This is a genomic window from Ralstonia sp. 1B3 (assembly GCF_036631435.1).
Genome location: NZ_JAPNUG010000025.1, coordinates 1 through 57201 on the forward strand (window position 1 = coordinate 1; position 57201 = coordinate 57201).

Here is a 57201-nt window from a genome sequence, read left to right on the forward strand (position 1 = left end):
GGCTCATGCGGCGAGCGGGCGATGAGGCTTTCGAGGATCGTGTTCAGGTTGCGGATGGGGATGCCTTCGTCCAGCAGGCGGCGCAGGACGTCGGTCACGCGCTGCAGCGGCACGAGGCGCGTCAGTTCGCCGACCAGCTCGGCGCGGTCGCGGCGCACGAGCTGCAGCATGTTCTGCACTTCCTGAATGCCGACCATCTGGGCAGCGTGGCGGCGGATCACGGCTTCCACGTGCCGCGCCACAACCTGCTCGGGCTCGAGCGCCTGGCCCCATGCAGCCTTGGCGGTCTCATCGGCCTGCGGTGCCGGCATCGTCATCCACCACGCGTGGGTGAATGGACCGAACGCTGCGGTGCTTTCTGCGTCCACGCCGGCGGGCGGTGCGGCCTCCGTCCAGAGGCGATGCGCGACCTGCAGCGTGCCGTCTGAAGCAAACACGTCCTGCACGTAGATGCGGTAGTGATTGGGGAGCGTCTGCGCGCTGTAGGTCAGGTGCACGCGCGGAAATACCAGGCCGATGTCGTCTTCCACGGCCGCCTTGAGCGGGCCAGTGCGTTTTGCAGCGGCACCAGCTTGATGTCCTTGCGCAGGTTCTCGGCAAGGCGCACGGCCACCGGCGCGGCAATGCCCGCCGCCGCAGACACTTCTTCGGGGCGGCCCGGCTGCGCGCCGAGCGCCTTCGGCGCCGACCGACAGCAGATTCAGGATCGGCGGCGCCTGGCGCTCGCGCAGGAAGTGGATCGCGCTTGCGCCTGCCAGCAAGGCCAGCGACAGGAATGCCCACTTCGGCATGCCCGGCACCAGCACAAACGCAAACAGCACCAGGGCGCCCATTAGCAGGCCGCGCGGGTGTGCGGCGATCTGCGCACCGATCAACTGACCGAGGTGGCGGTCGTTCATCTCGCGCGACGACACGCGCGTGGTGACCACCCCCGCCGCAATCGACACCATCAGCGAGGGAATCTGCGAGGCCATGCCGTCGCCGACGGTGAGCACGGCATAGCGGTGCAGCGCATCGGCCACCGACATGTCGTGCATGAGCGCGCCCACCGCAATGCCGGCCAGGATGTTGATCACGGCGATGAGGATGCCCGCAATGGCATCACCCTTGACGAACTTCATCGCGCCGTCCATGGCGCCGTGCAATTGCGATTCCTGTTCGAGCAGCTCGCGGCGGTGCTTGGCCTGATCCGACGTGATGATGCCGGCGCGCAGGTCGGCGTCGATGCTCATCTGCTTGCCGGGCATGGCATCGAGCGTGAAGCGCGCGCCCACCTCCGCCACACGTTCCGAACCCTTGGCAATGACGACAAACTGCACGATGGCGATGACGGTAAACACCACGCCACCCACCACAACGTTGCCGCCCACCACCAGCTTGCCGAACGTGTCGATCACGTGGCCGGCGTTGGCCTGCAGCAGGATCAGCTTGCACGAGGCGATGTTCAGCGAGAGCCGGAACAGCGTCGGGAACAGCAGCAGCGACGGAAACGAAGAGAACGCCAGCGCCGAGGGCAGGTAGATCGAGATCGTCAGCAGGATCACGCTCGCCGCCAGGTTCAGCGAGATCAGCCCGTCGAGCACGACCGTGGGCAGCGGCAACACGAACAGCGCCACCACAGACCCGATGAAGAGCGCGATGAGCAGGTCATAGCGCAGCAGGCCGCTGGCAAACGCGGCATGGCTCGGATCGTTACGCAGTTTGGCGAGGGCTTCCTGCGCGTTGGGGATGCTGGGCATGGCCTTCCTTACCTTCCTGATTGGAACGTCGACCGTGGCGCGACGTGGCAGCAACACCCTGAAGAACGCTGCTCCGCACATGCAGTGCAGGCGTGCCTCAAGGCGAGCCCAGTGTAAGAGCGGCACTTCGCGCCGCCGCGTCCGAACTCACGTAATGGCAGATGAGCAGGTTTGCGGCGGTTACGAGAACGAGTAGCGGGCGTGGGGGGCATCGGCACTACAGTGGCTCCGTTTTCCAGCCACCCTCCCAACGAGCCGCGAGCCGCGAAAAGAACGTGAAGCGAGAGATGCCCGTGTCGGTCACTGACCTCGCGCAGGCCGAAGGACTCCTGCACCTGGACAGCGGCGTAGCGCGGGCCCAGTCGTGGGCGTACGTGCAGGCGCATGGCGACGTGTTGGTGCCACCCGTGCAGGTGGGGGCCGAGCGTTGGCGGTTGCGGTGGACGCCGCTGGGCGCGGATGCGGCAACGCAGCCGGATGCGCCGCTGCCGGGTTGGCATGCATTGCGTTTTGCGGTGGGCAAACATGAAGGCTGGCTGCTGGCGGACGTGGCATTGGCCACGCGCCTGGCCGATGACGGCGTGCAGCCCGACGTGCCGCATGCAATCTTCTGCGCGCTGGCGGCCGATGCGCTGGGCAACGTGTCGCGCGCGGTGGAGACGCAGTTGCGCCAGCCGGTGCGCTGGCAGCCCGACGTCAGCATGCGCCCGACTACTGCATGGCTCATGCAGCATGCCGTGGGCTTTGCCGTCGGCACTGACGACGGCGCCACACGCGGCAGCGGTGCCATCGCCATGGACGACCTTGCCGGTTGGCAGCGTTGGCAGCAGGCATTGGAAGAGGTGAACGGCGCAGAGGCGCACCGCGACGCGCCTGCGAACGCTGCGAACCGCGCCCCGCAATGGATGGAACGCCTGGCGATCGGTGTGCGTTTCTCGATCGGGCAGACGCAGCTGCGCGCCTCCGAACTGCGTGGCGTGGCCAAGGGCGACATCATCGCCATCGAGAAATGGACTTCGCGCGGTGCAGCGCTGGAGTGCGTCGGCACGGTGCCGGGCATTCCCACGCTGGGCATCGCCGCGCATGCCCTCGGCAAACAAATCATGGTGGACGCCGTCCGCCACACGGAGCGCGACATGCCCGATGAGAGGAACCCCGCCAAACCGGTGCAGGCCAAGGGCTTGCCCGGTGCGGCCACAGCAGGCGCCCCGGTGGCCTCGTTTGACGACATCGAAGTGTTGACCACGTTCGAGCTGGCCGAGCAGGCGTTGCCGTTGCACGTGCTGCGCAATCTGGCGCCCGGGCAGGTCATCGAGCTGGAGCAGCCGTTGAACCACACGACCGTGCAGATCCGCGCCAACGGCACCCTGGTGGGCAGCGGCCAGCTGGTAGCCGTCGGCAACCGGCTCGCCGTGCGCGTCGCCGCCTTCGTGCACGACACGCCCGACCATGCCTAGCCTGCCGAATCCCGTACCGATGATCGCGATGATCGTCGCGATCGGGCTGATCCCGTTCGCGGCGCTCATGGTGACGTGCTACACCAAGCTGGTGATCGTCTTCGGGCTCACGCGCAATGCGCTCGGCATCCAGCAGGTACCGCCTAATCTGGTGCTCAACGGCATTGCGCTGATCCTGACGCTGTTCATCATGGCCCCGGTGGGCGGCGACATGGTCAACAACCTCAAGGGCCGCAACTTCAATTCCGGCGCGCAGTTCAGCGTGGATGACGTGATGGCCATCGTGGACGCCGGCGTGCCGCCCATCAAGGCGTTCCTGCAGAAGCACACGCAGGAGCGCGAGCGCAATTTCTTCCTGAAATCCGCCACCAACATCTGGCCCAGCGGGCGCGCCCAGAACCTGCAGGCCGATGACCTGACGGTGCTGGTGCCGAGCTTTACGCTCACCGAACTCACCAAGGCGTTCCAGATCGGCTTTGTCGTCTACATCGTCTTTGTCATCGTCGATCTGCTGGTGGCCAACGTGCTGCTGGCGCTGGGCATGCAGATGATCTCGCCGACGACGATTTCGGTGCCGTTCAAGCTGCTGCTGTTTGTCATGCTGGACGGCTGGGCCGTGCTGATCCACGGGCTGGTGCTGTCGTACCACTGAACCGTCAACACGGAAGGGGCGGCCATGCGGATTCGTGTCTTTTGCGGCTTGCTGATGTCCGTGGTGGCGTTTGCCGCCGGCCCGGCACATGCGGGCCCCGCGCTTTCCGCCGCGGAGTTTGCACAGGTGGCACAGCAGTGCGCACCGCGCGTGGATGTGATGACGCTGGCGGCGCTCGTGCGAACCGAGTCCGGCTACAACCCCTACGCGATCGGCGTGGTGGGCGCGCGGCTCGCGCGGCAACCGGTGTCGATGGAAGAAGCGCAGGCGACCATTCAGATGCTTGAGCAGCGCGGCTACGACTTCAGCCTGGGCCTTGCGCAGATCAACCGGCGCAACCTTGCCCGCCTGGGCGAGACCACCGCCACGGTGCTCGACCCGTGCCGGAATCTGGCCGCCAGCCAGCGCATCCTGGGCGAGTGCTTCACGCGGGCCACGCGCAGCACGGCCATCGAACAGCAAGCCTTGCGGCATGCGCTGTCCTGCTACTACTCGGGAGGCTTCAGCGTAGGGTACCGAGAAGGCTACGTGAGCCGCGTGGTGGCCAACGCGCAAGCGGGCGTGCCGCCGATCGACGTTGCCCCCGCACGCGCGCAACCGATCCCGCTGGCGGAGCCGTCGCGGCGCGTGCAGGCCGCTGCAGCGCCCATGCCAGCGCACACACCGTCGCCGTTGTCCCCACGCCCGATGACATCGTCTGCGGGGTGCCCGGCCGGCCGGCAGGTCATGCTGGTCAGTTGCGGCCGTGGGACTTGCGTGCGCTGCCTTGGGCACTGAGCGGAACATCGGACCGCACGCGTCCGATCTCGTTCTCATTCGGCAATGGACAGCGGCATAGGCAACCACAAGACTACGCAGAGCCATTGCGGTTTTTCCGGGAACCCACCATGACGAGTGCCAGCGACAACGCCGGAGCTTCCTACTTCACGCCCCAGTCGGCCACCGCCGGGCTGCATGATGCCGTGCACATGCGCACGCTGGGCGGCGTTCTGTTGTTCGACGACCAGAAGATCATCACGCGCCAGCCGCCGCACACGCTGGCCGTCCATGCGCCGCAGCTCGCCGCGCAGCTGGCCGCCAGCATGCAGCCGTATCAGCGCCGCCAGAAGGTGCAGGAGGTGCTGACCAGCATCGGCTTCGACAGCTTCGAGTACAGCGTCGCGCGCATGATTTCCGGCACGGTGGAAGTGCTCTCCAGCCTCACCACGTACGGCAAGCCTGACTGGATCCATCGCTATTTCTCGCAGCGTTATCACGAGATCGATCCGTGCCTCAAGCGGTGCCTGGCCAGCGGCACACCGCTGGTGTGGGATGCCGATGACCTTGCTGCGTGGACGGATCGCACCCCGGGCCTCGCGCGCATGCAGGCGTATCTGCTGGACTGCGCGGCCTTTGGCGTGTCCAGCGGCGTGACGTATTGCTGGCCGGCCCCGGAGGGGCGGGCGCGTGTGGTGGTGCGCTTTCATTCCAGCAACCGCAACCGGCGCTGGATTTCTGACGCCGTGATCGGGCAGGCGCTGGCACTCGGCATGGCCGTCCATGAGTATCTGACCGCCTACGAGCTGGTGCCGTCCCGTCCGCTGCCCGGCGATCCGCATCTCTCGCCGGTGCAGCAGCGCATCCTGGATTGCCTCATCAAGGGGATGACCGATCGCGAGATCGCCCAGCTGCTCGAACTCACCACGCACAACGTCGACTACCACCTGCGCCGCCTGCGCGCCTTGTTTGGCGTGACCACGCGCGTGCAACTGGTGAAGGCCGCCTGCTACGGATAGCGGGCACGGACAAGGTGCCGGCTCAGGCCAGCATGGAGTGCAGGAAGTTCAGGTGATCGTCGGGAAGCACGTTGCTTCCGCATGGCGTGTTCGAAGGAAGCTCGATACGGGCGGGCGCCGGCGGCACGGGCGTGCCCGTGTCCGTCAGCACACCGAGGCCCGGCACGGACAAGAGCTTCGACTGCGAGGCCGGTGCGCCGGGGCTGTGTGCCGCTCAGGGCTGACACCACGGCACTCACGACCGGATGGCAATCGACCTTCGGGTACACGAGGGCGGTGTGGATCTGCGGCGCGTCCCACGCCAGTTGCACGCGCACCAGGTCGGGCGGCAGGGCGGTGTGTGCCTGGCCCACCTGCAGTGTCACCGCGATGCCGCTGGCAGCCAGGTCGCTGGCGCCGGCAGCGTCGGGCGTGATCAACAGCGGCCCCGGCGTGGCGCCATGCCGCCCGCACCAGTGAGTCAGTGCACCGAACAGGCCATCCTGCAACGCGGTGTCCAGCGCAATGGGCACGTTGTCCAGCTGCCAGGCGTCCACCACGTTCTGGCGGGCCAGCCAATGGTTGATCGAGACCACCAGCGTCACGCGCTCATAGGCGACCGACACCTGGTCCAGACCGTCATGCACGGGGACGTAGCCCGCGATCAGGCCGGCGTGCAACACGCCGCGCATGACGTTGGCGACGATACGCTCCGGGGCCATCACGAGCATGTCGGCACGCATGCCGGGGGCCGTTGTCGACAGGGCCCTCACCACGCGCTGCAGTGCCGCGGGCATGCCCGGCATGAGCGACGACTGCGTATAGGCGAATGTCAGCGCCGTGCGGGCTTCGACTTGCGGGTCGGCCTGGGCCTGGCTGGTGTCGGGCTGGACGATGCGCCGTGCCAGCGTATCGGCCTGCTGAAGCAGGGCCCGGGCCTCGGTGAGCAGCCTGCGCCCCGCCTCCGTCAGCTTGAGGCGCTTGCGCTCGCGCTCGAACAGCACCACACCCAGCGCTTCCTCCAGGCGGATGATCTGCCGGCTCAGCGGTGAGGCTGAAATATGCAGGCGTTCAGACGCTTGAGCGATGTTCTCGGTCGTGGCAACCGTGACGAAATAGCGAAGCTGTCGCAGATCCATGCGCGTACACATCGTGAAAACAGAGGCGGTGATCCGCCTCGCTAGGGTATGTCTTCAAGACTTGGGCAGTTGTCCGGCTTTTCGTAGGGCGCCGCTGCTCAAGGGCCTGCGAAAACGATAGCGCGTTGCCTGATGAGGCGTGCGCGCTTTCTTGCGACGATTGTCGGGTTCCTGCCATTGGGCATGGCAAAAGCGTGGGCATGGGTTTGCGGCGCAATAGCTAAAACCGTAGTCCTTATGCTGAAAAGGCATGGGCGCCGGGGCTTACGTCATATGAGGGGCGGCTTTGCCGGCGTGAAAGTGCGCGACGCGCGCTTCCCCGGCAGGCTCCCTGGCACGCTACGCCAGCCCTCCCGGGCCTACGGTGCGTGACGCATCGTTTGACAACAGCCGGACTAGCCGCACGATTTCTCGGAGGCACCGTGCGTGCGGGCCGCTGCCAGAATCGACGGATCGCTTTTCTTGCTGGTCAGGAGCCCGTCATGCAACGCGACGCTTCGAGCAAACCGCGCCGGAAGGCGTATATCGCCTTCATTGTGGTTGGCGGCGCTTTCCTGGTGGGCGTCGTCATCTGCTGGGCCATTGCGCTCCATATCCTGCGCACTCAAGTACGCGCATCGACGCCGCTGATGGCGGTGGTGGGCATGGGCTGGGCGGTGCTCACCATGACGCTGTCGATGGTGCTGACGATGCTCGGAGCGCGGGTGCGTGCGGCACGGCTGGGCGCGCGGCGCGGGCACGTCGTGATCAGCGGGTACGACCCCGCATTGGCGCGGGACCGACTGATCGTGGAAGGCGAGGGCGTCGAGGCTGTCGGCGAGACTGATGTCGAAATCACCACAGTGCTGCCGTCCATCGTCACAGCCATCAGCACGCTCATGCTCGCGGTGGTCACCATCGGCTTGTTCTGGGTCGGCCGCACGACGCCCATGGGCGTGTTCATCGGCGGCCTGCTTTGCTACTTCATGTCGAACTGGGTGTACCGCATGTGGCCGCGCCGAAAGGCCGATGGCGGCACCGCAGCGTCGTCAGGTCATCAGTAATCGATGCGCGCCTGGCCGCCGTCCAGTTCCGGGTGGGCGGCCAGGATGGCGCGCGCATCGCCCATCGGCTTGCGCTTCGTGAGCGTGCTGGTGAGCGTGATGCGATAGATCTGCCCCGGCGCCACGGTGCTCAGGTCCTGCGCGGGCTCGTAGCGGACCACGCGGCCGTGACGGCCCACATAGACCTTGTCCGGCGTGTAGTAGCGATAGCCATGCGCCGCTGCATCCCATGCGCACCACACGGATTCGTAAGGCGTGTGCCGGGTGGTGCGGTGGTAAGGGAGGATTTCGATGCAGGAGCCAAGAGGAACCCACCAAAAGGGGAGACGTTGTGCTGGCTTCCGGTTTTCGCGTCAATCCCTGCATCTCTTATCGTCGGACTTATCAGCGCGACCACCGCAACGAAGGATCGCTGATAAGCGCTTCCAGTCCACTGCTCGAATAAATATCCGCTTGCAGCATTGCCTCGCCAGTTGGGTTAGTCACGCCTCCCAACACCTGTTGGATTGTGGTCACAGCGTTGGATGGGTCCATCACGCTCTTGTGTGCCGCCTCAACGTCATTCAGGGCCGCCAGAGCGTTGTCACGCAGGCCCGCCAGATTCGGCGTATGCGTGATCGCCACATCGATCACGCCTTGGCGCTGCACTTGAGTAGCGTCCCGCATGAGCGGCTCCAACTGATTCAACTGATTGAATCCCCACGTCATGTGCTGCGTGGCCTGCGTTTGCAAGGCACCGCCGAGGTTCTGCATGTTGCCGGCGGCAGCGCCATCCTGCTGGAGCGTTTGCCGGGTGGTCTTCAGCACGTCAAGGTCATGCGTCAGGTTGATCAGCGCGGCGTTGTTCTCCGGACTGCCGGGCAGATGTTGCGCGACTGCCTGCATGTCGTGTCGGGTCTGGTCCAGCAGCGGCGCAACCGTGTTGTGCGCATAGCTGTCGGTGTCCATCACCGTGTAGGGGCTGCTGTTCTGTGCGCCGACGATGTTCCTGACGTCGTCCGCACGGTGGGTCTCGACTTGGAAGTCGGCCAGGAAATCTGCCGGCTTGCCGTCCGCCATGTAGTTCCGGACACTCGTCTTGATGGCTTCACTGCCGCTGTTGGCCTCTGCGTTGACCACGTCCTGGAACTGCTGCGTCTGCGAGCGGACCTCGCGCAGCATGTCGGTGTCGAGCTTGCCGGCACGCGCCTGGGCGACCAGCGTGCGGCACGCATCCTCAGCGGCGCTGACCTCTTGGCGCTCACGGTTGACGGCCTCCATGGCCGCGCTGGCGCCAGGCTCGGACGTCTTCGTGGCGAGCAGGTTTGCGGTCGTGAGCACTTGCGAGGGCCCGCCGTTCAGCGGATGCGAGGCGTTGAAGGTCCTCAGCGTGTTCAGCGCGGCCGTGGTTTCCGGCGCCGGCGCGTGCGCTTTCCAGTAGCCGATGCTGGCTCCGTCGATCATCGTCATGATGGGCTCGTGTAGAAAAATGACCGACCCAGTCTAGTCACGCTCCGGCGGCAGCAGGCCTACGAACATTCCGAGCCCGCGCAGCTGGATACGTCGCGCGGCTGACCGGCTTGCTTTTTGTTTTAGGGCCGAGCAGCGTTGGATGGTGTCCGAAGCGCACACGCGTTTCAGAACGCAAAATATGTACACAAAAAACGTATGTAATTGTTGACAGAAAAAGGGCAGCCCTCCAAGATTCCGGCAAATACGCGGCATCACGCCGCATGAATGCTGGCGAATGGAACCCGCCCCATCCGCCTAAAGCACGCTCCCGGCATTGACACGGGGGCGGCCCCAGGAGACAGACAATGCGCCAATCCCCCGGCCAACCCTCGCCCTCTTCGTCGACAATCACCGGCGCCGTTGCAGATCCCGTCAACGAATTTCTGCCCCTGCCGCGCCTGTTCGCGCTTGGCCTGCAGCACCTGCTGGTCATGTACGCCGGGGCGATCGCCGTGCCGCTGATTGTCGGCAATGCGCTTGGCCTGTCGAAGAGCGATCTCTCGTATCTCGTCAATTGCGACCTGTTTGCGGCGGGGATCGGCACGCTCATCCAATCGCTCGGTTTTCTGATCTTCGGCATCCGCCTGCCGGTCATGATGGGCGTCACGTTTGCGGCGGTCGCGCCCATGATCGCCATCGGTGTCGAGCCCGGCATGGGGCTGCCCGGCATCTTCGGGGCGTCAATCGTTTCAGGCGTGTTCGGCATTGCCGTTGCACCGCTGATGGGGCGGCTGCTCGGCCTGTTCCCGCGCGTGGTGACGGGCACGGTCATCATGCTGATCGGTTTTTCGCTGCTGAGCGTGGGGATCAACTGGGCCGCGGGCGGCCAGCAGACGATTCCGCAGGTGGTGGATGGGGTGACGCATGGTGCCGAACCCGGCGTTTGGCGATCCGTTCGGCTTGGCCATTGCCGCGCTCGTGCTGGTGACGATCCTGCTGCTGACCAAGTTCGGCAACGCCCTGCTGTGCAACATCGCCGTGCTGCTGGGCATCGTGACGGGCACGCTGGTGGCGGCGGCGTTCGGCAAGGTGTCGCTGGCCGACGCCAGCGCCGCGCCGCTGATGACGCTGGTGACGCCGTTCTACTTCGGCATGCCGAAGTTCGAGCTGTCGGCCATCATCTCGATGTGCATCGTGATCGTGATCACGCTGGTGGAGTCGACCGGCATGTTCCTCGCGCTGGCGCACGTGGTCGGCAAGCCGATCTCGCGCAATGAACTGACCAACGGCCTGCGTGCCGATGGTCTGGCGACGGTGGTGGCGGGGGTGTTCAACACGTTCCCGCATACGTCGTTCTCGCAGAACATCGGGCTGGTGTCGATCACGGGCGTGCGCTCGCGCTATGTGGCGGCGGCCGGCGGGGTGCTGCTGATCGTGCTGGGGCTGTTTCCGAAGCTGTCGTACGTGGTGGCATCGGTGCCGCAATACGTGCTCGGCGGGGCGGGCATCGTGATGTTCGGCATGGTGGCCGCAGCCGGCATCCGCATGCTGGGCATGGTCGATTTCCAGCAGCAGCGCCACAACCTGCTGATCATCGCGGTGTCGGTCGGCTTCGGCATGATGCCGACGCTGGCGCCGGCCTTCTTCCATCACTTCCCGGACTGGACGCGCCCCATCACCCACAGCGGCATCGTGATGGGCACGCTGGTGGCCGTGGTGTTGAACGCCTGGTTCAACGGCATCCGCGGCTCGCACGAAGTCATGCACGGTGCGGCCGCAGCCGCGCATTGACCTTCCAACGCGCGTGCTTCTGCGCGGTTCAGGTCTCTGCGGCAACCGAGACGCGGTATGCGGTGTGCTGCCGATAGACCTGGCCCGGGCGCAGCATGACTGCTTCCGCATCGGGCATGTTGACCTGGTTCGGGAACGCACTCGCTTCCAAACATAAGCCACTGCGTTGCGCGTGCGTGCCCGACAGCATGTGCCCCGAATAGAACTGAAGCCCGCGCTGATCGGTCAGCACCGTCAACTCGCGGCCGCTGCCTGGGTCATACAGCCGCGCGACCGGGCGCACATGCGGGCGATCGTCCGGCGCCGTATTGCGCAGCACGAAGCAGTGGTCGAACCCGCCGGCCTGCGCCAACTGCGCGTTGGGCCAGTCCAGCCGCACGCCAATGGGCGCCCCTTGCCGAAAATCGAATGGCGTGCCCGCGACACTCATTGCTCGCGTCGGAATCAGCTTGGCATCGACTTCCAGATAGGCATCGGCATCGATCGAGAGGATGTGGCCCCTGATGTCGGTGCCGGGTTTGCCGCTCAGGTTGAAATATCCGTGGCTGGTCAGGTTGATTGGCGTGGGCGCATCGGCGCGGGCTTCGTAGTCGATCGACAGCGTGCCGTCGTCGTCCAGCGCATAGCGGACCTGCACGGCGACATTGCCGGGGAATCCGGCATCGCCTTCCGGAGATGCGAGCCGCATGACCAGTGCGCCGTCCTGATCCTCGGCGTCCCATAGCGCCCGATGAAAACCGCTCGCGCCGCCGTGCAGCAGATTGCCGCCCTCATTGCGGTCGAGCGCGTAGTCGATGCCGTCGAGCGTAAAGCGCGCGCCTGCGATCCGGTTGGCCCAGCGTCCGATCAAGCCCCCCAGAAAGCCGCCCGATTCAAGGTAGGCAGCAGGCGTCGCATGGTTGAGCAGAATCTCGCCCAGGCGCCCGCTGCGGTCCGGCGCTTGCCAGGAGACGAGCGTCGCGCCCAGATCGCTGATCGAAACGCGCATGCCCAAGGCATTGCGCAGCGTGAACAGCCGAACCGGCTCGCCGTCCGGCAAGTGCCCCCACGTTGCTGACGAGATGGCGCCGTCGAGCGGCGCGTGTGCGGAGAGCGCGGGCGCGATGCTCATGATTGGCTCTCCGTGGTGGCGCGTTCCTGGTATTCGCGCGGCGTGCAATCCAGCTCGCGGCGGAATACGGCGTGCATGTATTGCGGGAGGTAAAGCCGCAGCGCACCGCCACCTCGGCGGTGGCGACATCACGGCTGGCCAGCATGTGCTTGGCCGCGTCGAGCTTATGGCGAAGGATTTCCTGGTGCACGGTGCAATTCAATTCACGACGAAAATGTTCTTCGAGCGATGACCGCGAGATACCGACGTAGTCCGCGACCTGCTCGGTCTTGATTCCCTGGCAGGCGTACTGCCGGATGAAGTGCCGCGCCCGCATGACATACGGGCTGGCAAGCGGCTGATGCCGGGACGACGCCAGCACGTTGATGCCAACGGGCGGCACGAGAATCTGCCGGCCTGCCAGGCGCGCGCCGCCCAGCATCTGGTGCAGCAGATGGGCGGCGGTGCGCCCCATCTCCACGGTGCCCTGAATGACCGACGACAGCGGGATCCGGCTCAGCGTGCGCGTGAGCGGATCGTTGTCGATGCCGATGATGGCGATCTCTTCCGGCACGGCGAACCCTGCCGTCATGCAGGCTTGCAGCAGATGCCGCGCCCGCGCATCCGTCACGGCGATGATGCCGATGGGCTTGGGCAAGCCGCGCAGCCATTCGATCAACTGGCTGATCGCCTGATGCCAGGTCGGTGCGCTGGTCGACAGGCCCCGGTAAATCTCCTGGTCAACGGGCGCGGCGGGATTGTCCTGCCGGCGCAAGCGCGTAAAAGCCAGTTCGCGCTGCTGTGCCCAGCGGTTTTCCGGCGCCTGGGGCAGGCTGTACAGCGCAAAGTGCTGCAGGCCGGCTTCGATGAGGTGCCGGTAGGCCAGCGCGACCAGCTTGCCGTTGTCCGTGGCGACATAAGGCTCCTTTGCCGGGTAGTGCGCCGGGTCTTCATACGAGGAGCCGACGGCCACCACGGGCAGGGGGCAGCCGCGTAATGCTTCGGCGACGGCGGGGTCGTCGAAATCCGCAATGATGCCGTCGCCGTCAAAGCGCTCGATGCCGGGCAGCCGGCAGCGGAAATCCTCTTCCAGAAACAGGTCCCACGTCACGCGGGTGGAGCGCATGTAGTCGCCAATGCCCGCGATGATCTCGCGGTCGTACACCTTGTTGGCGTTGAACAGCAGCGCAATGCGATGAATCCGCGCGTGCTGCGATGGATCGGGCAGTTGACGATGCATGGTGGCTCAGGGGGCGCTCGCGGTGGCAGGGGTTTGCCAGACGGCAGCAGCGCTGGGGCGTGCCGCTCGCCCGCACATTCTATGAGCTGCGTGCGGCGCTGTCAGACGATGCCCGCCGGGTGGCAAGAAATGTTAGGGCGGTTGGGCAATTTCGTAATTGCCGGTGCTGAGCGGGCGCATGCACCATGCGACAGCCGTGGAGCCGGGCGAGATCACTATTGCGGCGCACCACGCGTTCCGTCGGCCTAGGGGTATCCACCAACAAAAGAAGATGGAGTGAGACATGAAATCGAACCAACGCCGTAGTGTTCTGAGGGCCGCGTTTTGCGGTGCAATGCTCGCCAGCCTGTCGATGGCCGCGCCGCTGGCGCACGCGAGCAAGGCGCATCCGGAAATTGGCTTCTGTATCGACGACCTGCGCGTGGAGCGCTGGTCGCGCGACCGCGATTACTTTGTCGCCGCCGCAGAAAAACTGGGTGCCAAGGTGTCGGTGCAATCGGCCGATGCCAGCGAGCAACGCCAGATCTCCCAGATCGAGAACCTGATCTCGCGCGGCGTCGACGTGATCGTCATCGTGCCGTTCAACTCCAAGGCGCTGACCAACGTGGTGGCCGAAGCGAAGAAGGCCGGCATCAAGGTGGTGTCGTATGACCGCCTGATTCTCGATGCCGACGTTGATGCCTACATTTCGTTCGACAACGAGAAAGTGGGCGAGCTGCAAGCGCAGGGCGTCTTCAACGTGCGCCCGAAGGGCAATTACTTCCTGCTGGGCGGCGCGCCGACGGACAACAACGCGAAGATGCTGCGGCAGGGCCAGTTGAAGGTGCTGCAGCCGGCCATCGACCGCGGCGACATCAAGGTGGTGGGCTCGCAGTGGGTGCCGGAGTGGAGTGCCTCTGCGGCGCTCGGTATCGTTGAAAACGCGCTGACCGCGAACAACAACAAGATCGATGCCGTGGTCGCCTCCAACGACGGCACGGCCGGTGGCGCAATCCAGGCGCTGGCTGCGCAGAAGCTGGCCGGCAAGGTGCCGGTGTCGGGGCAGGATGCCGACCTTGCTGCCGTCAAGCGTGTGATTGCCGGCACGCAGACGATGACGGTCTACAAGCCGCTCAAGCTGATTGCCACCGAGGCTGCGCAGCTTTCGGTGGCGCTCGCGAAGGGTGACAAGCCGAAGTACAACGCGCAGTACGACAACGGCAAGAAGAAGGTCGACACGGTGCTGCTGCAGCCCACCCAGCTCACGAAGGACAACGTCAACCTGGTGGTGAAAGACGGCTTCTACACGCAGGCGCAGATCGGCGGCCAGTAAGGTCGCGTAGTCAGGGCCGCTTTGTGCCGGCGATGAGCCAACGCTGCATCGCCGGCCGCGTTCGTACCTCAAGGACGGGGCATGTCTGAACCTCTGTTGCGGATGCGCGGCATCGTCAAGACGTTCGACGGTGTGAAGGCGCTGGACGGTATCAACCTGGCCGTGAGGCCGGGCGAGTGTGGGGCTGTGCGGCGAGAACGGCGCCGGAAAGTCGACGCTCATGAAGGTGCTTTCGGGCGTCTACCCGAGCGGCACCTGGGATGGCGAAATCCTCTGGGAGGGCAAGCCGCTCCACGCAAGCGGCATTCGCGACACCGAGCGCGCCGGCATCGTCATCATCCATCAGGAACTGATGCTGGTGCCGGAATTGTCGGTGGCCGAGAACATCTACCTCGGCAACGAAATTACGCTGCCAGGCGGTCGCATGAACTACGCGGCCATGTACCAGGGCGCAGACAAGCTGCTGCGCGACCTGAACATCCAGGGCATCAACGTGGCGCTGCCCGTGATGCACTACGGCGGCGGCCACCAGCAGCTGATTGAAATTGCCAAGGCGCTGAACAAGCGCGCCAAGCTGCTGATCCTGGATGAGCCATCGTCATCGCTCACGGCGGCGGAGACGCGCATCCTGCTCGACATCGTGCGAGACCTGAAAGCGCGCGGCATTGCATGCGTCTACATCTCGCACAAGCTCGATGAGGTGGAGGCGGTGTGCGACACGGTCACTGTCATCCGTGATGGCCGCCATGTGGCCACCGCGCCGATGGATGCGCTCACCACCGACCGCATCATCGCGCAGATGGTCGGGCGCGAAATTACGCAGCTGTTCCCACGTGAACCGCATCCCATCGGCGAGGTGGTGTTCGAGGCGCGCAATGTGACGTGCTACGACGTCAACAACCCGGCGCGCAAGCGGGTCGACGGCGTGTCCTTCGCGGTGCGCCGCGGCGAAATCCTCGGCGTGGCGGGGCTGGTCGGCGCGGGGCGCACCGAGCTGATGCAGGCCGTGTTTGGCGCGTATGAAGGTGCCAGTGAAGTGGAGCTCGTCCTTGACGGAAAGCCGTTGAAAGTCCGCGCGCCGCTTGACGCCATCCGTGCGGGCATCGCCATGGTGCCGGAAGACCGCAAACGTCACGGCATCGTCTCGCTGATGAGCGTCGGGCACAACATCACGCTGGCCGTCCTTCAGCGGTTCGCCAACTTAGGACGCATTGACGGCGCGGCCGAGCTCGACACGATCCGCAAGGAGATGCGGCGCCTTGCCGTGCGTGCCGCGCATCCGATGCTCCCGATTGCCAGCCTGTCGGGCGGCAATCAGCAGAAGGCCGTCCTCACCCGAATGTTGCTCACGGAGCCGCGCGTCCTGATTCTGGATGAGCCGACCCGTGGCGTGGACGTCGGCGCCAAGTACGAGATCTACAAGCTGATCGGTGACTTGGCTAAGCGTGGCATGGCCATCATCGTGATTTCGTCGGAGCTGCCCGAAGTGCTTGGCATTTCGGATCGCGTGCTCGTGATTGGCGAGGGCGAATTGCGCGGCGACTTCGTGAACGATGGACTGACGCAGGAACACATTCTGACCGCCGCCATTCAGCCCGTCCGGAACACACCCAGGCACGCACCCACTTTCCATCAGGCAGGTCACGCATGACTTCTCAAACCAGCCCACAAGCCGCCGGCGGGGTCGGCGATTCGCGCAATACGTTCAAGGCAAGCCAGCGCCTGAGGCAACTGTTCGCACGCTACAAGATCCTCGCGTTGCTGATCGCCGTGGCCGCGATCTGGCTGTTCTTCTCGATGCTGACCAACGGCGCGTTTACCTCGCCGCGCAATCTGTCCAATCTGCTGCGGCAGATGTCGATCACGGGAATGCTGGCCTGCGGGATGGTGTTCGTCATCATCGCGGGCGAGATCGATCTTTCGGTCGGATCGCTGCTCGGCTTGCTCGGAGGCGTGGCGGCTATTTTGGATCAAGGATTGGGTTGGCCGATCACCGCGACGGTGCCGGTGGTGCTGCTGCTCGGCGTGGCCATGGGCCTGTTCAACGGATGGTGGTCGACCTACCGGGGCGTTCCGTCATTCATTGTCGGCCTGGGCGGCATGCTGGCCTATCGCGGCATCCTGCTGGGCCTGACGCACGGCTCGACCATTGCGCCGGTGTCCGACAACTTCGTGCTGATCGGCCAGGGCTACCTGCCGCGCCGCGTGGGCGACCTGATGGCGGTGCTGATCTTCTGCCTGTTGATCTTCGTGGTGGTCCGGCAGCGGCGGGAGCATCGCCGTTATGAACTCGACGTTGCGCCGCTTTGGCAAGACGTCGCCAAGCTGATTGTGGCGGGTCTGGTCATCGTCGCGTTTGTCGCCACGCTCAACAGCTATGGCGGCATTCCGGTGCCCGTTCTGCTCGTGCTGGCGTTGCTCGGTATTTTTTCTTGGATCGCCAGCCAGACGGTGTTCGGCCGCCGTATCTATTCCGTGGGTTCAAACCTCGAGGCCACGCGCCTGTCGGGCATCAACACCGATCGCGTGAAGCTTGCCATCTTCGGGCTCATGGGCCTGATGTGTGCGTTTGCCGGCATCGTCAATACGGCGCGTCTTGCGGCGGGTTCACCGTCCGCCGGGACCATGGGCGAGCTGGATGCCATTGCGGCCTGCTTCATCGGCGGCACTTCCATGCGCGGCGGCGCAGGCACCGTGTACGGCGCGCTGGTCGGCGCGCTGGTCATGGCCAGCCTCGACAACGGCATGTCGATGCTCGACGTCGACGCCTACTGGCAGATGATCGTCAAGGGCGGGATTCTCGTGCTGGCCGTCTGGGTCGATGTCATCTCGCGCTCCGGCCGCCGCTGAGGTTGCGCTATCGGTTTTACCTCTTTTGCTGTAACTGGAATCTCCTATGTCTTATGCAATCTATCCGAGCCTCGTTAACAAGAACGTTGTGATTACCGGCGGCGGCAGCGGCATTGGCGCGGCCATCGTTGAAGGCTTCGCGAAACAGGGGGCGCGCGTGACGTTTCTGGATATCGCGCGGGCTGACTCCGAAGCGCTGGCGACATCGCTGGGCGAATGCGTGCATCCGCCGGTCTTCCGCCACTGCGACTTGCGCGATATCGACGCGCTCAACGCCACGTTCGCGGACATCGAGGCCGACACCGGCCCCATCGACGTCCTGATCAACAACGCCGCGAACGATGACCGCCATCAGATCGGAACCGTGACGCCGGCGTATTGGGACAACCGCATCGAGGTGAACCTGCGCCATCAGTTTTTCTGCGCGCAAGCCGTGCTGCCCGGCATGAAGAAGCAAGGGCACGGCGTGATCCTGAACCTCGGGTCCATCTCGTGGCACCTGGCCCAGCCGGACCTCGCCATCTACATGACGGCCAAGGCCGGCATTGAGGGCCTGACGCGTGGTCTGGCGCGCGATCTGGGCGGGTTCGGCATTCGCGTCAATTGCATCGTGCCCGGCGCGGTGCGCACGCCGCGTCAGATGGCGCTCTGGCAATCGCCCGAGAGTGAAGCCAAGCTGCTGGGCGAGCAATGTCTGCATGAACGCGTCGAGCCGGAACACGTGGCGCGCATGGCGTTGTTTCTTGCATCGGACGACGCTGCCCGCTGCACGGCGCGCGAATACTTTGTCGATGCCGGGTGGTACGGCGGATGATGGCGCCTATCAATCCGGAATGCGTCTGGCGCATCGGTGCCACGCTGGGGGAAGGCGCGGTGTGGCACGCCGCGTCGCGCTGCGTGGTCTTTGTCGATATCAAGGGCCGGCGGCTCTATCGCTATGACCCGGATACCGATGTGCGCCGCAGTTGGGTCGCGCCCGGCCAGATCGGCTTTGCGCTGCCCTGCGTTGACGGCAGCTGGGTCTGCGGCGTGCAGGGCGGTCTCTACCGGTTCGATTTCGCAAGCGCTACCTTCAGCCGCATGCTGCCCGTCGAAACCGATCGGCCGGGAAACCGCCTGAACGACGGCTATATCGATCGCACCGGGGCGCTGTGGTTCGGCTCGATGGACGATGCGGAGCGCGAGGCGAGCGGGCAGCTCTACCGCGTCGGTCGGGATGGCCGACTGAGCGTGCGCGATTCGGGCTACGTCATCACGAACGGCCCGACCGCGAGCCCGGACGGCCGCACGCTGTATCACACAGATACCTTGCAGCGCGTGGTTTACGCCTTCGACCTCGGTGACGACGGCAGCCTGGAACGCAAGCGCGTCTTCACCACAATCGAAGGCGCCGGCTACCCCGACGGCATGGCTGTCGATGAAGAAGGGTGCGTGTGGATCGCGTTGTTTGGCGGAGGCCGGATCGAGCGGTTCTCACCCGACGGCCGATGCGTCGGGCGCGTCGCCTTTCCGTGTTCCAACATCACCAAGCTCGCGTTCGGCGGCGATGATTTGCAGACCGTCTATGCAACCACCGCACGGAAGGGCCTGACGGACGAGGCGTTGCAGAAGGAGCCGCTTGCCGGCGGCTTGTTTATGTTTCGCGCGCCGGTCAAGGGGCTTCCATCCACGGAATGTGCCGTGGACGTTTCCGCAGCGAAGCCCGATCAATCCTGACGGACGAGCCCGCGTGCAGCCAGGTTGCGATACAGGGCGCGCACACCGAACGTCCACGGTGCGATCTCCGTCGACAGGCGGACCGTGTTGACCAGCGCGCCGAGGGGTGGGGCGCTGATCGTCACGCGGTCGCCGAGGTGATGCGTGCCGGCGCCCGGCGCGTCACGGTCCTTGATCGGCGAGAACATCGTGCCGAGGAACAGCATGAAGCCGTCCGGATACTGATGGTGCGGCCCACAGGTCTGGGCGACGAGGTCGAGCGGGTCGCGGCTGATCTCGCTCATGTGGCTCACGCCGTCGAGCACGAAGCCGTCGTCGGCGCCCTCAACGCGCAGCGACACCTGCGTCGTGCGAATCGTGTCGATCGTGAAGTGCTCGTCAAACAGGCGCACGAACGGGCCGATGGCGCAGGAGCCGTTGTTGTCCTTGCATTTGCCCAGCAGCAGCGCCGAGCGCCCTTCGATGTCGCGCAGGTTCACGTCGTTGCCCAGCGCCGCCCCCACGACATGTCCGGCGCTGCTGACCGCCAGCACGATCTCCGGCTCCGGGTTGTTCCAGCGCGAGGCCGGATGCAGGCCCACATCGGCACCGAACCCGACTGCCGACATCGGCTGCGACTTGGAGAACACTTCCGCATCGGGGCCGATGCCGACTTCCATGTATTGCGACCACGCGCCCCGGCGCTGCAGTTCTTCCTTGAGCCGCATGGCGGCATCGGAGCCGGGCTTGATTTTTGAAAGATCCGAGCCCACCACGCCGACGATGGATTCGCGCACGTCGCGGGCCTTGGCCGGATCGCCGCCGGCCTGTTCTTCGATCACACGTTCGATCAGGCTGACGGCGAACGTCACGCCGCAGGCCTTGATCGCCTGCAGATCATTCGGGGCGAGCAGGGTGGGAGCGTTGCTTGCACGGTCGGCGGCCATGGAACGTTCGACGAGCGCTTCGACGCGGCCCAGGTTTTCCCCGGGTGCCTGCCGGGCGACGGCCATTGCGTCGGGATGCTCGAACAGATCCGACACGGTCGGCACGGCTTCCGTGATGTCGAAAACGACACCGTTGCGTACCACCACGACGGATGGCCCCCGCCGTTGGCCGTTCTGCGCCATACCCGACCGACGAGCGTTGCATGCTCAAGATCGTGCGGCAAGTAGTTGGCGATGTCGGTCATGTGCGCTCCGTCAATTGGACACCCCTGTTGCCAGGGAATCCGCGTGATCGTAGAGAGGGCGACGCAGGGTGTCCAACAACGTGACGCAATTTCCAACCTGTTGGACAATCTAGCCACTCATGAACAGGGCAGGTTTTCAGTGAAGACAGACTATGAGGTGCCAGCGCTCAAGCGCATTCACGACGTGCTGGAGATACTCTGCGCGGCGACGTCTCCTGTGCGGCCAGCGGCGTTGGCGCAGGCGACGGGTATGTCCAGAAGCACGTTGTACCTGCTGCTGGAGTCGCTCGAAAAGCGCCGCTGGATCGAGAAGCGGGCCGAGGGCTACCTGATCGGCTTGACGTTGTTTGAGCTGGGCAACGCCTATTTCCGCCACGACAGCTTGCTGGCCGCGTTCCGGCGCGAATCCGCCGCCTTCGTGGCCACGCACAACGAAGTCGTGCAGCTTGCCGTGCTTGACGGCACGGAGGTCGTCTATATCGCCCGGGAGGATGCGCCGCGGCCGGTTCGCCTGGTATCGGACGTTGGCCTGCGCCTGCCGGCCCATTGCTGCGCGCTCGGCAAAGCGCTGCTGGCGAGCCTCGATGACGAAGCGGTGTGTGCGCTGCTGCCGGCGCGTCTTGCCGCCATGACGGAGCGCACCACCACGCGCCGCGCCGATTTGCTCGATGAGCTTGAGCGCATTCGCGTGCGGGGCCTGGCGACGGAGCGCGAGGAGGTGGTGGCGGGGCTGGCCTGCTTTGCGGCGTTTGTAGGTGTGACGCCGCTCGGCAAGCGCGTTGCGGTGAGTTCCAGCGTGCCGGTCAGCCGATTGGACGCCCGCCGGGAGAAGCGCCTCGTCGTCGGTGTTGCTGGCATGGCGGACCGCATCGGCCGCGCGCTCGCACAGGCATAGCGGCGGGCTGCCTGGTGGCCGCTTTGGTGGCCGCTTCCGCTATGATCGCCACTCCTCTTTTTCTGTCCTCTTTTCCTTTGGCGCGTAGGCGTTTCTCATGACCACCGGCATCACACCCCCTCGCATGGCCGATGTTGCGCGCGTTGCCGGCGTGTCGAAGATGACCGTGTCGCGGGTGCTGGCAGGCGGCAGCGTGTCGCCCGAAACCCGCGCGCGCGTGCAACAGGCCATCGACGCACTCGGCTACGTTGCTACAGCCGCCGCCGGGATGCTGTCCAGCGGCCGGTCGGAATTCGTCGCTGCGCTGGTGCCCTCGCTGGCCAGTTCCAACTTTGCCGACACCGTGCGCGGGCTGAGCGATGCGCTCGCGCCGCATGGCCTGCAACTGCTGCTGGGTGATACCGACTACCACCTCGATCAGGAAGAGGCGCTGGTGAAGTCGCTGCTGCGCCATCAGCCGCGTGGCATTGCCTTGACCGGACGCCACCACAGTGCAGGCACGCGCGCGTTGCTGAAGCGCGCCGGCATCCCGATCGTCGAGATGTGGGATCTGCCGGAGCGCCCGATCGACAGGGCGGTCGGGTTCTCGAACGCCAAGGCATCGCTCGCGATGGTGCATCACCTGCACAAACGGGGCTACCGGCGCATCGGCTTCCTGTGCGGCGCAAGCGAGCTGGACCGGCGCGGCACCGATCGCATGCGTGGATACGTCAGCGGAATCAAGGCGCTTGGCCTGGGTGAGCCGCGTGTGATCCGCCTGGGCGAATCACCCATCACCATGAGCCACGGCGGCCCCGCGATGGCCGCTTTGCTGGAAGCGTGGCCCGATACCGATGCCGTAATGTGCGTGAGCGACATGTCCGCATTCGGCGCCATCATGGAATGCCACCGGCGCGGCATGTCCGTGCCCAGCGACATTGCCGTTGCGGGCTTCGGCAACTTTGAAGTCGCGTGGTGCTGCCATCCGACCATCACGACGATTTCCGTCGATGCTTACGGCATCGGCCTGCGCACGGGCGAGGTCTTGCTCGATGCGCTGGGCGTTGGCGAGGCCACGGGCGCACCCAAGCTCTCGCGCATCGACTTCAGCGTGGTCGAACGCGAGAGCGCATAGCGGGCTGCTTCATGCGCGCCGTCAATGCGAGTGCCGCGGATTGCCGCGCGTCTCGATCACGTTCAGATACAGCGTTGCCGGCTCCAGGCATCCGCCCGTCGAAAGCTGCCCGACAAACTGCCGATAGATTTCCTGCCAAGGCGTTTGCGACTGCGGCACGCTGAACGTTGCGGTTTCACGCCGGCGCTCAAGCTCTTCCGCGTCGACCAATACGTCGACCTTGCGCGCGTTGAGGTCCACACGAATCCGATCGCCCGTGCGCAGTAGCGCCAGGCCGCCACCCGCCGCCGCCTCGGGCGACATGTTCAAAATGGAGGGGCTCGCCGATGTGCCGCTCTGCCGGCCATCGCCCATGCACGGCAGCGATTCGATCCCCTGCTTGACCAGTGCCGCCGGCGGCGCCATGTTGACAACCTCCGCGCTGCCCGGATAACCGACCGTTCCGCAGCCGCGGATGACGAGGATGCAGCGCTCGTCAATCGCCAGCGCCGGATCGTTGATGCGGGCGTGATAGTCCTCTGGGCCATCGAAGACGATTGCGCGCGTCTCGAAGACGTTTTCCGCGCCGGGCTCGCTCAGGTAGGTCTGCCGGAATGCCTCGCCTACCACTGACATTTTCATGATGGCGCTGTCAAAGAAATTGCCCGACAGGACGATGAAGCCCGCGCGATGCTTGAGCGGCGCGTCCACAGGGAAGATGACATCGCGGTCGGCGTCGGGCGCGGCATCGGCAATCGCGCCGATCGTGCGGCCAGACACGGTGCGGCAATCGCGCCGCAGCAACCCGCCCGCGTCCAACTGGCGCAACACGGCGGGCACGCCGCCGGAGCGGTGAAAGCTCTCCCCCAGATATTCGCCGGCCGGCATGCAGTTCACCAGCAGCGGCACCGATTCTCCGTGGCGTTGCCAGTCTTCAAGGCTCAGTTCCACGCCCATGTGGCGCGCGATTGCGATGAGGTGCGGCGGGCAGTTGGTCGACGCACCAAGCGCCGAAGCCACCATGATGGCGTTCTCGAATGCCGCGCGCGTCATGATCGTCGAGGGGCGGATGTCTTCACGCACGAGGTCGACGATGCGCTTGCCGGTGGCATAGGCCATCTGCCCGCGCTCGCGATACGCCGCCGGAATGCTGGCGCACCCGGGCAGCGACATGCCCAGCGCTTCGGCCAGGCTGTTCATCGACAGCGCCGTGCCCATCGTGTTGCAGTGGCCGATCGACGGCGACGACGCGGTGGTCAGCTCCATGAAGCCTTCGTAGTCGATGTCGCCGGCAGCCAGCCGGTTGCGCGCATGCCAGATGACGGTGCCGGAGCCGACCCGTTTGCCTTCGTGCCAGCCGTCCAGCATCGGGCCGCCAGACAGGACGATGGCCGGCAGGTCCACCGTGGCGGCGGCCATCAGGCAGGCGGGCGTGGTCTTGTCGCAGCCGGTGGTCAGCACAACGCCGTCGAGCGGGAAGCCGTGGAGGATCTCGACCAGACCGAGATAGGCCAGATTGCGATCGAGCGCGGCGGTCGGCCGGCGGCTCTGCTCGGCCAGCGGGTGAACCGGAAACTCCATCGGAATGCCGCCCGCGTCGCGTATGCCGGCCTTCACCGCTGCGCCAGCTCAATGTGGTGCCGGTTGCATGGCGCCAGATCGCTTCCCGTCTGCGCGATCCCGATGATCGGCCGGCCCGACTGCAACTCTTCGCGCGTCAGGCCGTAGTTCATGAAGCGTTCGACGTAGAGGGCGGTCATGTCTGCGTGGCTCGGGTCGTCGAACCAGAGCTGGCTGCGCAGTCGGCGTGGAGGTTGGGCGGGCATGGTGTCTCGGTTGTTATGTGGAACAGGGTTCCCTCTGCGGGGAATCGGTGCGGCGCTTTCCGGAAGCCTGGGATGGAATTTTGGTACCGGTAACAACGCATGGTAGAGCCGGAAGAAGGCGCAGGCAATAGCGAGTGTTATCAGCCCTGCTTTCGGAAAGGGTGTTTGGAGTTGCTGACACTTGCCTGAGCGCAAGCGTTTGCCGCTCCCCGGTTGGTGGGGGAGGGCTTGCGGTTTCACGATTCTGCAAACAACCCGCCCTATGTTGTGCCGATCTTCGGGGGAAGACGGGGGCTGCCATGCAGGGGTTGTCTGCACGATTCGAAAAGACTGACGCAGGGCGACGTGAAATCGCCACGCGCGGGGGCGCGCTCAGCCGTTCAAGCCGCGCGTTGCTCATCATGGTGGACGGGCAAGTCACGGGCGAGGACCTTGCCGTACGTGCCGGCCAGCTCGGCCTCGAAGCGCAGGCCGTGTTCGAGCTGATGCACGCAGGCTTCATTCAGCGCGCAACCGATGCAGCCGGTGAGCCCGTCTTCGTTCAAGTGGACGCGCCGCAGCCTGCGACACCCAAGCCGGCTGGACCGGCGCGCAAGCGTTCGCTGGCGGCGGCGCGCATGTATCTCATGGACATTGCGGCGCGCACATTCAGCTCGGCCGAGCATCCGATCCGCCAGCGCCTGGTGGAGGCCACCGACCGCGCCTCCGTGGAAAGCGCGTTCGATGCATTGCTGGCGGCCCTGCGCGAAGCCACATCGGCGTCGATGGTGGAGCAGGTGGAAGTGTCGTTCCGCGGGTTTCTGCCGGCCGACGAGGCCGCGGCCGGCTGAACGGTCACGCTGCCTGCTGTGCCACCTGGTCCTTGAGCAGCCCGCGCGCCCGTTGATTCGACTTGTAGATGTTGTCGCGCACCGGCGCCGCACCGGTCTTCACGCTGTGCACCCATTCCTGGGTCGACATCACCGCCGCAAAGCGCGATTGCAGCACCACGCTGAACACGCGGTGGATCTCTTCCGCGCTCGCAAAGCCGGCCTGGTTTTGATACGGCACCGCGCCCGACGCGTCATGCAGGAACTCCACCGCCGTGCCGTTGTGCAGGGCGTGATTGATCGTCGACGCATCGCAGTTGTGCGTCATGTAGCCGACCACGGTGAGCGTATCGATGCCACGCGCTTCCAGCCATTGCGCCAGGTCCGTCTCCGGATAGGCGCTGGGCAGCAGCTTGCGCAGATAGTGGTCATGCGGGCGTGATGCCACCACCGGGTGCAGTTGCCAGCCGTCGGTGTCGATGGCAAACAGCGGAGAACTAGCCGGCGAGGTCTGCTGCACGACGATCACCGGAATGCCCGCCTCGCGTGCCGCATCCATGGCGACACCGATGTTGGCGACGGTCTGCTGCGGGTCCGGATACTCGATCGGCAGGCCGCCGGTGAAATATTCGTTCTGGACATCGATGACGATCAAGGCGCGCTTCGGGGCGTTGTTCGTGGTCATGGCTGACTCCTCAAGGTCGGTTGGATCGGGCATTTGCGTGAGCCCGTGGACAGCATCTTGGCGGATGGCTATCCTTCCCGACAGTGGCCCGGAAGACGTTTATCGAAAGAATCGGGCCAAAGCGCGGAGCCCGTATGCAAACGCAGCAGCCCCAGGAAATCGCCGTTCTGGCATTCAATAACATCAGCCCGTTTCACCTGTCCGTGCCGTGTCTTGTGTTTGAAGACCGCGTCTGGGCGGGGCTGCCGTCCTACGACCTGCGAATCTGCGCCGGCGAGCCCGCGAGGAAGGGCGGCCTACGCACCACGGCGGGGTTTGCCGTGCAGACGGATTTCACACTGGAAGATGCCGCCCGCGCCGACGTGCTGATCGTGCCGTCATGGCGTGATACGGACGAGCGGCCCCCGCAGCCATGGTGAATGCGGTGCGCGATGCCTACGCACGCGGTGCCACCGTGGTCGGCCTCTGCCTGGGCGCGTTTGTGCTGGCCGAAGCAGGCGTGCTCGACGGCCATGAGGCGACGACGCATTGGAGCGCCGCCGATGCGTTCTCGCAGCGCTATCCGCGTGTGAAGCTTGTGCCGGATGTGCTCTATCTGGACGCTGCCGACGGCCGTCTGGTGACCTCCGCAGGCACGGCCGCCGGGCTGGATTGTTGCCTGCACCTCGTGCGCCGTTGGCATGGTGCGGAGGTGGCCAACCGCATTGCACGGCGGCTGGTGGTTGCGCCGCACAGGCAGGGCGGCCAGGCGCAGTACATCGAGCAACCGCTGCACGATGCGCCCGGCGGCGATCGCCTGTCGGACCTGCTGAACTGGACGGTAGCCAATCTCGCGGAGCCACATTCGCTCGACTCACTGGCCGAGCGCGCGGCCATGAGCCGGCGCAATTTCACGCGGCGCTTCCGTGAGCTGACGGGAACCACCGTCGGTCAATGGTTGTTGGGGCAGCGTCTGGCCTATGCGCAGCGGATGCTGGAGACCACGCGCCAGCCGGTCGAAGCGATTGCGCAACTGGCGGGATTTGGCAGCGCGGTATCGCTGCGGCAGCATTTCAGCCGGACGTATCACACGTCGCCCAGCGCCTACCGCGGCTTGTTTGCGCAAGCCTGAAAAGAAAAAAGCGGCTGGTCAGCCGCTGTGGTGTGTTGCTTACTTGCTCAGCTCGTGGCCGATGACGGCGCCGGCTGCGGCACCCCCGATCGTCCCGGCCGTGCTGTGCGTCATTTCGTGGCCGGCCACGCCGCCTGCCACCGCGCCACCGGCAGTACACGCCGTGAGCGTGGGCGCCAGCGCGGCAAGTGCGCATATCAGCGCTGTCTTCCATGCATTCATGATGTCCTCCTGAGTCGCCGGCCAGATGCAGCGGCCGGCATATCCCTCAGTCGAGCAAAGCGTGCCGCGCTCACATGAACAGCGGTGACAGCGAAAGATGCGACAGCGCGATCACGATCACCTGCGCAATCACCAGCAGGATCAGCGGAGACAGATCGAGCCGCCCGCCGAGCGGCGGCACCACGCGGCGGATCGGGCGCAAAAGCGGGTCGACCAGCGTATTGAGCACCGCGCCCATGGCCGATGCCGGGCCCATCCACGACAGCACGGCCGACGCAATGGTCACCCACACCAGGACGTTGAACGCCCACTTCAGCACGGTGAACAGCGCGGCCACAAAGCCCATCGGCACAAGCGCAATCGGGCTCAAGCCAACCGCTGCCAGCAGCAGGAACAGATACACGAGCGCCGTGAGGTAAGCCGCCACCAGCGACGACCAATCGATGTAACCGGTCGCCGGAATCACCCGGCGCAGCGGGTGCACCAGCCAGCCGGTCAACTGGAAGATGGCCTGCGACAGCGGATTGCGCGGTGACAGCCGCACCGCTTGCGTCCAGGCGCGCAGCAGCAGCGCCGCGCCAAAGAGCGAGAAGATCGTGTCGAGCAGAAAACGCGTGATATCGCCGAACATGCGTCCGGTTCTCCTATGGTCAGGTCAGGCAAAAAGCGCGCGGCAAACGCGCGTGCTGGGGCGCGGTATTGTCGCACGGCAATCTGACGGGGATCTGTGCGCCGGTGCCTCTGCGCAGCGGCGGCGCATTCGCGTATTGTGGTGCCCGTTCGCTGTTTTCCCTGTGAGGAGACCCGCCTTGAAACCCACCTTGTTTCGCGCGTTGTTGTCGCTGGCGTGCCTGTCTGCCGTGCCGCAGGTGCATGCGCAGGCCGATACCACGTTCACCGTCGAATCGCCTGCCTTTGCCGACAACGGCGTCATGGACCGCAAGTACGCCGGGAAGAACTCGGCCAATGCCAATTGCACGGGCGACAACGTCTCGCCGCCGCTGCACTGGTCGAACGTTCCGGCCGGCACCAGCAGCCTCGTGCTGATTGCCACCGACCCGCAGGGCGCAGGCGGCCTGGGCGTGAACCACTGGATGGCTTACGGCATTCCCGCTACGCAGACGAGCCTGCCGGAAGGCGCCGGCACGGGCAATGCCCTGCGCATGGGCCAGAACGCCATCGGCAAGCCGGCGTATCTGGGGCCGTGTCCGCCCAAGGGCACGGGCATGCACCACTACGTCTTTGTGCTGATCGCCACGGATCTGGCGCCGGACGCGTTGCCCAATGGGCTTACGCGGGCTGAACTCGATGCAGCCATCAAGGGGCATAGCAAAGGCGCCGCCGCCTGGATTGGCCGCTTCGGCAACTTCTGACCGATGAGAGGCCGTTCACGGTGCCGCACCGTGCGCGGCCGCCAGCGGCTCACAATCCAGCTACCGGGAAGCTCGCCTGCCAGACAGCGCTTTGCACGTTCACCGGTTTCGGAATCAGCTTCTGCTGCAGGAACAGGTCTGCAATCTGCTGCTGCGAGGCCACGATCTGCGGCGTGACCGGCGTGACGCCGTAGGGCACGCGGCGCAGCCAGGTCTCGACAACGGGCTGTTCGATGCCGAGCTTGGGCGCCAGCAGGGCGGCGGTTTCTGCGGATGCTGATTGACCCATAGCCCGGCCGTGCGCAACTGGGCGAGGATCGCGTTGACCGCGCGCGGATGCGTCTTCACGAATTCCGGCGTGGCTTCGTAGAAGTTGAACACCGGCAGCTCGCTGAAATCCCCCAGCGTGCGCGTCTTCAACGCCTTCTGTGCCAGCGCGTAATACGGATCCCACACGACCCACGCATCGACCGCGCCGCTCTCGAAGGCGGCCCGCGCCTCGGCCGGCGGCAGGTAGATCGGCTGAATGTCCTGCACCGTGAGGTTGGCGCGCCGAAGCAGCTGCACCAGCAGGTAGTTGAGCTGGAGCCTTTCTGCAGTGCAATGCGCTTGCCTTTCAGGTCCGCCACGCTGTGCGCGGGTGAGCTGTCCAGCACGAAGAGCGCCTCGTTCGTCTTGCCGCCGGGCTCGGCCCCACGTAGACAAGGCGCGCGCCTGCAGCCTGCGCAACACGGCCGGCGGCGCGCCGGTGTAGCCAAAGTCAATGCTGCCCGTGTTGAGCGCTTCTAGCAGTTGGGGCCCGGCGGGGAATTCCTTCCATTCCACCTTGTAGCCAAGGTCAGCCAGCGGTTTGTCGAGTGCGCCCTGTGCTTTGAGCACGGCCAGCAGCCCCGCTTTCTGAAAGCCGACGCGCACCGTGCCGGCCGGGTCTGCGGCCTGGGCGAGGCCTGCGCTCAGAGCGAGGCCGGCGCCCAGTAGCGCGGCAAGCCAGCGTCGTCGGCCAGACGATGTGGTGGTATGGGGCGATTGGGTTTGCATGATTCCTCCAGCGAGTCAGGTGTTGTGCGGTCGATGCTACGGACCGCGCACACGCGAAGGAACGAACAAGATTGCATGTGGATAGACGCGGCTGCGTCAGCCTGTTGCTATGGCAGCCAGTTCAGCCAGATAGGCCCACGGATAGATGCCACGCGCATGTCCATCACTGAACACCAGTTGCACGCCGTAACCCGCGGGCGCGATGGTGGTGACTCGCACGTCGGCCGGCACGTTGATCGGCGTGCCGTGATGGCGCTTGAACTGGCACTCCGCGCAGCGGCACGCCGCGCGCAACGCCGCGTGGTCGAGTGCAACCACGGCGTCTGCCCAGTGCAGCCGCAGCCGGCCTTGTGCGACGTCGTTGTCGATGCGCTCAGGGGTTGCACGGGCGCTCTCGATTTGTGCTAGCGCAATCCGCACCGCCTTGACGACTTCCGGGTCGCCATCGGTTTCTGCGCTGCGCAGGGCGGGCAGGGCAGAGGCTTCGCCGATTTCGCCCAAGGCGAGCGCGGCTTCCTTGCGCAGATTGCTGATCGGGTGCGTGAGCAACGCGGCGAGCGCATCGACGGCATGCGCAGCACGCCAACGGCCGAGCGCCCGGGCGGCCTGCAGGCGGACTTGCCAATACGCATCGGCCAGCGCCTCGACCAACGCTTGCGTGACATGCGCATCGGGAGCAAGCGCCCGCAACTTGCCGAGCGTGCTGGCACTCTCCTCGCGCACGCGCCAGGCGGTGTCATGCAGCGCAGCGAGCAGCGCGGGCAGCACGGCGGCATCGGTGGCGAGGCCGAGGGCGCCGACTGCGGCACGGCGCACGTCGACATCTGCGTCATGACGTGCGCGCTCCGCCAGCGCAGGCAATGCGCCCACATGCTTGCGCCAGCCGAGCACCGCAACGGCCTCGCGGCGCACGGCGGCGTCAGCGTCTTGCAGCGCGTGCAGCGCGGGCGCTTCGCTCTCGGGCACGCGCAGCTCACGCAGCCCACGCAACGCGGCGGCGCGCACAAAGGCGCTGGCATGGTCGACGTAAGGCAGCAGCGCGCGCGCCGAGTCGGGCGATTTCAAATCCGCCAGGCCGATTGCCGCCGCGTCACGCACGGTGCCATCCGCGTCTTCCAGCGCGCGGGCAAGGGCGGCCACGGTATCCGGCTGTTCCCAGGTCGCCAGGATGCGCGCGGCTTCGAGCCGGATTTCCGGCGCCGGGTCCTGCGCAAGCAGCGCAATCACGTCGGGCAGCACGTCGGCGTCTTCCGCATCGGCAAGCTGGAGGAGGGCGACGCGGCGGGTGGCGGCGTCCGCGTCGTGCAGGCGCGCCAGGAGGGTTGTCGTCATCGCGGCCTCAGCGCAGCAGATACGGGATGTCGACCTTCACCGCGCCGGTCGGGCAATCCTGCTCGCACGGCATGCAGTACCAGCATTCGTCGAACTGCATGAAAGCCTTGCCTTTGGTCAGGTCGATGGCGAGCAGGTCGAGCGGGCAGACATCGACGCACACGGTGCAGCCCTTGTCGGCAATGCACTTGGCTTCGTCGATGGTGACGGGCGCGCTGCTGCGCGAGGTGATGTCGTGCGGCGTGTGGGCGAAATGAACGGTCGTCTGTTGCATGGTCATGCAGCCTTCGGAATGCGCATGTGCGCGTAGGAATCGGTGCCGAGCACATCGACAGGGATGACATACGGCTCGACGGCCTGCTTGCGGCTGGCCATGGCGCCGTGTGCGTCCTTGTACAAGCGTGTGTGGCAGAACCAATTGGCGTCGTCGCGTTCGGGGTAGTCCACGCGATGGTGATACAGGCCCCAGCGGCTTTCGGTGCGGAAGAGCGAGGCGCGCGCGGCCATCTCGGCGCAATCGCGGATGAAGCTGACTTCCATCGCGCGCATCAGCTCATGCGGATTGCGTGCGTGCAGGTGCGTGATGTCTTCGGCAATCTCGTCGAAGCGCCGCAGGCCGATTTCCATCTTGCGCGTGACCTTGGGCGGCTGGAGGTAATCGTTCACCATGCGGCGCAGCTTGTATTCCACTTGCGCAGGCGCGAGGCCATGATCGCGTTGCAGCGGCGCAAAGATGCGCGTGCGCTCGCGTTCGATTTGCGCGTCGTCGACGCGGGCGTCGCCTTGCCGGCCGGCGATGTAGTCCGCCGCGTTCTGCCCCGCAAACCAGCCGTACGTGAATGCGCCGAGCATGTAGTTGTGCGGCACGGCGGCCATGTCGCCCGCCGCGTAAAGGCCAGGCACGGTGGTTTCCGCGCGCGCATTCACATACACGCCAGACGCGCTGTGCCCGCTGCAGAAGCCGATTTCCGAGATGTGCATCTCCACCATCTGCGTGCGGTAGTCGGTGCCGCGCCCTGCGTGGAAGCGGCCGCGGCTCGGGCGCTCGTTGGTGTGCAGGATGGTCTCGATGGTCTGGATGGTTTCTTCGGCCAGGTGGTCGAGCTTGAGAAACACCGGCCCCTTGCCGCCCTGCAGTTCCTGGTAAAACTCCCACATCATCTGGCCGCTCCAGTAGTCGCACTGGATGAAGCGCTCGCCGCGCGCGTTGGCGGTGTAGCCGCCCAGCGGGCCGGTCACATACGCACAGGCGGGGCCGTTGTAGTCCTTGATGAGTGGGTTGATCTGGAAGCATTCCAGGTTGGACAGCTCCGCGCCTGCGTGATACGCCATCGCGTAGCCATCGCCCGCGTTGGTGGGGTTCTCGTACGTGCCCATCAGGTAGCCGGAAGCCGGCAGGCCAAGCCGCCCGGCGGCGCCGCAACTCAGCACCACGGCCTTTGCGCGCACCACGAGAAAATCCGCCGTGCGGCAATCGAAGCCGAGCACGCCGCAGGCCGCGCCCTCGGCATCGGTCAGCACACGGGTGACGACGATGCGGTTCGTGATCTCCACCCGCGCGCGCTTGAGCTGCCGATACAGCACCTTCTTGATGTCGTGCCCTTCGGGCATCGGCAGCACGTAGCTGCCCATGTGATGGACCTTCTTGACGGCATAGTCGCCGGTTTCGTCCTTCTCGAACTTCACGCCCCAGCGGTCGAGTTGTTCGATGGTGGCGAAGCTGTGCTGCGCATACGCATACACGCCCGATTGATCGACGATGCCATCGTTGGCCAGCGTGATCTCGCGCGTGTATTGCTCAGGCGTGGCATGCCCGGGGATGACCGCGTTGTTCAGCCCGTCCATGCCCATCGAGATGGCGCCGCTGCGCTTGACGTGCGCCTTGTCGATCAGCAGCACACGCAGCGCGGGGTTGCGTTCTTTTGCCTTGATGGCTGCCATCGGGCCGGCCGTGCCGCCGCCCACGACGACGAGGTCGTACTCCAGTTCCAACGTGTTCATACGGTGCCTTGCAAGGAGGATGGATTGCGCATGCGCCGCCACCTGCCGATCCAGCCGAAGCCGGTACTGGAAGGCGTCGCCGCGAAAATAAAGGCGTTCGAAGTCGATGGGCCCGCCCTGTGCGTCGTGCGTCAGGCGTTCTACGCGCAGCAGTGCCGCGCCTGCGCCCGTGTCGAGCGCGGTGGCTGTCGCGTGATCGGCCAATGCCGCATCGATGGCCAACGTCGCGTGGCCCAGCGCCACACCCGCGTCCTGCTCCAACACGAGAAACACATCGCGCGTGACGAGGTCCGCCCGGGCGACGACGCTGCCCAGTGCTTCCGGCAGCCACGTCACCTCGAGCGACACGGGCAACTGGTCCAGCAAGCGCACGCGATGCAACTCCACGACGGCCGTGCCGGGCGCCAACTGCAGCGCCTGCGCCACGTCGGTCGGCGCCGGGACGGTCCGCAGCGTCAGCACGCGATTGCGAATCGCGTGACCTTGTGCCGACATCGCCTCGGCAAAGCCCTGCAGCGCGGTCACGTTTTGGAAGGCCTTCGGCTGGCTCACAAACGTGCCTTTTCCGTGGCGGCGGAAGATCAGCCCTTCGTTCTGCAGATCGGCCAGCGCCTGGCGCACGGTGATGCGGCTGGCGTTGAACTGCTCGCCCAGCGCCGCCTCCGAAGGCAGCAGCGAGGCCGGCGCGTAGCGGCCGCTGAGAATGCCCTCGCGCAGCGTGCCCTTGATGCGCTCATAGAGCGGGGCAGGTTGGCGGTGCAAATTAGAGGTGGTCATCGATGGGCGCAACTCGTCATAACAAGTGCGCCCAGTGTAAAAAGCGGAGGTATGCGGCGGAACGAAGCTTTTTCGATATGCATGCTCGGTTTTTGACGCGAGCCGCCGCTATAGTGGCGAGATCGTTTTGCGCCCGCGCGCGGCGCACGCGGGTCGACATCTGATGCACGGAGCGCCGCACCTCAGACGGCGCACGAAAACAACGGATACGGGTGATGGACCAGGGCGCACGCCTGCAAGACTTTTCTGCCGGCTTTGCCGATACGTTGCGGCAAGCCATGCACGACGTCGGCTTCGAGTGGCTCTCGTTTGGCCTGATGGAATACATCGGCGAGGCGGGCAAGCAGCGGGGCGAGCAACGCGTGCTCTACAACACCAATTCCCCCGCCGGCTGGGAAGAGCGCTATCTGGAGCAGCGCCATTTCGAGATCGACCCGCGCATCGCGCTGCAAGGGGACTGCGGCCTGCCCCTGGCGTGGGACATTCCTTACCTGCATGAACGCGTGGGCACGGACCACACCGACCCCCGCGTCGATACCTTCTTCGCCGATCTGGCCCGCTTCAACCTGCACAGCGGCATCGTCTGGGGCGCGCCATTGCGCCATCAGATGACGCCCCGCTCCACCTGGATCGTCTTCTGCAGCCTGTCGTCATCCAGGCCAGACCGCGCGTGGATGAACGACACGGTGATGGGCGGCGCCATGCGCATCATCGTGCGCGCCTGCACGCATCTGGAAGAGGCGCGCGACAGCGCCCAGCGGAACAAGGAGATCGCCACGCGCGCGTCGTTGCCCGCGCATGTCCTGCGCCGCGTGATGGAGTTTGTGGAAGCCAATGTGACGCAGCCCATCAGCGTGCGCGACATGGCCCATATTGCGGACCTCAGCGTTCACCACTTTGCCCGCAGCTTCAAAGAGGCCAGCGGCCGCACGCCGCACCAGTACGTGACCGAGCGCCGCCTGCAGCTTGCCAGCCGTCTGCTGACCGAGACGCGCATGTCCGTCCTGGAGATCGCAACCGCGGTGGGCTTTGAAAGCGCCAGCCATTTTGCGGTGGTGTTCCGCCGCCGCCAGGGCCTGTCGCCCAATGACTTCCGGCGCCAGCGCGTGGCCTTCTCGCACGTGGCGGCATCCCTGGCCGAATCTGGCTGAGCGGGCTGCAAGTCGGCCATCGTCTTGCGCAATTTTGGTGCGCTGCACGATGCGCAAACACGTCATCTGATATCAAAACGGATATCGCTTGACCCCCAAAAAACATTAGACGGTCATGTCAGGCTGTCCATACCATGGCTCACCACGAATCGCCGGCAGCGGAAGACGGGCGCCGCATGCCGGATTCGACTCGTGTATCGCGTTGCAAAGACGACGTGCGCAGCCCCGGGGGCAGTGACCGGCTGCGTTCCACCATAACGGAGACAAACGATGAAAAAAACGAGCGCTGCGTGCGCCAGACGGACCGTATTGACCTTCCTGGCCACCGCCGGTGTGCTGCTGACCACGGGCTTGACGACAGCGGCTCATGCGGCCGACAAGTCGTTCACCATGGGTTTCGCGCAGGTGGGTGCCGAGAGCGAATGGCGTACCGCCAATTCGGAGTCCATCAAATCGACGGCGAAGGCGCAGGGCGTGAACCTGAAGTTCTCCGACGCACAGCAGAAGCAGGAAAACCAGATCAAGGCGATCCGCTCGTACATCGCGCAGAAGGTCGATGTGATTGCGTTCTCGCCGGTGGTGGAATCGGGCTGGGACACCGTGCTGCAGGAGGCCAAGGCCGCCAAGATCCCGGTCATCCTCACCGACCGCGGCATCGACAGCAAAGACACCTCGCTCTACACCACGTTCATCGGTTCGGACTTTGTCGAGGAAGGCCGCAAGGCCGGCCGCTGGCTGCTTGAAAACGTCAAGCCCAAGGGCGGCGATGTGAACATCGTCGAACTGCAAGGCACCGTCGGCTCCGCACCCGCCATCGATCGCAAGCGCGGGTTTGAAGAGATCATCAAGGCTGACCCGCACTACAAGATCATCCGCTCGCAAACCGGCGACTTCACCCGCGCCAAGGGCAAGGAAGTGATGGAAGCCTTCCTCAAGGCCGAGGGCAAGAAGATCAACGTGCTGTTCGCGCACAACGACGACATGGCCATCGGCGCCATCCAGGCCATTGAAGAGGCAGGCCTGAAGCCGGGCAAGGACATCACCATCATTTCCATCGACGGTGTGAAGGGCGCGTTTGAAGCCATGATGGCCGGCAAGCTGAACGTGACGGTGGAGTGCAGCCCGCTGCTCGGGCCGCAGCTGATGGATACCGCGCGCGCCGTGCTGGCAGGCAAGACCGTGCCCAAGCGCATCGTCACCAAGGAAGGCATCTTCCCGATGGATGTGGCGGCCAAGGAGTTCCCGAACCGCAAGTACTGAGTACTGCGTATTGCGTACTCAATTGCGTTCGCAAGCCCTTAGCTGAAGTGGAGCATGCCGGCAGCGCGGGTTACGGTGACTCGCCTGCCGGCTGCGCCACGTTAACAGGTGACACCCATGTCTGATCACGTTGATCAACCCGCCGCGACAGATGCACGCGGCGCGCTGCTGCACATGCGCGGCATCTGCAAGAACTTTCCCGGCGTGCAGGCGCTGGCCGGGGTCGATTTCCGCTTGTTGCCCGGTGAGGTGCATGCCCTGATGGGGCAGAACGGCGCCGGCAAATCGACGCTCATCAAAGTGCTGACCGGCGTTGAAGCGCCGGATGCCGGCGAGATCCTGCTAGGCGGTCAGCCCATCGCTCCAGGTTCTCCGCTGGAGGCACAAAAGCTCGGTATCAGCACGGTGTATCAGGAGGTCAATCTCTGCCCGAACCTGACCGTGGCGGAGAACATCCACATCGGCCGCTTTCCCATGCGGCTGGGCAGCATCGACTGGCGCGCCACCAACCGGGCGGCGCAGGCGCTGCTTGCGGATCTGAACATCCACATCGACGTGACGCTGCCGCTGTCGTTGTATCCGGTGGCCATTCAGCAGATGGTGGCGATTGCGCGTGCGCTTTCCACCGAAGCCCGCATCCTGATCCTGGACGAGCCCACCTCCAGCCTGGACGACGATGAAGTGGCCCGGCTGTTTACCGCCATTCGCACGCTCAAGGCGCGCGGCATGGCAGTGTTGTTCGTCACGCATTTTCTGGAGCAGACGTACGCGATTGCCGACCGCATTACCGTGCTGCGCAATGGCCGGCTGGAAGGCGAATACGCCGCGCGCGATCTGCCGCAGCTGCAACTGATCAACAAGATGGTCGGGCGCGACATTGATGCGAGCCGTTTCGAGCGTACCGAGGTGCCGCCCGTGGACGACACGGCGCCAGCGTTCCTGAGCGCGCGCGGCATGGGCCGTCGTGGCGCGGTGCAGCCGCTCGATCTGGACGTCCGCCCCGGGCAGGTGCTGGGCCTTGGCGGCCTGCTGGGCTCGGGCCGCACCGAGACCGCGCGCCTGCTGTTTGGCGTAGACCGCAACGATGCGGGCTCGATCAACGTGCAGGGCCAGTCGCACCAGTTCAGCTCGCCGCGTGACGCCATTCGGCAGGGCATCGGCTTCTGCCCGGAAGACCGCAAGACCGAAGGCATCATTGCCGAGCTGTCGATTCGCGAGAACATCATCCTCGCGCTGCAGGCCAAGCGCGGCCTGTTCCGCTATCTGCCCAAGAAGCGCCAGCGCGAGATTGCCGACCAGTACATCGCCCAGCTCGGCATCAAGACGCCCGATGCTGAAAAGCCCATCGGCCAACTCGGGCGGCAACCAGCAGAAAGCCGTGCTCGCGCGCTGGCTGGCCACCGACCCCGCCATGCTGATCCTGGATGAGCCCACGCGCGGCATCGACATTGCCGCCAAGCTCGACATCATGGACCTGGTGACCGCGCAGTGCCGCAAGGGCATGGCCATCCTGTTCATCTCCAGCGAGCTGCCGGAGGTGCTGCGCGTAAGCCACCGGCTGGCGATCCTGCGCGATCGCAAGAAGGTGGGCGAGCTGGCCGGCGCCGATGTGACCGAAGACAACCTGTGCCACGTGATTGCCGGCGGCGACGTGCCCGCCAGCCAGTCCAACACCCAGTCCACCTCCACCGGAGGCGCCGCATGAATCCCGCCAATCTGCGCGCACTGACCAGCCACCGATTGTTCTGGCCCGGCGTGACGCTGCTCCTGCTGTGTCTGCTCAACGCGTGGTTCAACCCGCATTTCTTTCACCTCGACGTTCGTAATGGGCATCTGTACGGCAGCCTGATCGACATCCTCAACCGCGCAGCGCCGCTGATGCTCGTCTCGCTCGGCATGACGCTGGTGATTGCGGTGGGCGGCATCGATATTTCGGTGGGCGCGGTGGTCGCCATATCCGGCGCCATTGCGGCATCGCTTGTCGGCGGCACGCTGGTCGTGCAGAACGGCCTGCCTGTCTACGTGACCAAGGTGCCGCTGCTGCTGGCGCTGCTCGCGGCCGTGGGCGCGGCGCTGGTGTGCGGCATGTGGAACGGCCTGCTGGTGGCGGGGGCGGGCATGCAGCCCATCATCGCCACGCTGATCCTGATGGTGGCCGGCCGCGGCGTGGCGCAGCTCATTACCGGCGGGCAGATCATCACCGTCTACTACGAGCCGTTCTTCTTCGTAGGCAACGGCTATCTGTTCGGCCTGCCGTTCGGGCTGTACATCGCCGCCGCCGTGCTCGGCCTGTTGCTGCTGTTGATGCATCGCACGGCGCTGGGCCTGTTCATCGAGGCCGTCGGCATCAACCCCGTGGCCGCGCGGCTTGCTGGGCTGAACACCAAGGCGCTGCTGTTTGGCATCTATGCGTTCTGCGGTGCCATGGCTGGTGTTGCGGGGCTCATCATCTGCTCCAACGTCAAGAGCGCGGACGGCAACAACGCCGGGCTGTTGCTGGAGCTTGACGCCATCCTGGCCGTCACGCTGGGCGGTACCTCGCTGGCGGGCGGCAAGTTCAGCCTGTGGGGCAGCGTGATCGGCGCGCTCATCATCCAGACGCTCACCTACGCGATCTACTCCATGGGCGTGCCGCCGGAAATCAACCTCGTGGTGAAAGCCGTGGTGGTGTTTGCCGTGTGCCTGGCGCAATCGCCGGCGTTTCGCAGCATGCTCTTTCAACGCCACAGCCGTGCAGGGGCGCAGTCATGAAAATCAATCCACGGCGCTTACCGTTCTACGTCACGCTGTTTCTGTTTGCGCTGCTGTTCGGCTTCGGTTCGGTCACTTACACGGGCTTCTTCAGCGTGCAGGTGTTTCTCAATCTGCTGATCGACAACGCGTTCCTGATCGTCGTGGCCATCGGCATGACGTTCGTCATTCTGTCGGGCGGCATCGATCTATCGGTGGGGGCGGTGGTGGCGCTGACCACCATGATCTCGGCCGCGCTGGTCGAGCACCACGGCTGGTCGATCGGTGTGGTGGTGCCGCTGGTGCTCGCCGTCGGGTGCCTGTTCGGCCTGGTGATGGGCGTGCTGATCCAGGTGTTCCGCATCCAGCCGTTCATCGTCACGTTGGGCGGCATGTTTCTCGCGCGGGGGCTGTGCTACCTCATCAGCATCGATTCGATCAGCATTACAGACCCGATCTATACCGCGCTGTCGCAGTACAAGATCCAGGTGGGCGGCGGCAACTACGTATCGCCCAGCGTGGTGATTGCGCTGGTGGTGTTTGCCGCGGCCGCGTGGCTTGCGCATTGCAGCCGCTTTGGCCGCACGGTGTACGCGCTGGGCGGCAATGAACGGTCCGCATTGCTGATGGGCCTGCCCGTGGCGCGCACGCGCATCCTCGTCTATGTGCTCAGCGGTTTCTGCTCGGCGCTGGGCGGGGTGCTGGTCACGTTCTACATGCTGTCCGGCTACGGGCTGCACGCGCAAGGCATGGAGCTGGACGCCATTGCGGCCACGGTGGTCGGCGGCACGCTGCTCACTGGCGGCGTGGGGCTCATCAGCGGCAGCGTGGTGGGCGTGCTGTTGCTTGGCGTCATCCAGTCGTTGATCACCTTTGACGGCACGCTCAGCTCGTGGTGGGCACGCATTGCCATTGGCGTGCTGCTGTGCCTCTTCTGCCTCATGCAGCGTTTCCTGGGGCGCGTGCAACGGGGACGTCATTGCCGCCCGCGAGCCCGCACAGGCCGGCGCAGCGGTCCAATGAATCGGCCAAGGACACTCCTGCCTCGGCCATGCTCATGCAGTCGCACGCCGTGCCACCGTTCAACTAGGCGCACGCATTCTTCCTGCTCAATGTCGGCCCGTCGCTCGAACGGGCCGACGCTCCGATGTCTTCCGTCGCGCACCCAACCTGCCAATGCATGCATGGATGCAGGGCGCAATGTGGACGCTTCAACTCACGCACTTAAGGTATTTCACGGCCTACCGATATGCAGACGTAGAAGATCCAACAATCCGGAGCACGTGCGTCCGGAGAAACAAAGCGGGGAAATCATGCCGTCTATCGTGCATTCGGTGCGCTTCAAATTGCTGGGCGCGTTTGGTCTGTGCCTGGTGCTTCTGTTGGCCACGGGTGTTTTGGGGTGCGCGGCCTGATGCGTCTGAACGGCAACATTGTCGACGCCTACACCAGCAACACGCTGCCCATCGCCAAGCTTGCCGAGCTTCGCAGCACGCAACTGGACGTACGCCTGCAGCTGCGCCGCGCGCAGGTCTTCACGGACGATGCAGCGCAGGTTGCTGAAGCCGTGCGCACCATGCGCGCAGATCTGGACAAGATCAACAGTGCGTGGAAGCAGTACTACCCTGCCAGCGTGACGAGCGAAAAGGAACGCGAAGTCGCCAGCAAGATCAACGACGCCCTGCCGCAATTCAACACCGCAACGAATGAAGCGATCGAAGCGCTGCAAAGCGGCCACCACGACGCGGCCGCACAGATCATCAACCGCCATGCCTCGTCCGGACAGGCCGTGAGCGACCTGCTCACAAAAGACATTGCGCTCAACCTGGAAGAGGCCAAGGCCTCCGTCGACGATAGCGAGGCCACCTACCACTCCATCTTCAGCGTGGCCGTTGTGCTGGTGTGTGCGGGGTTTGCGGTGGGCGTGGGCATGTGCTGGTATCTGCTGCGCGCCATCTCTCGTCCGCTGAGCCGCGCGGTCAACGTTGCGAACCACATTGCCGGCGGGCAGTTGGAGAACAACATCGTGATCGACACGCGGGGCGAGTTCGGCGAACTGCTGGCCGCCCTGCGCACGATGGACCACCAATTGGCCGAGACGGTGCGCGGCATCAAGGTATCGGCCGAATCCGTGACGGTGGCGTCCCAAGAAATTGCAGCCGGCAACATTGATTTGTCTTCGCGCACGGAACAGCAGGCCGCATCGCTGGAGGAAACCGCGTCGAGCATGACGCAGTTGACGGAGACCGTGAAGCAGAACGCTGAGAACGCCGCCCAGGCGGACAGCCTTGCCTCCAGCGCCAGCACGATCGCGCAGGCCGGCAACGAGGCCGTGCAGGCCATGGTCGGCACCATCGACCGGATCAGCACCAGCTCCGGCAAGATTTCCGAGATCACGGGGTTGATCGAGGGCATCGCCTTCCAGACCAACATCCTCGCGCTGAACGCCGCAGTGGAAGCGGCGCGCGCCGGTGAGCAGGGCAGGGGTTTTGCTGTCGTTGCCAGCGAGGTACGCACGCTTGCGCAACGCTCGGCCTCCGCCGCCAAGGAAATCAAGGGATTGATTGGTGACTCCGCTGCCGTCGTGCAGGCGGGCTCGCAGCAGGCCGCTGCGGTGGGCGAGACCATGAGCGAAGTGAAGGACGCCATCCGCCGCGTGTCGGAGATCGTGGCCGAGATTGCCGCCGCCTCTGCCGAGCAGAGCCGTGGCATCGAGCAGGTCAACCAAGCTGTCACGCAGATGGACGAAGTCACACAGCAGAACGCCGCCCTCGTCGAGCAGGCGGCCGCCGCGGCGCAATCGCTGGAAGAGCAGGCGACGACCTTGCGGCACGCGGTGTCGGTGTTCCGCTTGGCGGACGGGGCGGGACGGCCCGCGTTTGCTTAAGCGGCCCTGCGGATGAGGCGTCAGGCGCACTTCCATTAAGGAATTGCCGGTCTTGTAAAGTTGTTTCGTGCAACTATATTGGTTGCGCGAAACAACTATCTGAGGCCGGCATGGACATCATTGAAGCGCCCGCGCAATCGCGCGAACAGACCATCCGCGAGCTGCGAGAGGTGTCCCGCAAGCTCGTCCGCGAACTCGGCTTTATGCGCAACACGCTGGCCGAGAGCGACCTGCCGCCCTCCGCCGTACACGCGATTCTGGAGATTGCCGGTGCGCCCGGCATCCAGGCGCGCGACCTGGCCGAACGCCTGCGGCTGGACAAATCGAGCACCAGCCGCCAAGTCACGCGGCTCGAATCTGCGGGGCTGGTCGAACGCCGCACGTGCGCTGACGATGCCCGATCTTCCGAACTGCACCTGACCAAGAGCGGCCAGCAAGTGCGCCGCAAGATCGACGCATTTGCCTCCGAGCAGGTCTCCAACGCGCTGCGTCACCTGACCCCGGCAGATCAGCAGCGGCTTGTCGCATCGCTGTCGCAATACGTCAGCGCGCTGGCCGACGACAACGACCACAAGCCCGCGCAAGCCGCCGCTGATGCCGGCCCGCAGATCGTGCAAGGCTACGTGCCTGGCTGCATTGGCGACATCGCCAGCCTGCACGGCCGCTTCTACGCGCAGCACTGGGGCTTTGGCGTGTTCTTCGAGCGCCGCGTTGCCAAGGAACTCGCCGACTTTGCGCAATCCTTGCCCGACCCCGACAAGGCACTCTGGTTGTGTGTGGAGAATGGCCGCTGCCTCGCATCGCTGGCCATCGACGGAAATCCGCACTATCGTGCTGCACACCTGCGCTGGTTCATCGTGGATGATTCACTGCGCGGCACGGGCATTGGTCGCAAGCTCATGTCGCAAGCCATGCGCTTTGTCGACGAGCGCTTTGACGAGACCTACCTCAACACCTTCAAAGGCCTGGATGCCGCCCGTCACCTGTACGAATCGTTCGGCTTTCAGCTCACGCAGGAAGAAGCCGGTACGCAGTGGGGCAGCACCGTAACCGAACAACAATTCCGCCGCCGCAAACCGGGCTGACCTTGCGTCGCCCCAGGCGCACAAGGAGACCATACGTGACATCGCAACTCAATCTGGATGCCTATTTCAACCGCATCCAGTGGGGCGGCAGCGTCAGCCCAAACTACGACACGCTCGCGCAGCTGGTGCACGCGCACATGCGGCACATTCCGTTTGAAAACCTCGACGTGCTGCTCGGGCGCGGCATCCGCATCGACCTGGAGAGCCTGCAGAACAAGCTTGTTCACGCACGCCGCGGCGGCTACTGCTTCGAGCACGCCACCTTGTTTGCTGCGGTGTTGGAGCAGCTTGGCTTTCAGCCGACGCGCCACTCGTCGCGCGTGATCCTCCTCGCGCCGCGCACCGAGGCGCCGCGCACCCACATGTTCCTGACCGTGCCGTTGCCCGAAGGCACCTTCGTCGTCGACCCCGGCTTTGGCTCATTGGCCCCGCGTGTGCCTGTGCCGCTGGATGGCACGCAAGCCCATATCGACGGAGAACTGCACTGGATGGTGCGTGATGAAGACCGCTGGATACTCCGCGCCCAGGTGCGCAGCGACACGCCGGTCGACGCCTGGGTCACCACGATGGAGCAGGACTACCCGATCGATTTCGAAATGGCGAACCACTACACGAGCACGTATCCGAACTCGCCCTTCATGAACCGCATCCTCATGCGGTCGTTGACCGACGAAGGGCGCGTGACGGTCATGAATCGGGACGCCACGATCTGGCGCGGGAATACGCCGTACAGGTTCGAGCTGGAAGACCGCCGCGCGTTGCGAGGGCTGTTGGTTGAGTACTTTGGGATTGATTTGCCCGAGGTGGAGGGGATGCGGGTGCCGGGGGTGGAGGGGTGGAATTGAGGAGGACGGTTTGTAAGTCGCGCCGTCCGCCAGCCCATGTCAGGCCCGCTTCTGTAGGAACTTGCGAAGAACATCCGCAGTCCGTTCCGGCATTTCTTCAGGAAAAAAGTGGCCGCCATCAAGCGCATGACTTTCAACGTCACACGCGAAATTCCGCCAGATTTCTAACGGCCCGCCATCGTCTTGGTACCACTTTTCTATTCCACCATTTTTACTCCATACAGCGAGTAGCGGGCAGGTCACCTTTTTATTTGCAGCCATATCGGCAACATCATGCTCACGGTCGATCGTTGCGGCTGCTCGATATTCCTCACAAATTGCATGAACGCGCGCGGGATCGCGTAAAGCGTCAATATATGCATTTCGCACGTCTAGCGAGAATGCGTCAGACCGGCTTCCCCAATCGTTCAATGCATTATTAATGACCGCATCCGGCGCGGCGGAAATCAGCCGCTCTGGAAGCGGCGCGGGCTGAGATAGTAGGGACCATGGCCAGAAGGCCAATGCCAATTTGGCGTCAGCCTTGTTCCAGACGACTTCGGTCGGCAAGATATCGAGCACGGCAAGGTGGCGGACGCAAGCCGGGAAATCCAACGCCATCCGGTGTGCAACGCGGGCGCCTCGGTCATGACCGACGACCGAAAATTGCTCGTGGCCGAATCCGCGCATGAGTTCAACCATGTCTCTTGCCATTGCCCGTTTGCTATAGGGCGCGTGGTCTGGAGTCGAGGCCGGGTAACTGCTCTTTCCATATCCACGCAGGTCTGGGCAGAACACTTCATGCTGATCGGAGAGTCGTGACGCGATTTCCCTCCACATCAAATGTGTTTCAGGAAAGCCGTGAAGCAGAAGCAACGGTGGACCAGCGCCGAGTCTTTTGAGAAAGATCTCGGCTTCGCCTGTATTGACAGTGATGCCTGGGGCGCTATCGAAGATCATGGTGCCTCATAGAGGACGATGTGCGATTCATTATGGACGATGGACTGCTCTTTGCCCGACGTGTACCACGGACCGCTTACGATAGATTCATGCAACCAATGCAAGTGATCTACGCTTTCTCGTAGCTAAAAAAAGATAAAGAGCGGAATTGGATAGAGAAGAAAGAACAGCGCTCTATCAACCAGGTCCGTGCGGGCAATGATGAGTGTGCTTGCTGACGCGTCGACCGCTGGCGCCCCCGCCCGTCGCGGGTTCGCTTTGACTGCTGTTCTAATTATTTCTTGCGATTCACTCGGTCCAGCACCTGCAGCACTTCCCACCGGAACAGGTCGACTCCCACGCCATCCAACGCGGTCAGCATGAACGCCCCAATCGCGTCCATAAACCCGGCCTGGTATTCAAGGGCCTTGTTCTTGACGTGGAACTCGTAATGAAAGCGCAGCGTATGGGGCTCGAACAGCCGATGCACCTTCATGTTCATCCGCGTTTTGTGCAGATATTCCTTCGCGGCCAAGGCGCCCTGCGCATACAGGAGGTTGTCATCGACGTTCATCGGGCACCTCCGGACGGAGGACGTTGCGCGATGCAGGTGAACTGACAGTTTGCGGGGCGATGCCCGCGTGGGATGGGTACAGCTTGGGTCGGTTGATCCATTGTCTTGCCCTCTGGTTGATTGAGGAGCCACCCACCGGTGAGGGTGGGCGGGCACACGACAAGGTCTGCAATACCGATCAAGTTCACCACAACCGGCAGGGCCGAGGCCCTCCCTGCCGGGCCCGCCCATAGGGACGAACGACGGCACGCGAGGGCTATAACGGCACTCACGGGTGAACTTGAATTCGGGATTGCAGTCCCGGCTGCGCTTGGTTTGCGCGAGCGGGACAGAGTTTAGGGGCGGCAAGCAGCGGCGGCAAGTTGCGGTTTGTCTCGGGGCCAAATCAGAACGTATTCGTGGAGTCCAGAACGCCGTGCGCCGGGTTCGGAACTCGAATCGCCGAGTTCCGAACCTCAAATGCCGAGCAAAAAGCCTGACACGCCGGGTTCCGAGCCTCAGCCATCGAGTCCAGAACACCAACGGCCGAGTTCAGAACCTCAACGGCCGAGTTCAGAACCTCAATCGCGGAGTTCAGACCGTCGACCGTGCCCCAAAAAGCAGCATGTGTTGCTGAAAAAAGCAGCAAGCGCGAGGCAAAAAGGGTCACGCGTCGGGTTCAGAACCCCATGCGCGGCGTTCGGAACCCCGTGTGTCGAGGTCAAAGGTCCGATTCATTGCTGCAAAAGCAGCAGCGGCGGGGCAAAAAGCCTCGCGGTCGGGTCTTGGAGGGCGGCAAGCGGGGGTTGAGTGGCGGCAGTCGGAGGATTAACCCTCAAGCGCCGAGCTTGAGGCTCCGAATCCGTTCCGCCTGCCATGCCGCCAACGCAGTGCTCGCGTCGGCTTCTTCCTCCTTGGTCGCCTTCCGGGTTCTATACGGCGACGAACTGGCCGACAAAATCGGCGCGGAATTGTGTATGTCCTCAGCCAGCCAGCTCAAATAACCCCGACCTTCATCGCGATATTTTCGAGCTTCCGCCGTGGTGAGCCGAATCATGAAGCTGTAGCCAAAAGCGCCATGGTTGCAGTTGGCATCCAGATACAGTTCGCCGTCCGCTTCAAATAAAAACCAGCTCTGCGGTTCGTGGTCCAGCACCTGCATCAACGCCTCCGAGCGCGTAGTTGATTGTGTGAGTGGTTGCGAGCGATTGCTCGACATGCGATGGCGCATGGGCGGGCTTCGCACATGCGATCGCACTTTCGCATGATCGTGCCGGACGCTGCAATCGGCCGCCTAGCATGCAGGCGTTATTGACCATTGCTGCCGCCATGCCGATTCCATCGAAGATCAGCGGACCGAGCGTCCAGACACACATCAGCCCCAACGACGCGCCCGGCTCGTCGCCGGTAAAGCCGTCGCTCCCTCAGGCCCCCCAGCGCACCGCGCGTACGTCGCAAGGGGAGCTGGGCGCGCTGTCTGCGCGCGGTACGAAGCGCCCACGCGAGTCGAGCGGTGATGCTGCACAGCCGCAAGCCAAGCAACGCCGGGCGGATCTGCCCCGCTCGGAACTCCCGCGCACACACGGTGATGCCGACTCACGCATGGAGCGCATCATGCAAATGCAGGCCGAAACCATGATCCGCAGCGCAGAGATGCAGAACGTGCTGAACCGCGCCAACGCGCAAGCCAAGCTGATGGAAGAGGGCGCCAAGGCTGCCAAGGATTTGATCAACTAGCGTCGGGGTTCCGGATGCGTGTGCCGATTCCGGTCACCGATTCCGAGACAAGGCGCGCGTTGCCAATCTACGCCTGCCACACGGCATACCCTTCCTCGCGCAATCCGATCGCCAGTTCGACCTCCATCTCCCGCGCCGCCTCATAAGGCATCGGGTTGAAGCATTCGTACAGCTCGGGCATCAGGCGCAAGCCGTACTCGCGTACGAACCGATTCGATTTCAGCCCCGCCTTGTGCTTGTCAAAGCGCACGTCCGGCGACTGTCCTGTCATGCCGACATAGACGCAAGGTTTGCCGCCGAGGTAATCGGGATTGGCCTTCACGAAGCGCGCTTCGCTCAGCACTTGCCGCGACAGCTCGACGACATAAACGTGGTGGTGGTGACGTGGCATGGGGAGCGCTTCACCAGCGGAGTGGCGAAGCAGACAAGAAGCGGACGGTGGGCATGGATCGTAGCGCCACCGCGCTTCTTCTGCCACTGCGTGGCTGCATCAGGCCGCCGCGGCTGCTCCGTGCAAGCGGAAGAACGCAACCGCGTGGCTCAGTTGCTGGCCCTGACCTTCCAATGACGTGGATGCGGCCGCTGCCTGTTCGACCAGCGCGGCGTTCTGCTGGGTCACTTCGTCCATCTGCGTAATCGCCAGGTTGATCTGCTCGATGCCACGGCTCTGCTCGACAGAAGCGGCGGCAATCTCGCCCATGATGTCGGTCACGCGGGCCACGGCCTGGGTGACTTCGGTCATGGTCTTGCCGGCGGTTTCCACCAGCGAAGAGCCGTCCTCGATCTTTTGCACCGAGGTGCTGATGAGTTCCTTGATCTCCTTGGCGGCGCTGGACGAACGCTGCGCAAGGCTGCGGACTTCACTGGCCACCACGGCAAAGCCGCGGCCTTGTTCGCCCGCGCGGGCGGCTTCCACTGCGGCGTTGAGCGCGAGGATGTTCGTCTGGAACGCAATGCCTTCAATCAGGCCAATGATGTCGACCACCTTGGTCGAGCTGCTGCGGATGTCGCTCATGGTGTCGACCACGTTGCCGACCACGGCGCTGCCGCGTTGGGCGATCTCCGAGGCATCCGATGCGAGCACGCTGGCCTGCTGGGCATTGTCGGCGTTCTGCTTCACGGTGGAGGTCAGCTCTTCCATGCTGGAGGCCGTCTCTTGCAGAGACGAGGCCTGTTGCTCGGTGCGAGAAGAGAGGTCTTGATTGCCGGTGGCGATCTGGCCCACATCGCTGGCGATGCCGTGCGCAGCCTGGCGAACCTGGTCGATCAGCTTCACGAGGCTGGCCTGCATGTCCGACATGGAGGCGAGGATGCTGCCGCGCGGTGCCGTTGCGCCGCCGGGCACGGGGCCCAGGTCTCCGGAGGCCACGCGGCGCGTGATGTCGCTCAGGGCGTCGGGCTCGGCACCCAGGGCACGGGTCAGGCCGCGGGTGATGAGAATGCCGGCACCCAAGGCACCCAGCACAGTGGCAAGGCAGATGCCGATGAGCAGCGTGCGCTGGAAGGCGTAGCGCTCGGCAGACTGCTGCTCCATCTCGTGGGCGCGATCGCGGGCGTGTTCGCTGTAGGCATTGGTGGCCTTGATGAGCGCGGCCAGCAGCGGGCGGCACTGCTCGTTCATCATCGTGATCGATTCTTCGTGCTTGCCCGTAAGCGCGGCGTTGACAATGGCGAGCGCCACGGGGCCGTACTTCACCTCAACGCTGTCGATGTCAGCAACCAAGGCCCGTGCGCGGTCATCGGTGTCGCCGGCTTGCGCGGTCAACTCTTTGAGTTTGCTCAGGCGGCTCTGCACGTCTTCATGCGCCTGCTTAACAGCGGCTTTTTCCAGATCGATGTCCGAAGGCTTGGTCACGAGCACGAGGTTGCGCGCCGCAATGGCGCGGCGGTCCACTGCCGTGCGCACGCGTTCGGACAGCAAGGCCCGGGCGTTGACGCCGTTCACGTACTTTGAAAAACGCGCGTTCGACTCGCTCAGCGCCTGGACCGCAAGCGCTGAGACCAGCAGCACCAGCGCCGCCAGAAAGCCAAATGCCAAGGTGAGCTTGGTGCGCACCGTCAAGTTGTTGATCCCCATTGTGGTTTCCCCGGTCGTTCGGCCTTCTGACTGCGCCGTTTGTTGATGGCAGGCCCCGATGGCACTGCTCGAAAATTGCAACGGCAAGGAAACTTGATGCTGAAGCGACCAAGTGGGGGTAATCCTCTCCATGTGAGGAATTTTGAGAATTGGTGCAACTAACGCGAGCGTCATGGAGTAGCGCGATCTCAGTCCAGCACGAGGGCGAAATGCTCCGGTGGTGCACGTTGCCTGGGCAGGTAGTTGCGCAGGTGCGGGTGGTGATTAGTCTTTTTGGAGGGGCCGTTTGGTGGTGGTTGAGAGGGGGAAGAACGGTTCTGCTTCCTCCATGGCGCAGCAACTTCGCTGGATGCTTTGACCTTTCGTGGCGGCGGCAGCACGCGGCAGGCGCCGATCTAACATGGTCGACGACGCTATGCGCCTGTGCAGGGCAGCGGATAGTTGTCTCTCTCCTCCGAATCTGAGGACCAAGTCCATGGGCAACCACCGCATCGGCTCAACACCCACTACGCTGCCGCATCACCGCAACCAGGCGAACAAAGAGAACATTGCGCCGCAGCAGCCCAGTGGCAACCCGGTTCGGTCTCGGCAGGGCGTCTTGGCATCGCTCGCAGCGAGCCCGCGTCGTGCTGGGCGCGCGCTGCAGCGGATGCTGCATATCAATCGGCCCGCGGAGCCACCCGCCAAACCGCAGGTGGCCCGACCGGCTGCTCAGGTTCCACCACTCGTCCAGCAACCGGCCATGGCCAACAACGCCCCGGTGCGTCGCGAGGTTGCCGCGCCGCCCAGGTCTGTGCGCACGCCAGGCCATGGCGTGTCGGGTGGCAACACCTCGGTCCAGCATCATCGCGCGCGCGTATTGAGCCAGATCGAGCATTTGCCAACCGAGCACGGCAAGCAGGCGTGGCGCAAACCGATCGACGCCATGGAAACGCTCGATCGGCATGTTGCACATTTGCCGCCCGCGCAATCCGTCAAGCTGCTCCAGCAGATGCAGGTCATCCTGAGTATCAAGGACAATCATGCGCGCAATCTCAACCTGGATCACTTCGTTGCCTCGCTCAAGCCGGCCGCCGTGCACGCGGGGCCGCCGAGGGGAACGTCTTCGCCGGCACCGCGCGTATCGACTGCACGGATGCCTGCCGCAACGCCGCAGCGCCCGGCCGCCGCACCGACCAAGCTGAGCTTTAAGGACCTTGAGGAGTTCGCCAGCCAGCGGCGGCGTCCGGCCACGCAGGCGCACGGGATGCCCGCGCGAGGGCCGCAGGCTGGCCGGCCGGGCAGCGCACCAGCCACGCCCGCACATGAGTACACCGCCCCGATGCGGACGCTGGCCGACTTCGAGCGTGAGGCGGAGGAAGAGGCTGCTTACCATGGCCACACGCATCCCGATTACAGTGGCGCCCGTGCGAACTTCGACAGCTATCTCGCGCGCCACAATCAGGCGCCGGAACGCCGCGCGCAGTCCGCACCGCCGCGCATGCAGCGCGTTGCTCCGTCCACGCTCGACCATGCGCAGCGCGCCCAGATTGCGCACGACGAAGACGAGCGTGCCCGCTACCACAACGAAAGGCCGAACTATCAGCAGGCCTACGCAGACCATGAGGCCCGCCAACCCGCTCCGGCTGCTGTTGGGCTCAGGCGCGCGGCGCGCCCGGCGCCTCGCCAGTTGACCGCGAGCGAGCTGCAGTCGATTCACCACGAGGAAGATGAGCGCGCGAAGTACTTCAGCGAAAGCCCGGACCATGCGGGCGCGGAAGCCGCATACCGGGCGCGGCATGGGCTGTGATGGGTTTGTGCCGGGTCTGACTCGGTGCTGGGCGCGGGATATCTCGAACGTCGTCCTCGGCTAGCGCGATCCCCCAAAGAGCTGACTGACCACGCCGCGCAGCCAACGGTTGCCGGCTTCGTGGTGATACCGCGCATGCCAGTGCTGCCGCACGGCAAAGCCCTCCACCGGAAATGGACACGCGCGAACGGCCAGATCATTGGCCTGTGCGAGCGTCTCGCCAATGTGGCGGGGCAGCGTGGTAATCAAGTCCGTCGTTTGCACAATCGCGCCCAGCCCGAGGAACCCCGGCAGTTCCAGCACGACTTGGCGCTCGATGCGCTCGCGCGTCAGCGCCTGCTGGAGAAGCTGCGCCCCCGTGCCTGCGGTGACGGCGATGTGCCCCTCTGCGCAGTACTGCTTCACGCCAAACCGGGTGCGGATTCTCGGGTGATGGCGGTTGGCCAGGCATACCCAATCCTGCTCGTACAACTGCTGCTGATAAATGCTGCCGCTCAGCCACGGCACGTAGCCGATTGCCAGGTCGGCCTCGCCGGATTCGAGCGTGCGTTCCGTATTGCCGTCAATCCGGGCAGCCTCCAGCCGGACACCGGGCGCCTGGGCGCGTACATACGCCAGAAGACGCGGCAGCAGCGTGATGTGGCTCGCGTCTGTCATGCAGATGCGAAAGCGCCGCTGCGCCGTTGCAGGGTCGAATGCAATCTCCCACGCAGCAAAGCGCCTCAACGATTCGAGAATCTCCCGGCACGGGCCGATCAGGGCGTCGGCCTGCGGCGTGGGTGCCATGCCTCCCGGCGTGCGGATGAAGAGGGGATCGCGCACGTAGTCGCGCAGGCGCCCGAGCCAGATGCTGACGGTCGGCTGGCTCTGCCCGAGCTGCTCGGCTACGCGGCTGACGTTGCGCACGTCGTAGAGCAGGTCAAACAGCTGCAGCAGCTTCAGGTCGGGCAGATCGGTCAGCAACGCGGCACTATTGTCCATGGCAATAACGGTATTTTGATCATTGTATTGTCAGTATAAGTGCCGCCTCCTATCGTGCAACCACACGACAAGGAGACGCCATTGAAGATTGCGATTCTGGGCGCCGGCGCACTGGGCTGCGCCATCGGCGCAGCGCTCACGGAAGGCGGACACGAGGCCTGGCTCATCAGCCGTTCACCGGCGCACGTCAACGCCATGCGTGGCGAGGGCCTGCGGGTTGACGACGCGCAGGGCACGCGCCGCATCCCGGTGTTGGCGGCGACGCAGGCTGCGGAAGTCGGCGTAGCGGAATTGGTCATCGTGCTCGTCAAGTCCTTCCAGACCGATGCGGCCATGCGCGGCGCGGCCGCACTCGTTGGGCCCGATACGCTCGTGCTGTCGTTGCAGAACGGCCTGGGGCATGAAGCGATCCTGGCGGAGATCGTGGGCGGCGAACGGGTGCTGGCGGGCAAGACCTACGTGGGCGGGGTGTTGCGTGGCCCCGGTCACATTCAATCCGGCGTGGTTGGCAAGGCAACGTACATCGGCGAACTCGACGGCCGCGTGACACCGCGTGTGCAGGCCATTGCAGACGCATTCAACGCAGCGCGGCTTGCGACCACCGTCAGCGAAAACATTGTCGGCACGATGTGGGACAAGCTGCTGGTGAACGTTGCCACGGGTGCGCTGACGGGTATCACTCGACTGACCTACGGCCAGCTCTACGACGATGCGCTGCTCAAGGCCACCTCGCTTGCGGCGGTGGCCGAGGCCATCGCGGCGGCGCAGGCCGCCGGCGTGAAGCTCTCGATGACGGACCCGGAGCAGGCCTGGACGCTTGCCGCCGAGGGACTTCCCGCGGCGTTCAAGACATCGATGCTGCAAAGCCTGGAGAAAGGGTCGATCACCGAGATCGATTTCATCAACGGTTCGGTTGTGCGCTATGGGCAGCAGTACGGCGTGCCGACACCGGTCAATGCCACGCTGGTCGCTTGCATCAAGGGCATCGAGCGCGCGATGGCTGACCGTCAACGCGAGGAGACCACCGCATGAGCGCCCCAAAGCCTATCTGGAACACGTTGCCATCTGGGTGAAGGACATCCACTGGCACATCCGCTTCTTCGAAGACGTGCTGGGCATGACCCTGCGCGAGATCGATGGCACGCCCGAAGCACCCCGGCAGTACTGGACTCTCGGCGGTCTGCAGTTCATCCACGCCCCGGAGTTCGAGGGGCGGGAGGGGCGGCTGGCTCACCTCGGCGTGATGTGCGAAGACCTTGAAGCGGCGCTGGCCCTGGCACAGGGTTTCGGCGTGACCGAAATGCCGCAAGGGCGTAACTGGCTGCGCTTGCCGGACGGTCTGGCGGTCGAGCTCATTCAGGCCAAGCCGGCGTCTTGCGTGGCGCAGGCGCTGGCCATCAACCCACGCGCACAGGCATGACCATGACCATCGTCGAAAAATATTGGGACGACGCCCGCGAGGGCGACACGTGTGTGAGCCCCGCTTACACGGTCACGAAGGAACGCATTCTCGCCTACGCGGACCTCACCGGTGACCACACGCCGGTGCACGTGGATGAGGCCTATGCCAATGCCAGCCACTTCGGCTGCATCGTCGCGCATGGCTTGTTCGGACTGTCGATTGCCGACGGCCTGAAAACGCAGAGCGACTACCGTTTCCTGCCCGGCATGTCGCTCGGCTGGACCTGGGATTTTCTGCTGCCGATCAAGGTGAACGACGTGCTGCACGTGAAGTTCCGCGTGGGCGAGATGCGGGCAAGCAAGAGCCGTCCGGGCTGGGGCATCGTCGTGCTGCCATCGGAGCTGATCAACCAGGACGGTCAGGTGGTGCAGCGCGGCGAACATCGTCTGATGGTGCCGCGCCGGCCGGAGCGTTCTGATGCAGGCGCGCCCTCTGGAAGGTATTCGCGTTGTCGACTACAGCCACTTTCTCGCCGGTCCTTACGTCGGCCGATGCCTGGCCGCACTCGGCGCTGAAGTGATCAAGGTCGAGCGCCCCGGCACCGGCGACGCCGGCCGCCAGCACGCCACCGTGCTCGACGACGAGCAAAGCGGCTATTTCCTGCAGCTCAACATGGGCAAGCGCGGCGTGAGCGTCAACATGAAGGACCCGCGCGGCAAGGCATTCATGCAGCGGTTGTGCGACTCGGCAGACGTGTTCATCGAGAACTACCGACCCGGCGCGCTGGACAAGCTTGGGCTGGGCTATGCCGAGCTGTCGGCGCGCAATCCGGGCCTCGTCTATTGCTCGATCTCGGCCTACGGACATACCGGGCCGGATGCGCATCGCGCCGGTTTCGGGCTGATTGCCGAAGCCAAGAGCGGCATCATGCAGATGGTCGGCACGCCCGGCGAGCGGCCGCCGCTGTTGCGCATCTCGCTCGGTGACATGTACACCGGCATCCACGCCGTTGCCGCCATCAACGCGGCCTTGCTGGGGCGCGTGAACAGCCAGCGCGGACAGCACATCGACATGGCGCTGTACGACACACTGGTGTCGATGCATGAATACGCGGTGCAGTGCTACACCCTGCAGGGCGTGCTGCCCGAACAGACCGGCCACGACATGCCGACCTCGACGCTCTACGGCGTGTTCCGTGCGGCGGACGGTGACCTCGTGATTGCGGCGCAGGTGGACGACGCGTGGAAGCGCTTTGCCGCGCTGGTCGAAGCGCATGGCGGCCCGGCGGGCTTCGGCGCCGACACGCGGTTTCATGCGGGCACCGGGCGCAACGCGCACCGCGCCAAAATCCTTTCTGTGGTGGAGCCCTGGGTGGCAGCGCGTTCGGTGGCATCGGTGCTGGAACTGCTGGATGGCATCGATGTGCCGTGCGCCAAGGTGCAGCGCATCGACGAGGTGCTGGCCGATCCGCAAATTCAGGCGCGCGGGATGGTGGTCGAGCAACAGCACCCGCGCTACGGCACGTTGCGCCTGCCCAACCTGCCGTTCAAGTTCTCCGACTGCGATACCACCGTGCGCGACGTGGCCCCCGACCTGGGCCAGCACAACGCCGAAGTGGCGCGCGCCCTGGGTTTCAGCCCAGACGAGATCCGTGCGATGCAGGCCGAAGGCGTTCTCTATTCGAAGCGAGTCAATGATGACTGACCACTATGCGGTGATCGGCAACCCGATCTCACACACCAAGTCGCCGCTCATTCACGGCCTTTTTGCGCAAGAGGCGCGGCAGGACATGCAATACACGGCCATCGAGGGCCCGGTTGAGCCGGATACCGCGTTTGCCGATGTTGTGCGCACGTTCGCCGCGGGCGGTGGCAAAGGCATGAACGTGACGGCGCCGTTCAAGCTCAAGGCGTTTGCGATGGCCGATGAGCGCAGTGAGCGCGCAGCGTTGGCCGGTGCTGTCAACGCAATGAAGTTTGAGGGCGGCCGCATCCTCGCCGACAACTTTGACGGCATCGGGCTCGTTCGCGACATCGAGATCAACCTGGGCTTGCCCATGTCCGGCAAGCGCGTGCTGATGCTGGGGGCCGGCGGGGCCGCGCGCGGCGCCCTGCTGCCGTTTCTGGAGGCCAAGCCGGCGGAGTTGGTCATTGCCAACCGCGATGTCGCAAAAGCGCAGGCGCTGGCCGCGCAGGTCGCCGGGCGCGGCGCGGTCGTCGCCTGCGGATATGCCGAGCTGGAGGCAATGGGCCGCTTCGATCTGGTGGTCAATGCCACCTCGGCCAGTCTCACGGGCGATCTGCCGCCCGTTCCGCCAAGCATCTTCCGCCCCGACGGGATGGCCTACGAACTGGCGTATGGCAAGCGCCTGACGCCGTTCCTGCGGCTTGCCCGCAACGCGGGTGTGCGCAATCTCGCCGACGGTGTCGGCATGCTGGTCGAACAGGCGGCTGAGGCGTTCGCGTGGTGGCGCGGGGTGCGTCCGGACACGCGCCCGGTGATCGATCGGCTGACCGTCCCGCTCACTGAGTGAATTGCCCACGGAGGCCCGAATGAAGCGCATCCTGATGCTGCATGGCGTCAATCACAACATGTTCGGCAAGCGCGACCCCGTGCAGTACGGAACGATCACGCTGGCCGAGATCGACGCAAGGTTGCAGGCGTTGGGCGCCGAACTTGGCGTGCAGGTGGAGTCGTTCCAGACGAACAGCGAAGGGGCGATGTGCGAGCGCATTCACCGTGCGTTCGAAGACGGCCAGGACGCCGTGCTGATCAACGCCGGCGCGTGGACGCATTACAGCTACGGCATTCGCGATGCGCTGGCGATCCTGACGTGTCCGGTCGTGGAATTGCATATGTCCAATATCCACGCACGCGAGCCGTTCCGGCATCACTCGGTGTTTGCCGACATCGTGAGCGGGCAGATCTGCGGGGTTGGCGTGCAGAGCTATCTGTTGGCCCTGCGCGCGGCGGTCTCGGCAATCGATCCAGCTTAGCCTCGGCAAATGCTATGGATGAAGCGTCTCGCCCTTGTTCAGCATATCGACGAATTGAGCGATCTTTTTTTCGCGCGTTTCGGCCTTTTTCACGTTCTGGATCCTGAACAGAATCGCGTACCGGTTCTGGCCATTTAGCGTGGCGAAGAATCGCTTGGCCTTCGGGTTGGCGTCGAGAGCCTGCTGCAGATCATCGGGCACCGTGGATGCACTGGGAGACGAATAGGCAGCCTCCCAGCGGCCGTCCTGCTTGGCCAGATCGATGGCGCGAAGGCCGGCGGGGCGCATTCTCCCGGCGGCAATCAACGCTTCGGCCTTGGCGGTGTTGATCTTCGACCAGATGCTTTTGGCGGTCCGGGGCGTGAACCGCTGCAGCCAGTAGTGCTCGTTCTCCGCCTGCTTTTGCCCATCAATCCATCCGTAGCAGAGGGCGCTCTCAACAGCCTCTGCGTAAGACACAGTGCATTGCTCGGCCGATCGCTTTGCGATGCGGAGCCAGACGCCGGTCGCTGCCTCTGCGTGGGTTTCCAGCCAGGCTTCCCAGGCTTCCTGGTTGGGGAAGGAAAGTGTTGGATCGGCCATTGGTTTGTCGCTAGCGTCATTCGCGCCTGAAACCGAGCACACCTCTGCCCATTGCATTTTCAGACACCAGTGGATTCGGCATCCAGGCCGTCCTCACTTCCAGCGTGTCTCCGTCCAGCGTATAGAACCGTTCCTGCTCCGTGCCGTTCCAGGCTTCATTCCAGCACGCGTCGACCTTCGTGATGAAGCGATCGCCCTCGACCCGATACCGACCGGTGTAAGCCACGATCGTGCGGAACAGCGCCGCCAGCTTCTCGTCTGTATTTCCCGGCTCGCGCACCTTTGCGGTGAGAAGCACCATCATGCGGCCGTCAGCGCCAAAGACCAATGAACCCTTGGGCTCCGCGCCCCAGGGCTGCGAGCGCTCCTTTGTGTCTTGAACCTCGGTCTCGAAAGAGACCAACCGCCAACTGCCGTGCAGCTTTGTGTCGTGTTCAGGCATATCGTGTCCTGTCGTCGTCCGTTGAACAGCTCGCCCGGGGTTGACTCGGGCTTTGCCAGCGTCGGGATTTGCATATTAGTAGCAGCGCTATCCGAACGCCTGCACGCGCCGCGCCGGACATCGGCTATCGACCATCGGGGGAGGGGCACGCCATCCTTTAGAATCGCGGACTTTGCCCGTACTCCCATGTGGTTCAAAAACCTTCAGCTTCATCGTCTG

Annotated in this window: 45 protein-coding genes and 14 pseudogenes (1 of these 59 only partly in view); 34 read left to right on the plus strand and 25 right to left on the minus strand. The window is 64.7% G+C overall.

The features are described from left to right. The coding region (locus OWR21_RS06710; protein WP_332394838.1) for a flagellar biosynthesis protein FlhA at window positions 1–1739 on the minus strand (1739 nt) is incomplete at its 3' end. 293 nt (window positions 1740–2032) lie between these two features. On the opposite strand from OWR21_RS06710, the gene OWR21_RS06715 reads away from it, so the two are divergent. The 4 genes from OWR21_RS06715 to OWR21_RS06730 all read left to right on the plus strand — a co-directional run bounded on the left by OWR21_RS06715 (window position 2033) and on the right by OWR21_RS06730 (window position 5623). Continuing rightward, window positions 2033–3196 carry a FliM/FliN family flagellar motor switch protein gene (locus OWR21_RS06715; protein WP_332394839.1) on the plus strand — a complete coding sequence of 388 codons (1164 nt, stop codon included), beginning with the start codon at window positions 2033–2035 and terminating at the stop codon, window positions 3194–3196. After that, a complete protein-coding gene (sctR, locus tag OWR21_RS06720) occupies window positions 3189–3848 on the plus strand; it encodes a type III secretion system export apparatus subunit SctR (RefSeq protein WP_065854284.1) in 660 nt (219 codons plus the stop codon). Before OWR21_RS06715 ends, sctR begins: the two co-directional genes overlap by 8 nt. Before the next feature lie 24 nt (window positions 3849–3872). Then, window positions 3873–4625, plus strand: coding sequence for a lytic transglycosylase domain-containing protein (locus OWR21_RS06725; protein ID WP_442968605.1), 753 nt, complete (start codon window positions 3873–3875; stop codon window positions 4623–4625). A gap of 110 nt (window positions 4626–4735) precedes the next feature. After that, window positions 4736–5623, plus strand: coding sequence for a helix-turn-helix transcriptional regulator (locus OWR21_RS06730; RefSeq protein WP_147216307.1), 888 nt, complete (start codon window positions 4736–4738; stop codon window positions 5621–5623). Here the strand turns inward: OWR21_RS06730 and OWR21_RS06735 are convergent. Next, window positions 5614–6741, minus strand: coding sequence for a LysR family transcriptional regulator (locus OWR21_RS06735; protein WP_332394840.1), 1128 nt, complete (start codon window positions 6739–6741; stop codon window positions 5614–5616). The genes OWR21_RS06730 and OWR21_RS06735 overlap by 10 nt on opposite strands. A 482-nt stretch (window positions 6742–7223) precedes the next feature. Between OWR21_RS06735 and OWR21_RS06740 the strand changes: the two genes are divergently transcribed. Then, window positions 7224–7784 carry a hypothetical protein gene (locus OWR21_RS06740; RefSeq protein ID WP_332394841.1) on the plus strand — a complete coding sequence of 187 codons (561 nt, stop codon included), beginning with the start codon at window positions 7224–7226 and terminating at the stop codon, window positions 7782–7784. Here the strand turns inward: OWR21_RS06740 and OWR21_RS06745 are convergent. Further along, a complete protein-coding gene (locus OWR21_RS06745; RefSeq protein ID WP_332394842.1) occupies window positions 7778–8026 on the minus strand; it encodes a hypothetical protein in 249 nt (82 codons plus the stop codon). The two genes, OWR21_RS06740 and OWR21_RS06745, sit on opposite strands and share 7 nt — an antisense overlap. A gap of 142 nt (window positions 8027–8168) precedes the next feature. Then, a complete protein-coding gene (locus tag OWR21_RS06750) occupies window positions 8169–9233 on the minus strand; it encodes a hypothetical protein (protein ID WP_332394843.1) in 1065 nt (354 codons plus the stop codon). A gap of 347 nt (window positions 9234–9580) precedes the next feature. On the opposite strand from OWR21_RS06750, the pseudogene OWR21_RS06755 reads away from it, so the two are divergent. Continuing rightward, window positions 9581–11006 (plus strand): annotated as a pseudogene (locus OWR21_RS06755) (nucleobase:cation symporter-2 family protein). Between the two features lie 28 nt (window positions 11007–11034). On the opposite strand, the gene OWR21_RS06760 reads toward OWR21_RS06755, so the two are convergent. Both OWR21_RS06760 and OWR21_RS06765 read right to left on the minus strand, forming a co-directional pair. After that, entirely contained in the window at window positions 11035–12117 is a 1083-nt protein-coding gene (locus tag OWR21_RS06760) for an aldose epimerase family protein (protein ID WP_316876645.1), read from the minus strand. Next, window positions 12114–13336 (minus strand): annotated as a pseudogene (locus tag OWR21_RS06765) (XylR family transcriptional regulator). The gene OWR21_RS06760 and the pseudogene OWR21_RS06765 overlap by 4 nt, the downstream one beginning before the upstream one ends. Before the next feature lie 283 nt (window positions 13337–13619). Here OWR21_RS06765 and xylF point away from each other — a divergent pair. The 5 genes and pseudogenes from xylF to OWR21_RS06790 all read left to right on the plus strand — a co-directional run bounded on the left by xylF (window position 13620) and on the right by OWR21_RS06790 (window position 19214). Next, window positions 13620–14648, plus strand: coding sequence for a D-xylose ABC transporter substrate-binding protein (gene xylF / locus OWR21_RS06770; RefSeq protein ID WP_332394844.1), 1029 nt, complete (start codon window positions 13620–13622; stop codon window positions 14646–14648). Between the two features lie 81 nt (window positions 14649–14729). Continuing rightward, a pseudogene (gene xylG, locus OWR21_RS06775) lies at window positions 14730–16299 on the plus strand (D-xylose ABC transporter ATP-binding protein). After that, window positions 16296–17498: a sugar ABC transporter permease gene (locus tag OWR21_RS06780; RefSeq protein ID WP_332394845.1), complete on the plus strand. Its 1203-nt coding sequence runs from the start codon at window positions 16296–16298 to the stop codon at window positions 17496–17498. The pseudogene xylG and the gene OWR21_RS06780 overlap by 4 nt, the downstream one beginning before the upstream one ends. Window positions 17499–17544: 46 nt before the next feature. Then, window positions 17545–18312 carry an SDR family NAD(P)-dependent oxidoreductase gene (locus OWR21_RS06785; RefSeq protein WP_332394846.1) on the plus strand — a complete coding sequence of 256 codons (768 nt, stop codon included), beginning with the start codon at window positions 17545–17547 and terminating at the stop codon, window positions 18310–18312. Continuing rightward, entirely contained in the window at window positions 18309–19214 is a 906-nt protein-coding gene (locus tag OWR21_RS06790; RefSeq protein WP_332394847.1) for an SMP-30/gluconolactonase/LRE family protein, read from the plus strand. The genes OWR21_RS06785 and OWR21_RS06790 overlap by 4 nt, the downstream gene beginning before the upstream one ends. Here the strand turns inward: OWR21_RS06790 and OWR21_RS06795 are convergent. Then, window positions 19205–20385 (minus strand): annotated as a pseudogene (locus tag OWR21_RS06795) (fumarylacetoacetate hydrolase family protein). The gene OWR21_RS06790 and the pseudogene OWR21_RS06795 sit on opposite strands and share 10 nt — an antisense overlap. A 139-nt stretch (window positions 20386–20524) precedes the next feature. Here OWR21_RS06795 and OWR21_RS06800 point away from each other — a divergent pair. After that, window positions 20525–21280, plus strand: a complete 756-nt coding sequence (locus OWR21_RS06800) for an IclR family transcriptional regulator (RefSeq protein ID WP_147216287.1) — start codon at window positions 20525–20527, stop codon at window positions 21278–21280. A gap of 97 nt (window positions 21281–21377) precedes the next feature. Then, the gene (locus tag OWR21_RS06805; protein WP_332394848.1) at window positions 21378–22394 is read left to right on the plus strand and encodes a LacI family DNA-binding transcriptional regulator; all 1017 of its coding nucleotides are present in this window, start codon (window positions 21378–21380) and stop codon (window positions 22392–22394) included. Between the two features lie 21 nt (window positions 22395–22415). Here the strand turns inward: OWR21_RS06805 and OWR21_RS06810 are convergent. Next, window positions 22416–24199: pseudogene (locus OWR21_RS06810) on the minus strand (IlvD/Edd family dehydratase). A 299-nt stretch (window positions 24200–24498) separates the two neighbouring features. Between OWR21_RS06810 and OWR21_RS06815 the strand changes: the two are divergent. Next, window positions 24499–25029: a hypothetical protein gene (locus tag OWR21_RS06815; RefSeq protein WP_147216284.1), complete on the plus strand. Its 531-nt coding sequence runs from the start codon at window positions 24499–24501 to the stop codon at window positions 25027–25029. A gap of 4 nt (window positions 25030–25033) precedes the next feature. On the opposite strand, the gene OWR21_RS06820 is transcribed toward OWR21_RS06815, so the two are convergent. Next, window positions 25034–25693, minus strand: coding sequence for a cysteine hydrolase family protein (locus OWR21_RS06820; protein WP_147216282.1), 660 nt, complete (start codon window positions 25691–25693; stop codon window positions 25034–25036). A 134-nt stretch (window positions 25694–25827) separates the two neighbouring features. Here OWR21_RS06820 and OWR21_RS06825 point away from each other — a divergent pair. Next, window positions 25828–26804 (plus strand): annotated as a pseudogene (locus tag OWR21_RS06825) (GlxA family transcriptional regulator). Between the two features lie 39 nt (window positions 26805–26843). On the opposite strand, the gene OWR21_RS06830 reads toward OWR21_RS06825, so the two are convergent. Next, window positions 26844–27026, minus strand: a complete 183-nt coding sequence (locus tag OWR21_RS06830) for a glycine zipper 2TM domain-containing protein (RefSeq protein WP_027679263.1) — start codon at window positions 27024–27026, stop codon at window positions 26844–26846. 70 nt (window positions 27027–27096) lie between these two features. Then, the gene (locus OWR21_RS06835; RefSeq protein WP_332394849.1) at window positions 27097–27657 is read right to left on the minus strand and encodes a YggT family protein; all 561 of its coding nucleotides are present in this window, start codon (window positions 27655–27657) and stop codon (window positions 27097–27099) included. Window positions 27658–27835: 178 nt separating this feature from the next. On the opposite strand from OWR21_RS06835, the gene OWR21_RS06840 reads away from it, so the two are divergent. After that, window positions 27836–28399, plus strand: coding sequence for a YbhB/YbcL family Raf kinase inhibitor-like protein (locus tag OWR21_RS06840; RefSeq protein ID WP_332394850.1), 564 nt, complete (start codon window positions 27836–27838; stop codon window positions 28397–28399). Between the two features lie 49 nt (window positions 28400–28448). On the opposite strand, the pseudogene OWR21_RS06845 reads toward OWR21_RS06840, so the two are convergent. The 6 genes and pseudogenes from OWR21_RS06845 to OWR21_RS06870 form a co-directional block, all read right to left on the minus strand. After that, window positions 28449–29437 (minus strand): annotated as a pseudogene (locus OWR21_RS06845) (aliphatic sulfonate ABC transporter substrate-binding protein). 96 nt (window positions 29438–29533) lie between these two features. Continuing rightward, window positions 29534–29836, minus strand: a complete 303-nt coding sequence (locus OWR21_RS06850) for a gamma-butyrobetaine hydroxylase-like domain-containing protein (protein ID WP_332394874.1) — start codon at window positions 29834–29836, stop codon at window positions 29534–29536. Then, a pseudogene (locus tag OWR21_RS06855) lies at window positions 29816–30769 on the minus strand (HEAT repeat domain-containing protein); the annotation flags it as partial. The gene OWR21_RS06850 and the pseudogene OWR21_RS06855, both read right to left, overlap by 21 nt. Window positions 30770–30776: 7 nt before the next feature. Then, complete coding sequence (locus OWR21_RS06860; protein ID WP_147216272.1) at window positions 30777–31043, minus strand: 4Fe-4S dicluster domain-containing protein; 267 nt, start codon at window positions 31041–31043, stop codon at window positions 30777–30779. 2 nt (window positions 31044–31045) lie between these two features. After that, window positions 31046–32770, minus strand: coding sequence for a fumarate reductase/succinate dehydrogenase flavoprotein subunit (locus OWR21_RS06865; protein ID WP_332394875.1), 1725 nt, complete (start codon window positions 32768–32770; stop codon window positions 31046–31048). A 15-nt stretch (window positions 32771–32785) separates the two neighbouring features. Then, a pseudogene (locus tag OWR21_RS06870) lies at window positions 32786–33547 on the minus strand (GntR family transcriptional regulator); the annotation flags it as partial. Window positions 33548–33762: 215 nt separating this feature from the next. Here OWR21_RS06870 and OWR21_RS06875 point away from each other — a divergent pair. The 9 genes and pseudogenes from OWR21_RS06875 to OWR21_RS06910 all read left to right on the plus strand — a co-directional run bounded on the left by OWR21_RS06875 (window position 33763) and on the right by OWR21_RS06910 (window position 43505). Beyond that, on the plus strand, window positions 33763–34698 hold the full coding sequence (locus tag OWR21_RS06875) for a helix-turn-helix domain-containing protein (protein ID WP_332394851.1): 936 nt from the start codon (window positions 33763–33765) through the stop codon (window positions 34696–34698). 270 nt (window positions 34699–34968) lie between these two features. Continuing rightward, window positions 34969–35958 carry an ABC transporter substrate-binding protein gene (locus OWR21_RS06880; RefSeq protein ID WP_332394852.1) on the plus strand — a complete coding sequence of 330 codons (990 nt, stop codon included), beginning with the start codon at window positions 34969–34971 and terminating at the stop codon, window positions 35956–35958. A 261-nt stretch (window positions 35959–36219) separates the two neighbouring features. Continuing rightward, window positions 36220–37333: pseudogene (locus OWR21_RS06885) on the plus strand (sugar ABC transporter ATP-binding protein); the annotation flags it as partial. A 36-nt stretch (window positions 37334–37369) separates the two neighbouring features. Further along, a complete protein-coding gene (locus OWR21_RS12595; protein WP_442968606.1) occupies window positions 37370–37663 on the plus strand; it encodes a hypothetical protein in 294 nt (97 codons plus the stop codon). Next, on the plus strand, window positions 37660–38709 hold the full coding sequence (locus OWR21_RS06890) for an ABC transporter permease (RefSeq protein WP_147216261.1): 1050 nt from the start codon (window positions 37660–37662) through the stop codon (window positions 38707–38709). Before OWR21_RS12595 ends, OWR21_RS06890 begins: the two co-directional genes overlap by 4 nt. Beyond that, a pseudogene (yjfF, locus tag OWR21_RS06895) lies at window positions 38706–39725 on the plus strand (galactofuranose ABC transporter, permease protein YjfF); the annotation flags it as partial. The gene OWR21_RS06890 and the pseudogene yjfF, both read left to right, overlap by 4 nt. A 276-nt stretch (window positions 39726–40001) precedes the next feature. Then, a pseudogene (locus tag OWR21_RS06900) lies at window positions 40002–41575 on the plus strand (methyl-accepting chemotaxis protein). A 110-nt stretch (window positions 41576–41685) separates the two neighbouring features. Further along, the gene (locus OWR21_RS06905) at window positions 41686–42660 is read left to right on the plus strand and encodes a helix-turn-helix domain-containing GNAT family N-acetyltransferase (protein WP_332394853.1); all 975 of its coding nucleotides are present in this window, start codon (window positions 41686–41688) and stop codon (window positions 42658–42660) included. A gap of 35 nt (window positions 42661–42695) precedes the next feature. Further along, entirely contained in the window at window positions 42696–43505 is an 810-nt protein-coding gene (locus OWR21_RS06910; RefSeq protein ID WP_316891377.1) for an arylamine N-acetyltransferase family protein, read from the plus strand. 39 nt (window positions 43506–43544) lie between these two features. On the opposite strand, the gene OWR21_RS06915 is transcribed toward OWR21_RS06910, so the two are convergent. From OWR21_RS06915 to OWR21_RS06925, 3 genes are all read right to left on the minus strand, one after another. Then, entirely contained in the window at window positions 43545–44444 is a 900-nt protein-coding gene (locus OWR21_RS06915) for an alpha/beta fold hydrolase (RefSeq protein ID WP_332394854.1), read from the minus strand. Window positions 44445–44718: 274 nt separating this feature from the next. Then, complete coding sequence (locus OWR21_RS06920) at window positions 44719–44997, minus strand: hypothetical protein (protein ID WP_332394855.1); 279 nt, start codon at window positions 44995–44997, stop codon at window positions 44719–44721. 814 nt (window positions 44998–45811) lie between these two features. After that, window positions 45812–46138: a hypothetical protein gene (locus OWR21_RS06925; protein WP_316898381.1), complete on the minus strand. Its 327-nt coding sequence runs from the start codon at window positions 46136–46138 to the stop codon at window positions 45812–45814. A 137-nt stretch (window positions 46139–46275) separates the two neighbouring features. Here OWR21_RS06925 and OWR21_RS06930 point away from each other — a divergent pair, with 137 nt between their 5' ends. Continuing rightward, the gene (locus tag OWR21_RS06930) at window positions 46276–46713 is read left to right on the plus strand and encodes a hypothetical protein (protein ID WP_332394856.1); all 438 of its coding nucleotides are present in this window, start codon (window positions 46276–46278) and stop codon (window positions 46711–46713) included. A gap of 67 nt (window positions 46714–46780) precedes the next feature. On the opposite strand, the gene OWR21_RS06935 is transcribed toward OWR21_RS06930, so the two are convergent. Both OWR21_RS06935 and OWR21_RS06940 read right to left on the minus strand, forming a co-directional pair. Continuing rightward, window positions 46781–47104 (minus strand): hypothetical protein, encoded by a 324-nt coding sequence (locus OWR21_RS06935; RefSeq protein WP_147218790.1) that lies wholly within the window; start codon window positions 47102–47104, stop codon window positions 46781–46783. A 105-nt stretch (window positions 47105–47209) separates the two neighbouring features. Continuing rightward, a pseudogene (locus OWR21_RS06940) lies at window positions 47210–48790 on the minus strand (methyl-accepting chemotaxis protein); the annotation flags it as partial. A 475-nt stretch (window positions 48791–49265) separates the two neighbouring features. Here OWR21_RS06940 and OWR21_RS06945 point away from each other — a divergent pair. Continuing rightward, entirely contained in the window at window positions 49266–50579 is a 1314-nt protein-coding gene (locus OWR21_RS06945; RefSeq protein ID WP_332394857.1) for a hypothetical protein, read from the plus strand. A gap of 60 nt (window positions 50580–50639) precedes the next feature. Here OWR21_RS06945 and OWR21_RS06950 read toward each other — a convergent pair whose 3' ends face one another. Next, on the minus strand, window positions 50640–51560 hold the full coding sequence (locus OWR21_RS06950; protein ID WP_332394858.1) for a LysR family transcriptional regulator: 921 nt from the start codon (window positions 51558–51560) through the stop codon (window positions 50640–50642). A gap of 81 nt (window positions 51561–51641) precedes the next feature. Here OWR21_RS06950 and OWR21_RS06955 point away from each other — a divergent pair, with 81 nt between their 5' ends. The 6 genes and pseudogenes from OWR21_RS06955 (at window position 51642) to aroQ (ending at window position 55958) form a co-directional block, all read left to right on the plus strand. Continuing rightward, window positions 51642–52592, plus strand: a complete 951-nt coding sequence (locus tag OWR21_RS06955; RefSeq protein ID WP_332394859.1) for a ketopantoate reductase family protein — start codon at window positions 51642–51644, stop codon at window positions 52590–52592. Next, window positions 52561–52980, plus strand: a complete 420-nt coding sequence (locus OWR21_RS06960; protein WP_332394876.1) for a VOC family protein — start codon at window positions 52561–52563, stop codon at window positions 52978–52980. Before OWR21_RS06955 ends, OWR21_RS06960 begins: the two co-directional genes overlap by 32 nt. 2 nt (window positions 52981–52982) lie before the next feature. Beyond that, window positions 52983–53429 (plus strand): annotated as a pseudogene (locus tag OWR21_RS06965) (MaoC family dehydratase); the annotation flags it as partial. Between the two features lie 10 nt (window positions 53430–53439). Continuing rightward, window positions 53440–54666 (plus strand): CaiB/BaiF CoA transferase family protein, encoded by a 1227-nt coding sequence (locus tag OWR21_RS06970; protein ID WP_332394860.1) that lies wholly within the window; start codon window positions 53440–53442, stop codon window positions 54664–54666. Continuing rightward, window positions 54659–55495, plus strand: coding sequence for a shikimate dehydrogenase (gene aroE, locus OWR21_RS06975; RefSeq protein WP_332394861.1), 837 nt, complete (start codon window positions 54659–54661; stop codon window positions 55493–55495). The genes OWR21_RS06970 and aroE overlap by 8 nt, the downstream gene beginning before the upstream one ends. A 19-nt stretch (window positions 55496–55514) precedes the next feature. Then, on the plus strand, window positions 55515–55958 hold the full coding sequence (gene aroQ / locus OWR21_RS06980; RefSeq protein ID WP_332394862.1) for a type II 3-dehydroquinate dehydratase: 444 nt from the start codon (window positions 55515–55517) through the stop codon (window positions 55956–55958). A gap of 12 nt (window positions 55959–55970) precedes the next feature. On the opposite strand, the gene OWR21_RS06985 is transcribed toward aroQ, so the two are convergent. Both OWR21_RS06985 and OWR21_RS06990 read right to left on the minus strand, forming a co-directional pair. Beyond that, window positions 55971–56540 (minus strand): YdeI/OmpD-associated family protein, encoded by a 570-nt coding sequence (locus OWR21_RS06985; protein ID WP_332394863.1) that lies wholly within the window; start codon window positions 56538–56540, stop codon window positions 55971–55973. A 16-nt stretch (window positions 56541–56556) separates the two neighbouring features. After that, window positions 56557–56982 (minus strand): lipocalin-like domain-containing protein, encoded by a 426-nt coding sequence (locus tag OWR21_RS06990; protein WP_332394864.1) that lies wholly within the window; start codon window positions 56980–56982, stop codon window positions 56557–56559. Between the two features lie 186 nt (window positions 56983–57168). Here OWR21_RS06990 and OWR21_RS06995 point away from each other — a divergent pair, with 186 nt between their 5' ends. Beyond that, on the plus strand, window positions 57169–57201 hold the start of the coding sequence (locus OWR21_RS06995) for a recombination-associated protein RdgC (protein WP_147217908.1). Its footprint extends 891 nt past the window's final position; 33 of the gene's 924 nt are visible here — the first part of the coding sequence; it begins with the start codon at window positions 57169–57171; the stop codon falls past the right edge of the window.

Excerpts from the sequence above, each read along its gene's own strand:
- OWR21_RS06735 (WP_332394840.1), bottom strand. The coding sequence starts at position 6,741 with ATGGATCTGCGACAGCTTCGCTATTTCGTCACGGTTGCCACGACCGAG.
- xylF (WP_332394844.1), top strand. The coding sequence starts at position 13,620 with ATGAAATCGAACCAACGCCGTAGTGTTCTGAGGGCCGCGTTTTGCGGT.
- aroQ (WP_332394862.1), top strand. The coding sequence starts at position 55,515 with ATGAAGCGCATCCTGATGCTGCATGGCGTCAATCACAACATGTTCGGC.
- OWR21_RS06740 (WP_332394841.1), top strand. The coding sequence starts at position 7,224 with ATGCAACGCGACGCTTCGAGCAAACCGCGCCGGAAGGCGTATATCGCC.
- OWR21_RS06725 (WP_442968605.1), top strand. The coding sequence starts at position 3,873 with ATGCGGATTCGTGTCTTTTGCGGCTTGCTGATGTCCGTGGTGGCGTTT.
- OWR21_RS06880 (WP_332394852.1), top strand. The coding sequence starts at position 34,969 with ATGAAAAAAACGAGCGCTGCGTGCGCCAGACGGACCGTATTGACCTTC.
- OWR21_RS06945 (WP_332394857.1), top strand. The coding sequence starts at position 49,266 with ATGGGCAACCACCGCATCGGCTCAACACCCACTACGCTGCCGCATCAC.
- OWR21_RS06925 (WP_316898381.1), bottom strand. The coding sequence starts at position 46,138 with ATGCAGGTGCTGGACCACGAACCGCAGAGCTGGTTTTTATTTGAAGCG.
- OWR21_RS06970 (WP_332394860.1), top strand. The coding sequence starts at position 53,440 with ATGCAGGCGCGCCCTCTGGAAGGTATTCGCGTTGTCGACTACAGCCAC.
- OWR21_RS06890 (WP_147216261.1), top strand. The coding sequence starts at position 37,660 with ATGAATCCCGCCAATCTGCGCGCACTGACCAGCCACCGATTGTTCTGG.
- OWR21_RS06860 (WP_147216272.1), bottom strand. The coding sequence starts at position 31,043 with ATGCAACAGACGACCGTTCATTTCGCCCACACGCCGCACGACATCACC.
- OWR21_RS06785 (WP_332394846.1), top strand. The coding sequence starts at position 17,545 with ATGTCTTATGCAATCTATCCGAGCCTCGTTAACAAGAACGTTGTGATT.
- OWR21_RS06760 (WP_316876645.1), bottom strand. The coding sequence starts at position 12,117 with ATGAGCATCGCGCCCGCGCTCTCCGCACACGCGCCGCTCGACGGCGCC.
- aroE (WP_332394861.1), top strand. The coding sequence starts at position 54,659 with ATGACTGACCACTATGCGGTGATCGGCAACCCGATCTCACACACCAAG.
- OWR21_RS06790 (WP_332394847.1), top strand. The coding sequence starts at position 18,309 with ATGATGGCGCCTATCAATCCGGAATGCGTCTGGCGCATCGGTGCCACG.
- OWR21_RS06985 (WP_332394863.1), bottom strand. The coding sequence starts at position 56,540 with ATGGCCGATCCAACACTTTCCTTCCCCAACCAGGAAGCCTGGGAAGCC.
- OWR21_RS06815 (WP_147216284.1), top strand. The coding sequence starts at position 24,499 with ATGCAGGGGTTGTCTGCACGATTCGAAAAGACTGACGCAGGGCGACGT.
- OWR21_RS06750 (WP_332394843.1), bottom strand. The coding sequence starts at position 9,233 with ATGACGATGATCGACGGAGCCAGCATCGGCTACTGGAAAGCGCACGCG.
- OWR21_RS06920 (WP_332394855.1), bottom strand. The coding sequence starts at position 44,997 with ATGAACGTCGATGACAACCTCCTGTATGCGCAGGGCGCCTTGGCCGCG.
- OWR21_RS06915 (WP_332394854.1), bottom strand. The coding sequence starts at position 44,444 with ATGATCTTCGATAGCGCCCCAGGCATCACTGTCAATACAGGCGAAGCC.
- OWR21_RS06990 (WP_332394864.1), bottom strand. The coding sequence starts at position 56,982 with ATGCCTGAACACGACACAAAGCTGCACGGCAGTTGGCGGTTGGTCTCT.
- OWR21_RS06780 (WP_332394845.1), top strand. The coding sequence starts at position 16,296 with ATGACTTCTCAAACCAGCCCACAAGCCGCCGGCGGGGTCGGCGATTCG.
- OWR21_RS06905 (WP_332394853.1), top strand. The coding sequence starts at position 41,686 with ATGGACATCATTGAAGCGCCCGCGCAATCGCGCGAACAGACCATCCGC.
- OWR21_RS06935 (WP_147218790.1), bottom strand. The coding sequence starts at position 47,104 with ATGCCACGTCACCACCACCACGTTTATGTCGTCGAGCTGTCGCGGCAA.
- OWR21_RS06805 (WP_332394848.1), top strand. The coding sequence starts at position 21,378 with ATGACCACCGGCATCACACCCCCTCGCATGGCCGATGTTGCGCGCGTT.
- OWR21_RS06950 (WP_332394858.1), bottom strand. The coding sequence starts at position 51,560 with ATGGACAATAGTGCCGCGTTGCTGACCGATCTGCCCGACCTGAAGCTG.
- OWR21_RS06830 (WP_027679263.1), bottom strand. The coding sequence starts at position 27,026 with ATGAATGCATGGAAGACAGCGCTGATATGCGCACTTGCCGCGCTGGCG.
- sctR (WP_065854284.1), top strand. The coding sequence starts at position 3,189 with ATGCCTAGCCTGCCGAATCCCGTACCGATGATCGCGATGATCGTCGCG.
- OWR21_RS12595 (WP_442968606.1), top strand. The coding sequence starts at position 37,370 with ATGCTGATCCTGGATGAGCCCACGCGCGGCATCGACATTGCCGCCAAG.
- OWR21_RS06730 (WP_147216307.1), top strand. The coding sequence starts at position 4,736 with ATGACGAGTGCCAGCGACAACGCCGGAGCTTCCTACTTCACGCCCCAG.
- OWR21_RS06875 (WP_332394851.1), top strand. The coding sequence starts at position 33,763 with ATGGACCAGGGCGCACGCCTGCAAGACTTTTCTGCCGGCTTTGCCGAT.
- OWR21_RS06930 (WP_332394856.1), top strand. The coding sequence starts at position 46,276 with ATGCAGGCGTTATTGACCATTGCTGCCGCCATGCCGATTCCATCGAAG.
- OWR21_RS06835 (WP_332394849.1), bottom strand. The coding sequence starts at position 27,657 with ATGTTCGGCGATATCACGCGTTTTCTGCTCGACACGATCTTCTCGCTC.
- OWR21_RS06820 (WP_147216282.1), bottom strand. The coding sequence starts at position 25,693 with ATGACCACGAACAACGCCCCGAAGCGCGCCTTGATCGTCATCGATGTC.
- OWR21_RS06865 (WP_332394875.1), bottom strand. The coding sequence starts at position 32,770 with ATGAACACGTTGGAACTGGAGTACGACCTCGTCGTCGTGGGCGGCGGC.